Raw genomic sequence first — 57,671 nt, 5'->3', positions numbered from 1 at the left:
TTTCAATGGAATTATAGAGCCTACTGATTCTCCAAAAGACTTAAAAGCAGAGGCTTATCAAGTAATTAAAAAAACCTTGACGGAGCATTCCATTTAAAAGAAATAGTTATATTTGTTTGCGAAATTTTCAATAAAATATGTCAAAAACCAACCAGCCGACTAATTACCCGGCGCTGTACACACTTGTACTTGTATTTTTTTTCTGGGGGTTTATTGCTGCCGGCAATAGTATTTTCATCCCTTTTTGTAAAAACTATTTTTCTCTCGACCAGTTTCAGTCACAGTTAATAGATTTTGCTTTTTATACTGCTTATTTCCTGGGAGCATTGTTGCTTTTTATATTCAGTACTATAAAAGGAATTGATATTATCGGAAAATGGGGCTACAAAAAGAGTATTGTTTATGGGCTACTGCTCTCTGCCCTTGGTGCCGCTATCATGATCATTGCCGTTAAAAGCAATGTATATTATGGGATGCTTATTGGGCTCTTTGTGGTAGCATTAGGTTTTTCAATCCAGCAGACTGCTGCGAATCCTTTTGCCGTATTACTGGGAGATCCTAAAACCGGAGCCAGCAGACAGAACCTTGCAGGAGGAATCAATTCTTTTGGAACCTCTATTGGGCCCATTATCGTTGGTTTAGCGCTTTTCGGAACTACAGCTACAGTAGATGACGATCAGATTAAACATCTTGCACTGGACAAGGTAATCCTTCTTTACACCGCTGTAGGAGCTCTTTTCCTTATTGCTGCAGGGATTTTTTACTTTTCCAAGAAACTTCCTGATGGAATTTCTACTGAACCTATGGAAAAAGCAGGAAAAGCAAGAAAAACTTTGATCGCAATGACTGCTCTTGTTATTCTTTTCTTTATTCCGGTATTCAGCAGCTACAATTCTGATGAAGCTAAAAGTATTGAAACTTTAGGCAATGAAATTACGGTATTAGATAAAACACTTGAAAAAGAAACTGATGCTGTAAAAATTACAGAGCTTAAACAACATGTTGCAGATAAAAAGGCTGAATTGGAAACCATCAAACATCCTTTAGAAAAGAAAAGAATGATGTACCTGGGAGGCGCATTACTTGTTGTTATTGTGTCTCTTGTGTTTGCAAACTCAAGTGCCAAGAAAAATGCTGAAGGCTGGGGTGCTATGAAGTATCCACAGCTTGTATTGGGAATGATTGCCATTCTTGCTTATGTGGGGGTGGAAGTTGCCATTGGAAGTAACCTGGGAGAACTTTTAAGTATGCCGGAATTCGGAGGGCATCAATCTTCGGATCTTGCTCCTTACATTTCCATGTATTGGGGAAGTTTAATGATTGGTAGATGGACGGGTGCTATTGCGGTTTTCAATCTGAATAAACAACAACAAACCATTGCAACTATCATTGTCCCTTTCATCGCTTTTTCTGTGATTATTGGAATCAATACGATCGCTCAAAAAGATATGTCTCACCTATATTTCTACGCTGTTTGTGTTGCAATTCAGGTTATCTTATTCTTGATCAGCAAAAATAAACCTGCCGTAACGCTTATTATTTTTGGATTATTTGGTACAGCCGCAATGATTACCGGATTATTAACAACAGGAAATGTGGCTATTTATGCATTCCTTTCCGGAGGTCTTGCTTGTAGTATCATGTGGCCATCTATTTTTACATTAGCTATTACAGGTTTAGGAAAGTATACTGCTCAAGGATCAGCATTCCTTGTAATGATGATTCTTGGTGGAGGGATTATCCCACCACTTCAGGGTAAACTTTCTGATATCATAGGAATCCACAGTTCTTACATCATTCCTGTACTGTGTTTTGTGTATATTACTTTATTTGCTTATTTGGCTAAAAAATCTTTATTTAGACAAGGAATTAACGTAGACGTTTTAGAATCTGAAGGTGCACACTAACAATACATTACATATATATAAGAAGAAGAGATTTTGGGCAGGTGTTTTACTTGCCCAATTTCTTTTGTTTTATAGTTTTTCGAAATCTTTACTGATGATCTCTTTTTTTGAAGAGTTTTTTGAATTTCAAAAGAAAATACATCAGACAGTCTTTAGCTGGCTTCCTTTTTCAATAGGTGATATCATCTATATTCTACTTGGAATTATCCTTTTATACAGCCTTATTGCCTTATATAAGAAAACAAACAGAAGTACTTCCCTACTGAGAATTCTTATCATTGTAAATATCTTTTACTTTACTTACCAGATATTCTGGGGAATGCTTTATTTTCAGACTCCAATCATTAAAAAACTTTCCCGACAAGATCCACCTGAACTCAATAGAGCAAAGAAACTAGCCTTGCAATATCTTGAAAAATGTAAAGCCACTCGTACATTGGTACATGAAGACCATAACGGGATCTTTGTTGTTACCAATCTAAAGGCTGTACAACAGGAAATCCTTTTCCAACAGACCCGCCTTCCACAATATATTTCCAATAAAAAAGTTACTCAGATACTTTCTATAAAGCCAAGTTTATTTAAAAATGTAATGAACTTCACGGGTATCTTAGGATACTATAATCCTTTTACTGCGGAAGCACAGTATAATTCCAAATTACCTCATACTTTCATTCCTTTTACCACCGCTCATGAAAGTTCTCATCAATTAGGCTTTGCCAGAGAACAGGAAGCTAATTTCATCGGATATCTGATAGGAATTCATTCCAACAATCCGGATTTGAAATACAGCACTGAATATTTTACTTTGAAAAGCCTATTACGGTTTATTGTTGAAGAAGACCCTGAATTTGTAAAGTCTGTTATTCAAAATTATTCTCCGGGAATGAAAAGAGACCGCGCTTATGAGAAAAGCTTCATACTCAGACACCAGGGTTGGCTGGATGACTTCTTTGGGTTTACCAACAATGTATTCCTGAAAAGCAATCAACAAGAAGGATCTGTTACTTATTCTTACTTCATTGATCTCCTCTTAAACTATGAAAAATAGAACATAAAAAAGAATCGTATCAGGCGATACGATTCTAAAAACACAAATGATGAAAAAAAATTTATTACCTTGACTTGTTCCCTCATTCAAGGCGATGTAAAAATACGACATATTTTATAAATACAAAAACATTTTATTTCTTTTTTGAAACTTTATGAAAACTTTATGATTTTTTAAGTTTTTTTGAGTTCGACCCTAATTAACACCAATCACAATCAAGTACCCCATCTACTCATAAAATAATACCTAAATTATACTTAAACTGAGAAAAATTTACAAAATGAAAATTTTACTTACATATAAAATATTCCACTTATCTGCGTTTTTTTAGAATGTAAAAATTAGAGTTATTCTCCTGATTATTGAAAATATTTCTAATCTTTGTTTCTATAAAAGCTGGCGTTTTTTACCTGTTGGTTGCCCCGAGTACAAACCTTTTTTCAGCTTTATTTCCTAAGACATTATCTTATTCACTTATGATAAAATGATAATTTATGACCTGAACAACCTCCAACAATCTCTTCATAGATAGCAGACACTTGATCAAAAACTCGTAGAAAACTAGAAATCAATTAATTTAAAAAAAGAAACCAAGCCTATTAAAAAAGCAATCATTCATTTACTTTTTTTCATACATTGCGATATAATATTTGAAAAATAACAAGACATGAAAGGATTACCTGCAGATACCTCAAAATATCGAATCCTTAATTCAATATTAATGATTAGTATTTTCATTTTATCTTCTTGCAAAAAAAATTACATTACTTATTATAAAAAGGTCAATGAAATTGACAGTACTTACAGACTCGCTAATAATCCTAAATTAGCCATTCAAGAATATAGAAAACTCTTTAACGAATACGACCCTAAAAATCAGGAAATGATTGAAGAGTTCTCTACTTATATTATACTGGCAGATCAGTATCATGAAGATTTTGGTGGCAAAGAAAGTTTATACCAGCTTATTTCCTTAGTAGCTCCTTATCATGACAGCTATAAAAAATATCTGACTCTTTTCAAAAAATATGGGATAGATAACACAGAAGTACAACAAAAAATAGCAGACTGGAAAAAAGATCTTAACCAACAAATGGTGGATTCTTTTAAAATTGCCTTCACAAGAGATCAACTGGGAAGACCTAAAGATACTGTATTGGTAAGAAAAAATATAGAAAAGAATGCTCGCCTTTTCAAATGGACTTTTGAAAATATAGGATTTCCTTCCAAAGATAAAATAGGAGGCGCTCCTATGCTAACTCTTGTTAGCCACATGGGAAGTTCCAACACCCTCTATCCTTATCTGGAAACAAAAATTTTTGAATATGTAAAATCTGGAGACTGTCCTCCACTCGATTATTCTATGATGGTTGATTCACATAAGTTTTCACCAGGAAAAACCACTAAATATGGAATGGGAAGAAGCTTTATAGAAAAAATAGATACCGTTACCATAGATCGCCAAAGAAGAAGTATAGGTCTTGCCAGCCTTAAACACACGGCTGCAATCAAAAAGGATTTCCTGAAAAAGCTCAAAATGGAAAATTCTAATATCGCAATAGAATAAAAGAAACATTAGAGATAAAGTTATAAAATGCAGTAAGATGAAAAATCTTTTTATATTTGAGCGGAGCTAAAATATTGAAAATTAAAATAAATACTCCAACCCATCTTTATATCTCACCAATAAAAGAAAAAAACTTTTGTTAATTTAAAACATCTGTGTATTTTAGATGAAAATATTAATATGATTTTTGATAAACTAATTAACTACCTAAAACTTGATAAACAGGAATTTATTTTCCAGTTCAATTCACATCCCAATTATCCGTCTGCATTAGCATTTAGTGATACCTTAAACTTTTTAGGGGTAAAGAATGATGCCTATCAACTTGATAAAGAATATTGGGACGAGCTTCCTGAAGAATTTATTGCGATTGTTGACAATGCTTTTTCACTGGTAAAAAAATCAGGAAGCAATTATGCCGTTTATTCTGAAAAAGCCAAAACATTAGATAAAGAAGAACTTTACAAAAATTCTACAGATTTTGTACTTCTGTTTGAAAAGACTGAAAAGGCAGAGAATAAAACAGCATTCAATTTCAAACCTATCCTATATGCCGTTTTTGCTGTAATCCTTATCTATTCATTTATATTCCAAAGCCCTTATGAAGCAATTTTCAATCTACTTTCATTGGCTGGTGTTTATATTTCACTGGAAATATTCAATCAAAAATTTGGAAACACATCTAGCGTCATAGGAAGTATTTGCGGTGCTGCTACAGCAACTCAAACAGCTAACTCCTGCGACAGAATTATTAAACAAGATAAAACAAGCATCTTAGGATTAAAGTTTTCTGACTTTTCACTAATCTACTTTACCGGATTAGCAATATTAGGATTATTCTTACCTGCTACAGCTTACCTTATCAAAGGATTTGCTTTTGTTTCTGTATTAGCAATTGGTTATTCTTTATATATCCAGGCTTTTGTTGAGAAAACATTTTGTAGAGTTTGCCTTTTAATCATCTCTATCCTGGTTGGCCAATTAGTAATCAGTGCTTTTTTCTTCCAGAATCTTTCTTTTGGAGTGGGGGCTCTTTTACTCACCATCGTTTTATGGGCTATTATCTTTTCGGCGGTAATGTATTTTAATACGCTGCTTGAACAAAAAGAAGAGCTTCAAAAATCCAATGCTAAAAATCTTAGATTCAAAAGGAATTATGAACTATTTAAAAGTCAATTACTAGAAAGAGATCAAATTGTATTTCAGGATACTGAAACATTTTCAGTAGGAAAAAGAGAGGCAAGACTTCGTATTTCTATTATTTCTAATCCTTATTGCGGCTTTTGTAAAGATGGCCATAAATTAGCAGAAAGTCTTTTAAAGAAATACCCGGATGATGTTTCTCTACAGATGAGATTCAATTATACACCGGAAAGATCCAATGAGAAATACAACACATTAATTTCAGACCTTACCCACATCTATAATAATAAGTCGGAAAAAGAATTCCTACATGCTGTAGAAGAATGGTTCGAAACAAGAGACGAAAATAAGATCAATACCCTGTCTGGTGGAGTTCCCACTTCTGAAAACCTAAATCCATTGATTCAAATGAGTATAGAGAACAGTAATGCAGGGCTTAACTTCACTCCTATTCTTATCATTAATGGCTATCAGTTTCCTGAAAAATACGACCGAGAAGACATCGTATTCTTTGTAGATGAGCTCATAGAAGATGAAGAAATATAATCTTCACCTGTGATGTAAAATTCACTATATTAGGAACAATAAAAGCAGCCACCGAAAAGCTATAAAAGAGTAGGTAAACTAAAAACTATTTATTATGAAAAATCTCAAAAAACTTTCAAGAGAAAGCCTAAGGACTCTGAAAGGCGGTATCACTCAAGAATGCGCAAGAATTCAGTATGAAGCAAGCTATTGTGAATCCAAAACAAAACCTCCCAAAGAAGGAGCTGTAGATGCGTGTAACAAATGGTGCTACTACTAGCCTTCCATTTCATTGAATTATAATTTTGAATAAAGAAAAAATGCCGTCATATACTGACGACATTTTATAATGATTATTAGTTTTGAAAAAATTTCCTTTTTATAAACAACCAGACACTAAAGACTGTGGACCTACATGTCTTAGAATTGTAAGTAAGTATTACGGTAAAAGTATATCTCTGCAACAGATCCGGGCTCTTTCTGAAACAACACGTGAAGGAAGTAGCCTCCTTGGATTAAGTGATGCTGCGGAGAATCTGGGCTTCCGCTCGTTGGGAGTTCAAGTCGATTTCAAAACCCTGGTAGAAGAAGTTCCGCTTCCATGTGTTGTGCATTGGAATAAAAACCATTTTGTAGTTGTTTATAAAACCGATAAAAATAACAAGGTATATATCTCTGATCCAAGTTATGGATTGATTTCCTATACTCCGGAAGAATTTATCAAATCTTGGATCGGAGAAAACGCCCATCAAAGTACGGAAGAAGGAATTACTCTTATTTTGGAAACCACACCGGCATTTTTTCAAACTGAATTTGACAATGATCAAAGCAAAGCCAGCTTTTCATTTCTTTCCAGATACCTTTTTAAATACAAATCACTTGTTATTCAACTTGCTGTAGGACTTCTCGCAGGAAGTTTACTATCCCTTGTCTTCCCGTTTCTTACCCAAAGTATTGTAGACGTTGGGATACAAAACCAAGATATTAACTTTATCTACCTTGTCTTAGCAGCACAAATTATGTTATTTATCGGCAGAATGGGTATAGAAACCATTCGAAGCTGGATTCTTCTCCATCTTTCAGCCAGAATTAACATTTCCATTATTTCCGACTTCTTTATCAAATTGATGAGACTTCCTATCAGTTTCTTTGATACCAGAATGACCGGGGATATCATGCAGAGAATCAATGACCACCACAGAATCGAACAACTCCTTACGAGTTCTTCATTAAACACTCTGTTCTCACTGGTCAATTTAGTGATCTTCAGTATTGTCCTTCTGTATTATGATTACAGGCTATTCCTTGTTTATCTTGTGGGAGCTGTAGCTTATATAGGATGGATTACGTTCTTCCTGAAAAAAAGAAAAGAACTTGACTATAAAAGATTCTCCCAGGTTTCTCAGGAGCAAAGTAAAGTCATTGAGCTCATCAATGGAATGCAGGAGATCAAAATGCATAATGCTGAAAAGCAAAAAAGATGGGATTGGGAATTCCTTCAGGTAAAATTATTTAAAATCAGAATAAAATCATTGTCTTTAGAGCAATGGCAATCTGTAGGAGGAAACTTCATTAATCAAATAAAAGATATTTTAGTAAGCTTCCTGTCTGCCAAATTAGTATTGAGTGGAAACCTAACGTTAGGGATGATGCTTTCTGTACAATATATCATTGGACAGTTAAATAGCCCGCTTCTTCAGCTTATCGACTTTATTAAGCAAACTCAGGATGCCAAAATCTCCCTTGAAAGATTAGGTGAAATTCATGATAAAGAGGATGAAGAAAATAAAGATGAGCAGTATGTTACCGACATTCCACAAAGGGATATCGAAATTACTGACATGTCATTCAGATATATCGGATCTGATGTTCCGGTTTTTGAAAATTTAAGTCTTTCCATTCCTTATCAAAAAACGACCGCTATTGTAGGAGCCAGTGGAAGTGGAAAAACAACGTTATTAAAGCTTCTGATGAAGTTTTATGAACCAAATAGTGGTGATATCAGAATTGGAAATACTGCCTTGAAAAATATCTCTCCTAGATTCTGGAGAGATCATTGCGGAGTGGTAATGCAGGAAGGTTATGTATTCAATGATACAATAGCCAATAATATTGCTGTTGGTGAAGATCATATCGATAAAAAGAAATTAAGGCGTGCTGTAGAAATAGCCAATATTAAAGAGTTTGTGGAAGGATTGCCATTAAGCTATAACACAAAGATCGGAAATGAAGGAGTAGGCGTAAGTGGAGGCCAAAAACAAAGACTTTTCATTGCAAGAGCTGTTTATAAATCTCCCGACTATATTTTGTTTGATGAAGCTACCTCTGCTTTAGATGCCAATAATGAAAAGATCATTATGGAAAATCTTGAACAATTCTTCAGAGGTAAAACTGCAGTAGTTATTGCCCACAGACTTTCCACAGTAAAACATGCCGATAAAATTATTGTACTGGATAAAGGAAAAGTCGTAGAAGAAGGCAGTCATGCCGAATTAGTAGATCTACGCGGTGAATATTATCGATTGGTGAGAAACCAGCTTGAACTAGGAAATTAATCTCGGCATCGGAAGCCAAAACCTGAAAGCTTAATTTAAATTAAATCCTCTCTGAAATATGAGATGGAAATGTATCAGAAAACAATGAAAGAAGAAGTTTTAGACAATATTGAACTCCGTTCAGAAAGTGTACAGGATATTCTTACCCAACCCCCTAATTGGATGATCCGCTGGGGGAACACGCTTATATTTGTAATTATCCTGCTTATTTTTGTAATGAGTTACATTATAAAATATCCGGAATTTGTACCTGCGCCTATTATCGTAACATCTCAAAATCCACCGGAAAAATTAGAAGCAAGAATCAACTCTAAGGTTGAGAAAATATTCATTAAAGACCATCAGGAAGTAAAGAAAAATCAGGTTTTGATGGTAATGCTATCAGCTGCCAACTACAAAGATGTTATCGCATTAAAACAACTGATCGACTCCCTTTCACCCAACCAGCTAAGTTCTTTTCCTATCGCACAGACTTCAAGATTTAAGCTTGGTGAAGTACAGGGGGAATATAATAGCTTTGCAAAAGCATTCCAGGATGAAGATCTTTTTACAAGATTACAGCCTTATGCACCGGAAAATCTAGCAACTAACCAAAGTTTATCCGAGGCAAGAGCGAGAATTTCCACTTTAAAGCAGCAAAAAAACCTGGAATCCGCCAAGTATGATCTTACCAGAAAGAACTTCCAGAGATCTCAGGAACTATTTAATCAGGGTGTGATTTCAGCTATGGAACTTGAGAATGAAAAAATCAAATATCTTCAGGCACAGCAGAATCTTGAAAATCTTAATATTTCTATTTCGCAAGGTGAAGAAGGTATTTCCAATCTTAACAAAACAAAAAGTGGAACTGTTATCAATACAGAAAAAGATAAGATCACCTATTCTTCACAAACTTTACAGCTATTTGAACAATTAAGAAAAGCAGTAAAGCTTTGGGAGCAGAATTACCTTGTTATTTCTTCCACGAATGGTATTGCCAGCTTTCAGCAGTTTTTTGGTGAAAATCAATTCGTAAAAGCAGGAGAACCTATTGTATCCATCTTACCGGATAATAAAAGGAGCCTCGTAGGAAGAATGTCTGTACCTACTGTGAATTCAGGAAAGGTTGTTACAGGACAAAAAGTATTGATCAAACTGGATAACTATCGTTTCCAGGAATATGGAATCATAGAAGGAAAAGTTCAGAATATATCACTTATCCCTGATGATAAAGGAAATTATTATGTAGATGTAGTTTTGCCAAAAGGATTAAAAACAAGCTATAATAAAAATCTGAAATTCGATAAAGAGCTTAGAGGAAATGCAGAAATTGTAACCCAAGACCTAAGATTGATCGAAAGATTCTTCTACCAGATCAGAAAGCTATTAGGCTATCAAACCTGATAAAATTTTATCATAAAAATAAGAAGCCGCTTCTCAAATGATGAGAAGCGGCTTTTTTATATCCCTGCTTATTATTTATAAAAGTAAAAATGCACACTATCAATATTGCCTCTTCTTTCAAATTTTAATTAGATATTAAATTCAATTGTAGCAGCCTACCCTAATATTTAATCTTTACACTCAAGCTGAAATCTCTTAGGTTGTCTTTTTCTAAAAAGGGTAAACAATTACAAATAAAAGAAAACCGGTAAAATGAATGTAATTGAATAAAAAAAGAAAACCGCAATCATTATAAATGATTGCGGTTTTTGTAGCGAAGACGGGAATTGAACCCGTGACCTCAGGGTTATGAATCCTGCGCTCTAACCAACTGAGCTACCTCGCCGTTTTGGTGGTGCAAATATAAAAAAATAATGTTATCTGTACGCCTATAATTAAAAGAAAATTTAAAATATCTTTTATAGAAACTATAGAGGAAAGAATGTACAGGCAATTGAATATATGATTTGCTGTATTATTTTGGATCAGAAACTAAAAATGGGATCAAAACTCTTAGCCCTTTCCTCTCAAATAAGCACTAGCTTTAACAAGAGTACTTCTATTCTTATAAGTAATCATTAAAAAATAATGTTATCAAATGACATTTTCTAAGGAGAGCAAGCAATTATAAGCGAAAACAATCTCTAAAAAATGAATGCAATGATATAAAAAAGAAAACCGCAACCATTATAAATGATTGCGGTTTTTGTAGCGAAGACGGGAATTGAACCCGTGACCTCAGGGTTATGAATCCTGCGCTCTAACCAACTGAGCTACCTCGCCGTTTTGGTGGTGCAAATATAGAAAAATATTTTTTACCTCCAAAATTATTTTACCATAAAATATTCTAAAACATTCCCAACATGATCTGGTTTGTTGATTATCTTATTATTAGCATCTAAAATAAAATAGGTCGGAGTTGCATGAACATTATATGTATCTACATAGCTACTGTTCCATCCTCTCAATTCTGAGTCGTTAACCCATGGAAATGCAGCAATCTTGTTAGAATAAGAACTCTTATCCACATCTAGAGATAAAGCGATAACCTGAATATTTTTTGATTTTAAATCATTGTATTTCTCCAATAGCTTTGGTAGTTCACTTTCACAGTGTGAACAAGTAGACGACCAGAACACGATCACCTTCTTATCTGCTTTCACATCGTAAAGCGATTTAGCTGTAGTATTTGTTGCAGACTGGAACTTATAATTAGGGAATAAAGCCCCCATTTCCACATTCGCATTAGATTTCAATGTAGAGGCCAATCTATCATTAATGGTACATTTAAGGTTTTTAGCCATACCAAGATATTTGTTTTTAAACTCATCCATCTGATACACATCAAAAATATCGATAAGTTCAGATAAAACAGTCTGTCCTCTTGGTGTTTCTACCTTTAAACGGTCTAAAAGCTTATCCACTGATCCGCCAACATTCGTATTACCTCCTGAGTTCAAATAAGACACCAATACTGGTCTTAGCAACGATGAACTTTCAAGCATATCATTAGACTTATCCAGGAAATTGATAATTTCATCCTGATCAACCTTTTTAGCGCTGTCTGCAGAGTTCCCAAGAAACTTACTATAATTGGTATTGTAATACGCAATAAACGGGTGCTTTGCAGCATCAATAGAACCAGCAGTACCGGAAAGCCTTTCAATTTCTGTTTTTAAAGCTTTTCCAAAGTCTGTATTGTCTTTATAATATTCTTTAATTTGAGCCAATGCAGGTAAAATAAGCTCTTTTTTTTGAGAACCTTCCTGTTGTTTACTCATAAGCTCATTGGCTTCATCCAAATAAATAACATCCTTCACTTTATTATTCTGAATATCTAATTTGAAATTGACATTCTTATTCTCAGAAATAAAGCTTACGGTATTATTAGTTACAGGGAAGTAAATCTTCATCATCCCCATATAGTTATTTGGATATTTAAACGTCCATGTATTATTCTTACTTTGTTCTTTGGTAACAATAATATCTTTTGAACCATTTAAGGTATATAGAATAGCATCCTGATCTTTAAAATCTGCTGGAGTTTGAACTGTAACTGTAAACTGAGCCTGCAATGCAAATGCAGCTAAAACCGTAGATAGTGTATAAATCTTTTTCATAGAGTAAAAATAAAAAAACTCTCTGATTAATCAGAGAGTTTACTATTATTTTAATAAAATTTTATGCTTTTATGTTTTTATACTTCTTTGTATAAAATGCGATGAACGCAATAGCTACCACAGCCAGTAAATATACATACATATCAATTGGTGCTGATGGAGCTCCTCCTGTTCCGTGACCTCCTGTTCCTCCACCTCCGGGAACTGGCATATCATCTGGATCTGCACTTATCAATATTGTGGTAAAGAAAAACAAGGCAAATACTAGTTTATTTATCGTTTTCATATTAATTTTTATTTTAAGATTTTGGTGTTAACTATTACTCCTTTATCCGAAACAACTTTTACAATGTAAGAACTCTTAACAGAACCATCAAGTTCAATTACGAAATCCTTAGATGTATCAACAGTTTTCTTAGAGATGATAAGTTTACCACTCATATCATAAACTTCAATATCTGCTTTTTTCCAATCTGGATCAAATCTAACGATATAATTACTGATTGCAGGATTGTATACAACTGTTGTTCTGGAAAGTGTTGTAGCTGCAGTTTCCTTAGTTGCAAGAGTTCCTTTACTAGGCTCTCCATAATATAAATTATAAGATTTAGAGCTTACAGGAATTACATCTCCTTGTTTTGCTTCTTGTACAGAACCATTAGATGCTTTATAGAAAAATCCTACTCCTGAAGACAACTTGTGTGTTCCAGCAGGAATCATTTCTGCATTCTCTCTGATTTCAAATTTATAAGAAACTATTTTTTTATCCGGCTTACTAAAATCAAAATTCCAAAGTAATAAATCTTTTCCTAAGAAATCTTTTTCATTAGCTTCGTTGATATATAGCCAATATTTTGCATTATAATTCGGGTCATAACCTCCAGTTGGTAACTCTTCAAAAGTACCAATAAGGTTACTGCTACTAGCGGCAGCTTGTACTGTAGTGGCAATAGAAGTCTGGTGACCTGTAGTGGCTGTAGCAGAAACTACATAATAAGCTCTTCCAAGCTCATTACCATTAGCATCAAGACCGATAACCCCTAATTGCTTCACACTTGCTCCAATGGATTTATTAGCTTTACCAGCTACTTTAGCAGCATTTACATTATAGTCTGTTCCATCAGCTCTCACTACATCCTTAAATCTTCTAAGGGTACTGAAATCCAACGTTTGAGCACTATTATTTCTAAGCTTAATAATAAATGGCTGCATTGGTTTAATAATTAATCCAATATCTCCAACAGGAGTTCCATCTAAATTAAAAGTCTGCTTTAATGCACCTGTAGTAAAAGTATACCCATTAGGCTGTGTTACCACTGAACCTGATGTATACTCAATCCCCATGATATTGGAAACGTTATTACCGTCCGTAATGGTTCCTCCTTCAATATAACCAATCTTAGAAAGATCCAGGTTTGTAAGGAACGGGTTACCAAACTGGTAAATATTCTTACCATAAGTTGTGTTCCATTCTCCGTTAGGAAGATCAAACTGATCCTGAAGATAAGAGTTATAAGCTTCACCATAACTGTTTGCTGCGTTACCACCTGGGCCGAAATATACATTTCCTCCGTTTTGTAAATTCACAGGAGCAAAGGTAGCGTATGGTCTACCAGTTATCTTATTCACTGAACCTGATACAGGCGTATTAAGATTTAGGTTGTTATTTCTAGAACCTAACATATAATAAGCCGGGCCATTACTGGTTGTGCTTGACAAATCAGTAACATGATCAGATTTAGCCTGGGTATTATTCCATTGCAAAATAAGATCATTGTTTACATTACCAGGATTCTGAATATTCCTTACAGTACCGAATGTTTTACCTAATTCAGTTGATAATGTATTGTAAGCTTTACCGTAGAAAGGAAGTGCAATTTGTTGGAAATAATTGCCGTTACCTTGTTTGTCTGTCAGGTATTCTTTAGTTACAATACCTGTAATGTTGGACTGAGTAAGTCCATTAATGTACAATTGACCGTACGTAGAAGCGGCATAAGTAGCAGGGGTATTTAGCCTTAAAACAATATTATCTCCACTGGTGGTTTTATCCGCACCTAATGCATCAATTGTTTTAAAAGCATCTGTACCTGATCCTACAATCATGACATTTCCATGTACATCCAGAACACCAGTATCTTTTGTCTGTACACCACCACCACTATATACTAGGGTGCCTTCGCTCACATACATATTAGCACCAGTGTCTACATGACATAATATCTGCGCCTGAACAGAATAACTGATTGCTAAAAGACCTATAGCAAATAAACTTTTTCTCATTGTATAAATTATTTGTGTGTTAATACAATCTTCACCCGCAAAGGTATTATTTTTTTCTTTAAAAAAAAAACTTTTTATCTATTAATCAAAATATTATCTTCCGTTAAGACAATCTCTTTTTCCTCTCCGATTGAAAACATATAGTCTTCCAAGACCTTCTCTGTGGTACCTCTAAGACCTCTTGCTCCTAACCCTTTTTCAATAGTTTCCTCTACAATTTTTTCGATTGCCCCGTCTGTAATTACCAAATTCGTGCCATCCATTTTGAAGAGCTCCACAAATTGATTCACAATTGAGTTTTTAGGTTCCTTCATAATTCTTACCAGCGTCTCTTTTGTGAGTTTATCGAGGTAAGTGATGATTGGAAATCTTCCTAAAAGTTCGGGAATTAATCCGAATGATCTTAAATCAATTGCATTAATATTTGTTAATACATATTCCTCTTCATCCGTCTTATTGATTTTTTCAGAACTAAAACCAATAGCCTGCTTATTCATTCTTCTTTCGATGATTTCCTTGATTCCATCAAAAGCGCCTCCTGCAATAAACAGAATATTCTGAGTATTCACCTGAATATACTTTTGATCAGGATGTTTTCTTCCTCCTTGTGGTGGTACGTTAACAATGCTTCCCTCCAACAGTTTCAATAACCCCTGCTGTACTCCTTCACCGGATACATCTCTTGTAATACTTGGATTGTCTGATTTTCTTGCAATCTTATCAATCTCATCAATAAAGACAATTCCTTTTTCAGCTTTTTCCACATCATAGTCTGCTACCATCAAGAGTCTTGAAAGGATGCTTTCAACATCTTCTCCTACATATCCTGCTTCCGTTAAAATAGTAGCATCTACAATACAGAAAGGAACATTAAGTTCTCTTGCAATGGTTTTTGCCAATAGGGTTTTTCCTGTACCGGTCTCCCCTATCATAATAATATTTGACTTTTCAAGCTCTACTTCTCTGTTTTCGTCCTGAGCATGAAGTAATCTTTTATAATGGTTATATACTGCGATAGAAAGCTGTTTTTTTGCCTGATCCTGCCCGATGACATATTGATCCAGGAATACTTTGATCTCTTTCGGTTTTTTAAGATCTTCCATATTATCTGCAGGAGAATATCCTGCCTTAGAAGCACTGTCTTTCACGATTACGTGTGCCTGCTCTATACAATTTTCACAAATAAAACCGTTCTGCCCAGAAATCAACATCTGTACTTCATTTCTTTTTCTTCCGCAGAAAGAACATTGGTTTGGATTCATATTATATAATATATGTATATGTTAAAGAAAATCGTAAAAAATTACTTTTTTACGATTTTCTGTGTGTTAAGAATTAATAATTGAGTTTTGAATCTCTGTATATTCTTCGTTCGTTAATTTTAGTCTTTCATTTCTGAAATTCATGTCTTCCATTTTATTTAAAGGAATAAGATGAATATGTGCATGAGGAACTTCAAGTCCTACAACCGCTACTCCTACTCTTACACATGGAATTGCAGTTTTGATCTTCTTGGCTACCTCTTGGGCAAATCCCCAAAGGTTTTTGTATTCTTCACTTTCAAGATCAAAAATCAAATCCACTTCTTTTTTCGGAACTACTAAAGTATGTCCTTTCACCAAAGGCATTGCGTCGAGGAATGCGATAAAATTTTCGTCCTCAGCGATTTTATAAGAGGGAATTTCGCCATTGATGATTTTTGTGAATATAGTGCTCATTTTTATAAAAGTTAGAGATTAAATACTAGAAGTTTAGAAATGAAAGGGGGTATCAGACTATAGAGAAATGTCTAATACTTCAAAAGAAAGTTTGTTTCCGTTTGGCAAAGTAATTTCAGCGGTTTCGCCTTTAACTTTACCTAGTAATCCTTTAGCAATAGGAGTATTTACAGAGATCTTTCCTGATTTAAGGTCGCTTTCGTTATCTGGTACCAATGTAAATACCTGCTCCTGCTTCGTTGCATTATTCTTAAGCTTCACTGTAGTTAAGATAGAAACTTTTGAAGTATCTAATTGGCTTTCGTCTATAATTTTAGAAGTTGAGATAACATCTTTCAGCTTAGAAATTCTCATTTCAAGCATCCCTTGAGCCTCTTTAGCCGCATCATATTCTGCATTTTCAGACAAATCTCCTTTGTCTCTAGCTTCTGCGATCTGCTGAGTAATTTTTGGTCTTTCCACAGTTTCCAACTGTTCCAGCTCAGCTTTCATTTTCTCAAGGCCCTCCTTTGTTACATAGCTTGCCATAATTTTCAAAATTTAGTTTTAGTATAAAAAAATAATCCGACATTTGCCGGACAATGTTTTACGTGTTATAATCGTTTAATTTTTACAAATATATAAAAATTTAAATTGAAATGAAAAAAACTTTTTCGATACTATCTATTTTCATTTTATTGGTTTTCAGTACATTATCCATAAACTCATGTGGAAGAAGAGAAGATACTGTGAACTGCTTTCCTAATGTTCCTATTAATGTTACTCTACTACCAAATAATTACAATGACCTTACAATTAAACAATGGACTTACGTAGATATACAAGGAGCGGGGACGCGTGGCCTCATTGTAGTAAAGGCTGGGATTAATACCTATAAAGCTTATGATCGCAACGCACCACATATCTGTCCAGATTTAAATACAACCTTAAAAGTCGATTATCCTCTAGTTACTTGTCCAAAGGACAATGCAAAATGGAATATACTAACTGGGGAACCTGTAGCAGTCTCTCCTCTACCACTCAAAACTTATTTTTGCCAAGTAGATCCTGCTACAAATTCAATTACAGTTTATAATTATTAATTATTATGAAGATCGTTATACAAAGAGTCTCTGAAGCCCATGTAAAAGTAGACGGAAAAATAGTAGGAGAAATAGGAAAAGGTTTAATGCTGCTGGTAGGCATTGATGAGAATGATGAGAAAACAGATGCAGATTGGCTGGTACAAAAAATACTCAATCTAAGAATCTTTGGTGATGAAGATGATAAACTCAATCTTTCGGTAAAGGATATCTCCGGAGAGATCTTGTGCATCAGCCAGTTTACCCTGATTGCTGATTATAAAAAAGGTAACCGTCCTTCTTTCATCAAAGCAGCTAAACCGGATAAAGCTATTCCTCTATTTGATTATTTTAAAGAAGAAATCGCAAAATCAGGATTGAAAACTGAAAGTGGTATTTTCGGAGCTGATATGAAAGTTTCATTAATCAATGACGGGCCCGTAACCATCGTTATGGACTCTATTACAAAAAGCTAATAATTAACATCAGATTTTATAGGATTAGGATTGGGAATCTACCTGATCGTAAGCAGTACTAATACCTAAGAGAAAATGAAAACAAAAATTATCCCCAAAACAATATTTTTTTCCTCAAGCCGTCCGTTAAAATTTTTATTCTTATTCTTCTTTAGTACAGGATTTTATCTTGGCCAAAGCCGCGATGAACTTTTAAAAACCAAACTGGACTCTGCTTTTTCAAATATTTTTAATGCAAACGAGCCTGGAGGCAGTATATTGATACAGCAGGGAGGTAAAACGCTATATGAAAACTCATTTGGTCTTGCAGACCTTAAAACAAAGGAAAAGTTTACAACCAAAACGGTTTCAAACCTAGGCTCTATTTCCAAGACCTTTGTTTCTTACGGTATTTTAATACTCCAAAAAAGAAATAAACTTTCCGTCAATGACAATCTTTTAAAATTTTTTCCGGATTTTAAAGTTAAAAAAATAGCAAATGCCGTTAAGCTCCATCATCTTCTTACACATACTTCAGGTCTTCCAGATCTTAGACATGTTGAAAAAGATAGTATTTATTATCTTACGGCAAAAGATGAAGAAAATTTCAGTCCTTTAAAACAGACTGATTCCTTAGAGTTTGAACCAGGAAGTAAATTTAATTATTCCAATCCTGCTTATAACGGATTAGCATTGGTTATTGAAAAAGCAGGCTATATGAAATGGCAGCATTTTATTGCAGAAAATATATTCAAGCCTTCCGGAATGAGTAGCAGCACAATAACGGATGGCAATTTCCCTGATAAAAATGTAGCTCATGGCTATATCCTTAGGGATAAAGTATATCAGGAATATGATTATGGTGAGTATCCGACATTTGCAGCTGCTGGTAACGGAGGAGTATGGAGCTCTGTTGAGGATTTAAAAAAATACATTTCAGCAATTCAGGAGTGTAAATTTACAAGCTGTGCCATTATTAAAGAATCTGAAACAGTCTATAATCCTATAAACTGGAGTAGTGAGAAAGCAGCTGATCATACCGGGACATGGTTTGTTCACAATGGTTTTTATTCAGGTATAAAAACAGAGGAACATGTCAAAGTAATAGAACATGCAGGAGATCAAGGCGGTTTTAAATCTCATTTACTAATGATTCCTGAGAAAAACATATCCATTATCTGGCTTACCAATAATAATCAATTCATTACCGGGCACATTAGAAGAATACTGCTTCAATTGAAATATATTGATTAAAATTACAAACGTCTTTCACCTCAGCTGAAAGACGTTTTTTCAATATCTTTTTTAGAACAATTATTTCGCAGGAACGCTGCTGAAATTAAGAGCTACTTTAATATTCATGTCTGAAGAAGTCTGGTTCTTCAACTCATACTGGATGAATTGGTAGAGATGTTAGAGCGGGATGCGATCAGCCTCTCTCCTGTTCCGCTGAATGAAACATCTATTTTAATGGTTTTAAACGTCCTTCAATTGATATCCAAAGTGATGAACAAAAAGAACCTATTCAGGCTATCTAAAAGCAAAAAATCCTTTTCAGCAAACTGAGAGGGATTTTTTATAAAAATAGTTACAAATCCTTTATATAAAGACAAAAGAGTTTGATTAAAAAATAAATTCACAAAAACGTGATTTGTTTTCATTTTATTATTATTTTTGATATTATACAAAACAATTCACAACCATTTAATAAAAATAATATGAAAACAAGAATTAAACTCCTTTCTGTATTTGTGTTTTGCAGCTTTATTTCCTTTGGACAAAAACTTTCAGCTCGCAGCAGTAATCAAAATGATCAAATCTATGTATGTTTTTCAAAGGGCATCGCTTCAGACAAGAATGCATTTGAGAAAAATTCTGAACTGGAAAGGTTTGCCAGAGAGAATGGAATTTCCTTTACTTATGATCTGGGTTTCAGTGATAAAAAAATCAATGAAATGATGGAAAACAGTAAAATGAATGGAAACTCCGGAGAATCTGTTCAAAAGCTGAAAAGAATATTTAAAGCTGATGTTCCTGTTCAGAATAGTGATACTTTTCAGAGACTTATTCAAACTCTTGAAAAATTTCCTGAAATAGAATATGTTTCTGTGATGAGCAGCTCACCGGTTGAACCACCATTAGTGAATATGTTTGTAGCAACTCCGGATCTGGAAAATGTGCAGACTTACCTGAATGACAATCCGGGAATTAATGCAAAATACGCATGGTCAAGAGGAATCACCGGGCAGAACATCCGTATTCGAGATGTAGAATATGGATTCTATAAAACTCATGAAATGCTGACCAATCAGAATTCCATCCAACTAGAGCCCGGATATTCTCCTAACTCGGGTTTATCGGGGAATAATTATAGGGATCATGGTACTGCTGTGGTCAGTATTTTAGGATCAATAAAAGATAATATTGGGCTTACAGGTGCGGTTTACAATGCATCAGAAATAAAAGGATATATGGAATGGACTACTGTGGGATATAACAGGGCTTCAGCAGTCAGCAGATCCATCAATGCCTCTCAGGCCGGAGATATCATCTTGTATGAAATGCAAACCGGAGGCAAAAACGGTGAATATTGTCCTGCCGAATATGATAGTGTGATCTGGGATCTTACAAAAGCGGCTACAGATTCGAGAATTATCATCATTGCTGCTGCAGGTAACGGGAATCAAGATCTTGATGAGCCTTTTTATGCGGCATACAGAGCCAGAGGAAACAGCGGTGCCATCATTGTAGGTGCAGGAACTCCTAACACTACCCACTCAAAACAAAGTTTCAGTACTTATGGAAGCAGAGTGGATGTACAGGGTTGGGGAAGCAGTGTTCTGGCTGCAGGATATGGATCGTATGCAAAATATGATAATGATAATAACAGGACTTACAATTATTTCAGTGGAACAAGCTCTGCAACTCCTACTGTAGCTTCTGCGGCAGTACTTATACAATCTTTTTACCGTCAGACTACGGGACAATATTTAAGCCCAACTGCCATGAAAAATCTATTGGTTTCTACAGGAATTCCACAAGGAGGGACTGATGTTAATAAGAAAATAGGCCCGCTTCCGAATGTGAGAAATGCTATTTTACAATTGGAAAGTAAATCTGCTGTTTCTGCAAAAGCGCTCCCTGCACTTGAAGTAAAAATATATCCTAATCCTTCCAGCAATTATATAGCGGTTCAGAGTGCGGAAGATAAAAAATTAGATGTTGAAATCATTAATATGCAAGGAAGATCCGTGATAAAAAGTACAGTTTCTTCGGGAGAGAAAATTACCATTTCTCATCTTCCTACCGGGCAATATATCATGAATATCAATGAAGGTTCAAGACGAGTGGTAGAGAAGTTTACCAAATTATAATTAAGAGAGAAAAACCGAAACTCTTTTTTTTCAAAACAAAAAACTCCTTTCAGTATTTTGAAAGGAGTTTTTTTAGTCATAGACTATTTGTACAAAATTATTTTGCAGGAACACTGCTGAAATTAAGGGCAACTTTAATGTTCATGTCTGAAGAAGTTTGGTTCTTCAATTCATAAACAGTTCTTACAGTAAGCCCTGAGCTTTTTACAATACTATCCAGAAATCCTGTATCATTCAGATCCAGGCTCATGCTGGATGAATTGGTTGAAATATTAGAACGGGAAGCAATTAGCCTTTCCCCTGTTCCACTGGATGAAACATATATTTTAATAGTTTTAAATGCACTTAGGTTTCCTCCGGAAGGAGATACTACGGAAATTTTTGCATCTGAAATTCTTACATCTTTGATCTGAGCATTATTATTTCCTCCAAACCATGTTTGTACATTGGTTGCCGTTGCTGTTGAAGAAACTTCTTTATCAGTAGGTACACCTGTAGAAACTAAAACATTCGTTGTATATGGGAACGTATTCTGAACAAGCGACTGTACGGTTCCGCAACTTACAAGTACAGCTGAGGCGGCCATTGCTGTTAGAACTATATTTTTCATAATTTTTAAATTTAAACTTCTGATGTTAATTTGCAGAAACTGTACCAAATTGAATGAGACTACTCAATACTCACTGTAAAATGTCCTTTGGTATTACCGGAAGCCATATTACTTTTCCCAATAATCAGCCATATTTCTCCTTTTTTAGGAACTTCATAAGTGAGTTCTCTTCCGAATGGGCCATCATAATCACCATTAGGAAGTTTTATTTGATTGAATCTGATATTAAAATCTTTTTCTTTCGTTGAAATTTTAGCATTAATTTTAGATTGTTCAAAATTGGTCAATTTTAAAATCAGCTCTTGACCATCTTTTTTGAATTCTTCACCTATTGTAACAGGAAGTTGGGCAGCATCTACGGTTCTTACAATCCGACCTTCTTTCTCACTTCTCATTACCCCTTTTTGTAAAACTTCCTTGGTAACAGGAGCATTGTTAATGATTGAGTCTTTTTTTCTCAATGCTACAGAATCCGCTTTATAAACAGAGTCCGGCGTTTCTGTTACAATTGTTGAATCCTTTTGAGACATATCTGTCACGGCAGGATCTTTTTTACATGAAATAATAATCAGTGGAATTAACAATAAGCTTTTTTTCATAATAATTAATTTTTGAGGAAGTGAGAAGGATGGAAGCTGGGAGATGGAAGTTCTTATCGTTTTCCATACTTTTCAAAATTATATTTTATTGAATATTGTCAATAATTACCTATTTTCAATGTGCCCCCTATTCCATTTTCAACACAATCCTGGTTAATCAGGTCTTTTCAAATGCTAAAATTGTTCCAACTTTTTTAATTACCTTTTTTTTCAGATTGAAATTCTTTTTATTGTTTTTTTATTATGCTTCTTTAATACTGAATGGTTTGATAATAGATGATCTTTGAAAGGAAAGATTTTGACTTTTCTATCTTCACTTTATTCAGGATATCTTTTTTCAATTTTTGGTTATTCTTTTCATCTGCGTATCTCATCAGACTCTTTTCACTGAAATTAACTGACCCAAAATGGTAATTAACAGCAAAATCGTTACGTTTCATATTCTGTGAAGTAATAAAACCGCCCCAGTTGATATAGCTGCAAATCAAAATGGTTCCATAAAGATACCACGCCATGGTATTGAAGAGGAAGGCATTTCTTTTTTGTCTTTGGATTTTAATAAAAGTTAAAGAAAGTCCCACCAGAGATAAAAGAAGGAAAGCAAAAACACCCAGTCTTTTATACGTAAAGGCATAGTTGACAATATATTCATAGTTTTTGGCTGCTGCAGAGAGGATAAGTACGGCATTTAAAGCAATCCAGACTTTAGCTAAGATTTTCAACAGTTTTGCTTTAGGATCAAAATTGAATCCTGATTTAAAGTAAAACATAATAACCAGAATGGCCATCACAATAGACATGATCACGGCATTCACACGCTCATGGGTTTCTTCCGATAACTGAACCGGTGTTTTTGAAACTTCATAAAACTGTTCATAATTATAGGTAATAATAAAAAATACCAACAAAATATTCAGACAAAAGAAGGATATTACGCCACTCGTTCTTTCTGCGTCCAGATCAAGAAACGAATAGGTTGATTTAGGCTCCTGAGCACTTCTCTGAAAATCATTATCCAAATAATGATGGTTCTTGTAAATCAGTTTTTCAACAGCAAAATTCCAGAAGTTAAAAGCAATAAAAAATCCTAATACGGAAAGACAGAAGACCTGCCAAAGATTGAGATCCAGTTCATAATCTGTAAACAGTGCTGCAAAATGATCACTTCCTGCGGCATAAATTCCAAAGAAAACAGAGATAAGAATAAACGGGATAAGCACAAAAGCCATGATCTTCTGCCACATTCCGGGAACGTTTCTCTGGGGCAGCCATTTATCGAGCATAAAAACTCTGCAAATTGAAGTACAGCTGTTCGTTATAAAAACAGGAATAAGAAAAAGAATCTTCATTTTCCTGTTCCTCGATTTATAAGCTAATAAAAGAAGTGAACTTGCCACCGCCAGAAATGATGGAAAGTCGCCATACCATGCAAATGCAATCCCTGACAGTATACTTGTAACTGTAAGAATATAAAAAGTTCTGGTTTTGTTTTTCTCTGGTGTTTTAAAGAAATTCAAAATCGCGTATAGGATTCCAAGGATTCCAAAATTCAGCCCCATGTCCTGATCATAGAACAGGACTACGAAAAGGGCTGTTGTGAGAAATATATAGTGATGTGTTTTCATAATTTAATAATTTTAAAATTAGACTAAGAGATAAAAGACTAAAAGAAAATAGACAGAGAGGTCAATGTTCTTAGGAATTCATTTCAAAACAGGATATAGAAGTATAATAAGGCAATAGGTATGTTCAGCAGTAGCAGTAAAATAGAATTCCCAGCTGCTTTTTCTTCGGAAATATCTGAAAGGAATACAATCAGCAGGTGTAAAAATATAAGAGTATTCACAAGCACGGCAAAGACTACACATATAAACCCTAACAACAATAAGAATTCATTCTGGGTGATAAAAAATAATAAAAACAGAAATGTTCCCAGGCCGGAAGAAATAAGAAAGGTATATTTTCCAGCTGCATTGAATTTTATATTTTCCATAGGATGCGTTTTTAATGTAAGGCAACCGGATCTTTCTGTTGGATAAAGTCTTTCAGGTGTTCAAAATTCTGCCAAAGTAAACCTTCGAAATCCCATTGATGAAAAGCTCTCATCGTCTGTCCTTTCTTGTAAGCTTTACCATATATTTTGATATATTCCGGGAGAATAAAGGTTCCCAATACGATAGCTGCTAAAAGATGAGCATTGAGTTTTCCATTTCCCAGCAAAAGATATTGCATGGCAATTTCATCCTCGAAGTTGGTTCCACAGCCAGTGATCAGATGATGAACATCATGATTTTCCATTTTAGGAATCATCGAAAACCCGTGTTTATGGTAGAATTCTCCAAGTTTTCTTCCCAGTGAATCTTCCTGAAATTCCAGCAGCTGCTTTTCATTGAACTGCCATTGTCTTTTTTTCTTTTTAAAATATTTTCTGTAGAGTTTTTGAGTTTTATCATACACAAAAAGCAGAAACTGAACGCGTATTTTTTTCATAGTATATGTATTTAAAAAATTAGATTCCATCCTATGATGGCATAAAGAATAGCAAAGGGTATATTAATGAGAAGATATCCCGCTGACTGAAAACAGATTTTACGTTTGTGATTATTGATTAATCCGTAGAGCATGAGGCCTGCTAAAACAATGAGGTTGAAAACTGCACCATAACTAACCAGCAAAAGACCTACGTCTGCAAAGTGGAAATCTTTAGTGAATACATATCCAAAAAGGCAGATGTTTCCTATGAGGAAAAACACTCCAAATACAGCTTTTCCTAAGTTTAAAATATTTCTTTCTGACATCATTAGAATAATTTAATTAAATAAACTGATCCCTATTGCCCCATATAGAATTGCAATGGGAATATTGATTGAGAGTATACCAACCGCCTTTAAGCAGGCTAAAAATTTCGAACGATATACTAAACCGTAAATCAAAAAAGAAAATACACACAACAGATTTGCCGGCACTCCGAAATAAATCAGCATATAGCCTGCTCCAGCAAATCCATTTTCCTTGGTTATTATCGCTCCTAAAAGAAAGATTGTTCCCAGTATAAAAAATACTCCGAATATAGATTTTCCGAGATTGATGATTTCTTTGTTTTCCATTTAATTAATTATTTAAGCTTGAGTTAATGTAAAAACAGTGATTTCGGGGCGAACCATAAATCTTACTTGGAAAGAATGTCCGAGGGCACGATTGATATACAACATTCTTCCATCTTTCAGATCAATTTCTCCAGATATATATTTTTTATTTTTTACCGGAAGTATGGGAGTAATGATGCCCGGAATTCTGCATTGCCCCCCATGGGTATGTCCACTCAAAATCCAACCTTGATAACCATTCCATATGTTCTTATCACAAGCATCTGGATTATGACAAAGCACAATATTGGCTTTTGAAGAATTATACTGCTTCATCACTTCTGAAGGTTGAAAATAAGGTGACCATAAGTCTTCGAATCCTATAAAATGTAAACCATGACTTTCCTGCTGGGCATTCCTTAGCATTGTGATCCCTACATTGCTAAGGGTATCACATACTTTTTCTGAGCATTCTGCATCCTCCCAATTTTCTCCGTAATCATGATTCCCTAAGATTCCAAAGGTTGCTAAAGTACCCAGAACACAATTTTCCATTACTTTTTTTAGGTCTTCTTGTTCCTGAGATGTTCCATGATTTACAAAATCTCCTGTATACACTACAAAATCAGGTTTGTATTGTTTAGCTTTTTGAAAAGAATCAATTAAAAACTGCCAATCGAAGCGAGTTCCTACATGCAAATCTGAAATCTGCATCAATATTTTTCCTTCCAATGCTTTAGGTAAGTTTTTCACAGGAAGTTTTCTTTGAACAAATTCCACCCAAAATGGTTCTACCTGCCATGAATACAATACTGGAAAAGCTCCCAGCACTGAAATCTGTAAAATCTTTTTTAAAAATGTCTTTCTATTCATTGTATTTATTTTAAACAAAGAACTTTGAATTACAAAGTTTAAATTCAAAAAAATATAGGACTATCGTCCTAACAGTTTTTCCAGGGCATCCAAATGATCTGTAAAAGCCTGTCTCCCACTTTGGGTAACACGATAAGAGGTTTTAGGTTTCTTCCCTACAAATTCTTTTTTCACTTCGATATACCCTACTTTTTCAAGAGCATTACTATGGCTGGCAAGATTTCCGTCTGTAATCTCCAACAAAGCTTTCATTTCAGAGAAATCAACCCAGTCGTTTACCATAAGAACGGACATAATGCCCAATCTTACACGGCTTTCGAATTCTTTATTGAGTTGACTTATTTTGATCATTTTTCTTTATCTTATTTATTCTGATACAGCCAAATTCTGACTGTTTTTTATTCTTCTTAATCCTTCCTGATCTCAGAATCCTCCTCTTTAGTGATCTCTATTTAAAAACAGGTGCAAAAATAAGGATTAAATTCTTGTCTCTTCCTGGAAAGCATTATTTGGAATATCTTAGCGACCTTGCTATTAAAAAAGTAATATCATCTTCCATATATAGACAACTCCAATACTGATAATAAAAGATAAAAATCCAATCAACAGGGGCCAATAGCCCATAATAGTATCTTTTCTTTCCGAATAAAATTCAATTGTGTCTATTAGATTGAGTTTTTTACTTCCATTTGAAGCAGACAATTCTTCTTCGGTACCAAAATCTTTCACTTCATCTGTCTTGGCATTATATGAAAAATACCTGTTATCAAATGTTTTTCCTAAAACAAGATTTCCATTTTCTTCCATTTTAGAAATCTCTGAAACTAAAACCATTCCATCTTCCTTTACAATAGAGGCATATTCCGGTATATCAATAAATGACAGGTGTCTACCATTTTCAAGGGGAACATACCAGGCATCTCCCATTCCTATATCTACTTTTTTATTATCTGATACTATTGACATGCCAATAATACCGCAGATGTACAAAGTATAAAGTCCTGCAAAAGGTGTTATAAAAGCTAATAGGATCTTTCTCTTTTTATTCCCACCCTTACTGACAAAATAAGTTACTACAACTCCTATTAAAGCACAGATAAAGCTTGCAATAAATATTGCTATAAGGTGTATGAATATGACAAAGCCTATTCCCATTATTTATATTTCTTATGCATGATAAATCCATAAACTATATGCAAAATACCAAAGCCTATAGACCAAAAGACCAATCCCCACCCCAATAAAAACAGAGAAAATAATCCAAGGGCTACTTCACAATACCCAAGGTATTTTACATCCGGCAAGGTGTATCTCTCAGCACTTATTAATCCTAATCCATAGAATATCAAAGTTGTAGGTGCAACCCATACTACTAAATGATGGTAAATAAGAGCTGCGCAAAAGATTCCCCCCGCTGCTAATGGGATCGCAAAGGTAATTAAAAGTCGCTTGGTGGTAGCATCCCAGATCTTTAGCCCTTTCTTTTTACTTTTATTGGCGGTAAAAATATATCCACTGAAAACCGCTACTGCCAACACTACCAATCCGGTGATAACAAGTTCTTGAACCAAATCAGGAGTAAAGCTAAGCCTACCCGTGTGCATATACCCCACTTTTTTACTTTCCATGGCAAAATAGGCGTATCCTGCACCTAAAAGTGCTACTATACCTGCTACCACTCCTGAGAGCCCGCTTAAAGAAATAAATCTGGAAGACCGTTCCATCATAGAACGGATATGGGATAAATCTTCGTGATAATTTTTCGAATCCATAAAAAGAACTTTGAATTACAAAGTTATAATTTTTTATGAACCTGCAAAATATTTTTATCAAAATTATAGAAATGGATTTGAACTTAGATGATGGGAACTAGAAGTTATAAGAGCAATAATCATGGGTTATTATTCTTATTTTCATATCGAAAAGCTTCATTCATAATACAGTAATAAAAGACCTTTCCCAATTTTCTATCCATAAAAAAACCGCTGAAATAATCAGCGGCAAATATCTTTTGTGTAAAAAAATTATTTTGCTCTCAATCTTTCTTTGATAGCTTCAATATTCTTTTTTGCAGAATCTTCTAGAATAAGACTGGCACTCATATGAATTCTTGCTGGCATCAGTTCGTTGAAGTGATCTGTACCTTCCCATGAAACTTTTTTGATTAATGCCAACGCATCACTGCTTCTTGAAGCTAAAGTCTGTAAGAACTTCTCCAACTTTTCATCCATTTCCTGGATATTATCCGACACCGAATGATATACATTATGCTGTTCTGCCCACTCAGCGGATCTGAAATCGGCATCAATTGCCATTGCTGAAAACTGTGATTTCCCGATTTTTCTTTCTACGTAAGGGCCAATAACGAAAGGGCCGATTCCTAGATTGATCTCCGTAAGTGCCAATGCAGAATCTTTTGTTGCAAAACAGTAGTCTGCACCACATGCAATTCCTACTCCACCTCCTGTTGTTTTTCCCTGAACTCTTACCACTACAATCTTTCCACAATTTCTCATGGCATTCAGTACTTTAGCAAAGCCACCGAAAAATTTTGTAGAAGCCTCAAGCTCTTCAATAGCCAAAAGTTCATCAAAGCTTGCTCCTGCACAGAATGCTTTTTCACCTTCGCTTTTTACTAAAATAGCTTTTACCTCATCTTTAGCTCCTTCTTCTAAAATGGTCTGAGCCAGTTTTTCTAAAATAGCTCCTGGAAGAGCGTTACTTTTTGGGGTTCCGAAGGTAATTTCGGCAATATTATTTTTAATGTCTGATACTACGAATTCGTTCATTTTAATTTTTATTGGATTCTTACAAAAATACTAAATACACTGCTTTTGGAGAAACTTCAGAGAGAGAAATTCGAGGGAAAAGTATTTGATAACTAGGTTTATGAAAAAGGGAGATAGAAGATGAATAACTGAAACTATCATCAGGCTTATAATGAATAAAGATATACTCCTAATTATTGAATTGTACATGCTGCGTTTTTCACTTTATGTACTCAATTTATTTACCTCAGCAAAAATTCATTATCCGTAGAAATACGGAATACTCAATTTGGTATTTTCTACTCTAGTACTGTCCTTTTTTTAGTTGTTCCTTTGGGTAAGAAAATACATCACTTAACGGCGGAATCTGAAAAGCCATAATAGAGTAAGAAAATTAAAGGCTAAAAAAATATATCATGGAAGAGTACATGGGAATCATTAAATTATTTGCAGGAAATTTCGCACCAAGAGGTTGGATGTTTTGTGACGGAAGCATATTACCTATTTCAAGAAATACAGCATTATTTTCTATTTTAGGAACTACTTACGGTGGGGACGGAATTACTACGTTTGCCCTTCCTAACTTAAAAGGAAGAACCGCATTAGGAGCAGGAAATGTAAATGCTAACGAATATTATCCTTTAGGGGTAATGGCTGGAACTACACAAAATACATTACTTACTTCAAACCTACCAAGCATTGGAGGCGGATTTCAACTTAAAATAGCGAAGCAAAACGCCAATACAACAACACCCACGGCTACATCTTCTTTTGCCATCACAGGAATTCCTAACGGGAGAGATTTTCAGGCAGTGCCCAATTTTATAGATGCAGATCCGGATACTACCATCAATACCAAATCTATCTCATTTACGGGCCAAAATCTTCCGGTAAATAATATGCCTCCTTATGTAGGACTTAATTATATTATTTGTGTTGCAGGAATTTATCCTCCACGTGATTAATATCCACAATAACCTAATATTTAAAAATAAAAATCATGAAAAGCACTACCTTTTTAATCATTTGTAGTCTGCTCATTTCAACTTTATCATTTGGACAGACCAGTACAGAGACTTTTGAAACCGAATCTCAAGGAAGCAGCAGTTTTACGGATAATGGAGTTATTTTTAATATCATTTCCCACACCTCTACTTTTGATATAGGAATTTTTCCCAATACAGGATGGGGTGGCACAGCAAATGACAACAGATATATTGACAATACAGGTTTTGTAAGTCTGGCCAATGCCAATGCTTCATTCAGCATAAAAACCACCTCAAACCTTTTCAAGGTAAATAGGTTTTGGGTGTACGTAACGAATGAATTGTCAAATCCAGTGGCTACAGGCACTCTTACCATAACGGGAAAGCTGAGTGGTGTCACAAAATTTTCTACGACCAAATCCAATAATTTTGCAACCAGTTTAGGGACAACTAATGGCTATACCCTCATTGATTTAACCAACCTCAATGGTCAAAACTACAGCAATATAGTTATAGATGAGCTTAGGCTTAGCCTTGGAGGAAATTACTATTATATTGGACTGGATGCTTTCACCTGGGTAAAAGACAGTAACATTGTATTGGGAACTTCAGAAACTAAAAGCACTCAAAAAAACTTGACTCTTTATCCTAATCCAACCAATGGGCCGCTTTCTCTTAAAGCAGAGAACAACTCAGAAGCACAGGTATACAGTGTTGATGGTAAAATGTTGAAAACTGTTCAAGTTCAGAAAGGATTGAATGAAATCAGTATTGCAGAACTGCCTAAAGGAGTTTACTTTATCAAAACAGCTACTGAATCTACTAAAGTTATTAAAAACTAATATTTCAAAGTTCACATCCGAGCTTGTTCCCATAAAGATTCTAATTCATGAATAACAAAATCCCTTGATTTATATTAAGGGATTTGTTTTTTATCTTGTCCATTTATGAAGGTGTTCTATTCTTCCATTTCTTTTTAAGAGTGCTTCAAATCTTAGCTTTAATAAAATTTTGCGCCCGTCAATAGTTCTGGTAAAAACCAATTCAGATTCTCCAATGTTTTTATTCCAGATTGTATTAAAGAATTTTGCACTCTTTTTGTTTTTTGCAAAAATTTCCGGTACTGAAAAGTATTGTTCATTTTTCAGAAAAAAATATTTTCTTTTCTGCTTCAGTAGATATCTTGGATTATCTATCTGAGAAACCAACTCTTGTAATGTCTGGATAAATTGTGTATTTTCATATTGGCTACCTCCTTTCAGATAGCAGAATGCTCCTTCACTGTTATTGGAAGAGCTTACAATTTTGAGATCTTCCAAAGAAGTTCGTATCACTCTTTCATGAATCAGACCTTGCAAAACAACCTCAGCGAGAGTCCCGAGCTGCTTCCCTATATCTTTGTATCTCCAGTATTGTTTTGATGATATATACAATTTTCTTCCATACACAATGGAACCCGCCAAACCAAATAAGGATACAAACAAAGAAAACCTTCTAATAGAATTAATTGCCTGTAAGTTTTTAAATACCCCCATTAAAAGATTCTGCCAGAATAATAATACGGTAGAAACCATTACCTTCATCATATTTCCTGACATTTTCCTGATATAATCCATCTTTACTTCTTTCATAGCTACCATATTGACAGAAGGAACCTGAATCTCCTCTACCAAAATACTTCCTTGCTCTAAAGCTTTTTCCCAACGTACGATAAGATTCTGTCTATCTTTAGCCAAAGTAAAAAATGTCTGATTGATCTCTTGAATCTCTTCTTGATTTTCAATCGTCTTAATATTAAGCCTTTCAAAATTATTTTCAATGGTGGGAGTTTCTTTATTGGAAATACCTACAAAAGTTTTAAACCTCCGTTTCATACTATTCAGATCCTGCCCTCCGGTTTTATCTTTGGAGTCAAAACATACAAGATGCCATATATTTCCAGTTTTATGAGGAGTATCCTTATCTGTTCTTATCACTCTTCCTCTCATCTGATTTGAAAGTACAAAAGAACTTACAAAACTCGCCAGGATTAACGTATTCATCTTTGGTGCATCCCAACCTTCTCCCAGCAATGATTTGGTTCCAATCAAAACATGAATTTCTCCACGTTGAAAGACTTCCGTAATAATGCGTACAATATCATGCTTTATCTGCTCTGTAAGATTAATAATAAGGTAATCCTGATCATAACTCAACGAAGAAAGTCCTATTCCTAATAACCCATTTTTCATACAGAGCTCTTCAAATATACTTCTTGACTTACTGGAATGATGACCAAACCTCCTGTAAGAACTCCAATTTTTTTATGTTGAGAGTTTTCCCGCCTTAACTTTTCAAAGATGGGAACAGCTCCTATTTTATCCAGAGTAATTGTATTCTGAGTTCCACTATTTAAATATTCTTTTTTAATAAAATCAGTAAGAATTACCATTCTGAGGTTTTCTTTAAGTTCTGAAAACTCAAAATCAGCAATATCTTTTATACCCTGAAGTTTTCCAATACTCGAATTAAGAATTTGGTTCAGATTTTTATTATTAAAGAAACACAATGTTTTTTGCTCGAGAAATCCAAGTCTTCTTAATCTATTTCCCAAATCGGTACGGTGGCCTTCATTATCTTTAAAATAACTCTCATCTACTACTAAATAGAAGTCTAGCAGTTCTTCCATCCAAAAGAAATCAAATTCAGGAATATATTTTTGTTGATCCCCAATAATTTCAAAATGGACTTCAGGAATATCTCTTCCCCTGAAATGAAGATATACCAATCCTGAAGTATAGGAAGATATATTTTCATAGATCCAATCTAAGTGCTCGAGTGGATTCTGATACACAGGATACTGTTCAATAACATTAAGAAGTACATCATCTTTTTTAATTTCTTCAAAAAAGGCTAAAGCATGTGTATGATAGTATTCAATTTTCTTCTGCTCTTCCTGTGAAGGTAAAGTAAAGTGCACCAAATCCTGATGTGGGCAAAGATCTCCTTCAATCATCAGTTCGGGAACAGATATTTCTGCATCTATGGGGCCATTCAGCTGGATATATTTTTGCCATTCTGTATAAGAAACATCAAAAGGAGGGGTAGCCGTAAGAGACACAACAGTAGGTTCAATTTTATTTTTCAAATCCATGAGGCTCCGCCACCAGGCATTTTTCAAATGATGTGCTTCATCCAGAATAAGTGTTCCTACTTTCTGTTTCTGGAGTCGTTTTATAATTTCTGAAGCTGGTACTTTTGGTGATTTTTTTACCATTTCGTCGCCTTCTTCAACGGTTTCAGAGAATGAATGAATTCCCTGATAGGTTGTTACTGTAATAATTCCTGGTTTTCTGATATCTGAAGATATCCATTCAGGAACAGCTTCTGTCTTAAGGAAGAGTTCACAGAATCTTTGAATCCATTGATTTTTGATGGCTAATGTAGGGGCAACGATAAGGGTAGGCTTACCAATTCTCAGCATTACTTCCAATCCCAGAACTGTCTTACCAGAACCTGGAGGAGCAGATACATGCAGATGATTATCTACAAGATATTCATCAAGATGATCCAGAAATTTTTTCTGATAAGTTCGCCAGTTATATTTAAAAGTAGTGTTTTTTGGGAAAACATTCATGTTCACAATTTAACAAAAAACAGAGGAACGGGAATTACTGATTTTAATTTTTTAATGCTAAAATATATTTGTCTATATACAATTGTTTCTCCTTTGATTTATATTGCTGAATATACCTTGGATGCTCCAGAACAGTCAGAGTGTCGAATAGCTGGGCTTCTTTATTGAGTTTTGAAATAAATTCAGCATTCTTTTTACCCAGCACAAAAACTTCTGAGGTATCCAGGTTCAGGCTAATGTGCTTTTTTAATGACTCGATCATGAAGTCTTTTACATCCTTAAAAAGCTCCTTGTCATCATAATAATTAGCATTAAGCCATCCATTTTTGGTTTTTCTTACAATTGCCAAAGGAAATGGAGAATTGATATAAATATCTTGATAGAATACATCAGCTCCGCCATAGTCTGCAATCATATCATACATGAATACGGAAGAGACTTCATGAGTATGGGCAGATTCCATTTTTATTCCACATACATTTTCCAGACGTTTGGTATCGGTAAACGGAACACCTGTTACTCCTGCTCCATGCCGGCTAGGATTGATCCCGACAATAAACTTTCTTTTACGAAAATCATTATAATATTTATGATAAAACTTCTGCATGACCTGCATTGTCTCCGGATTATCCAGATATGGATTCAAGACTTCAAAATCATCAGGAAGGTTTCCTGAATAACTCAGATTCTCATTGAACTCAATCACCTGATCTGCAAAAGTTTTATTCATTGAATTTATTTTAGAGTAACAAAATTATCAGGCTGATCCGCATCATCGTCTTCCTCCTCATCTTCCTCATATTCGGACAATTCCAACTCAATATCAATAAAGTGAATATATACTCCACATATTTGATCCTTATCGTCATAAGCAAAGTACACCGGATATACACCGTCTCCTACTCCACTGGCAAAAATTGGGATCTGATATTCTGTATTAGGTACAGTCCAATTGATCCAATCTCCCAGTTCTCTTTGGTTTCTTGGATTTTCTGAATAACTTTTCGCAAATAATTCTGCAAAATAATCATCATAAATATTATCTACCTCTAATTCATCAATAAATTTATCTACATAAGGAACAACCTCAGGATCGGTAATGCAGGCTAAACCAGCATCTACATTGAATCCAAAAAATGCATCATCATTCACACTGTCAATATTTTCAATACCAATGAGTGCCTCTCTGTAAATCACAGGTTTTTCTTTAGTAAATTCTACCTTTACAGCGGCATATCGGTCTCCCCAATCCTCCAATTTTACCACAGCAATGGTTACAGGAAAATTTCCTCTAGGAACCTCAACGAAAAAAGGCTGCTCTTTCTGATTCAGATATACCAAAGGATCTCTTACGATTACTTTTCCTGATGGCAGAGAAACATTCCCTATTTCCATGGTCTCCATCTTTTGATCCATAATTTCATCTGAGGTAAAATACGTTTCAATATCTATAGGAGAAATCAATTTGTCTTTTACCTCTTCCCATTTTTGCATCCAGCTTTCGTTCATTGCTTTTACTTTATGATTGAAGTTTAAAAGTACATAAAAAATAATTCCCGCTAACCTAGACTACCCTCAAATTCATTTTTCAATTCTTAATCTGATTTTCTTTAACTTAGTTTCCAATGAAATATGGAATGTGCAATAGATGAATTGAAAAATTATTTCATCATTTAAAACTTATAACCTATGCTTGGAATTATTACTGAACTATTCATTTCCTGGCTTCTGTTACGCTATATCGTAAGAAGAAACCTTTCTGTTTTAGGACTTGAACCTACCTGGATGAGAACATTCAATTTGGGAATAGGATTCTTGTTGGCTGCTCTTGCATGTATATGTTACCAGTTAATGTCAACTCTTTTTGCCAATAACACCTGGATTTTCAATAAGGATATCAATTTTAATAACATCATCACAGCTATTTGGTGGGTTCTCAAATCTGTCTTGTTTGAAGAATTACTTTTCAGAGGAGCTTTACTTTATATAATAATTGAAAAATGGGGAAATAAAAAGGGCTGTATTCTGTCTGCAATATGCTTTGGAGTATATCATTGGTTCTCTTATGGTGCTTTTGGCAATATTCTACAAATGGCACTTATCTTCTTCATGACCGGTATTTTTGGATTTGTGCTTGCGATTTCCTTTTCAAAAACAAGATCAATGTATCTTCCCATCGGTATTCATTTCGGATGGAATTTACTGGATCAGATTCTCTTTTCCAGGAGTCCATTGGGAGTACAAATCCTTATGAAATCCAATTCCAATACTCTTGAAGGCATCCCTTCATTATTTGTCTTTTTATTCCAAATATTTGCATTACCGCTTATGATCTATGGATATCTTCATTATCTACAACGAAAGCAAATGCCTGATAAAAGCGTTGATCCCATCATAAAAAAATAGCAGCCAAAAAAGAAATATTTTATATCAAAATAATAGTAAATATTAATACTATATGTATCATTAAAAATAAAATCCCTTTCCACATAGAGCTGAAAGGGATTTTAATAGATATTTATTTTGAATTAAATCAATCCAAACTGTTCAAAATGATGAGTAAAATGCTTTTTATGCATCAGTTCCCACATTTCTTTATTCAGTTTTCCGAATACAAAGTTCATGTGTTCTGCCTGCGGATTTTCTTTATAATATACCACAAATCGTTTCATATTATCAATAAATGACTGTTTTGCTGCTTCCAGATTCTTGTGAGTAAGTTCCGGAAGGGAACCATCTTGTGGTAAGAAGGGAGCTGTAAAATCTTTTGGCATTCCTCTATGATTGTATAGAGAATCTTGCCATTTTTCAAGGTGTTCTTCAGGAGTAAAGCATTTATTAGCTTCCGGTTCGCCCAAACTTACCAATACTGCCTGGTCTAAATGCTCAATCATTTGCTGTGGAGACATCTTCCCCCACAAAGCAGGAGTACTTTCCGTTAATCCACCTAATATCTTCTGAATATTTTTCACAGTCAGATCGATGAAAGGAGATTGTTTTGCTACCAAGGTTAAAATAGTTGCTACGCAAACTACCTCATCTCTTTGATTTACTACTTCAACCAACCATTTCACAACTCCGGATGGGATATTTCTTCCTTTTACTCCTCTGTTGATCTTTTCTTTTGCTGTTAAATAAACCGTAATGGTATCTCCAGCGTAAACAGGTTTGAAGAAACTGCATTCTTCTAATCCGTAATTCGCGATAACAGGGCCTTTTTTTCCTGAAACAAATAATCCTGCGGCGGCTGAAAGGATAAAATATCCGTGAGCAACTGTTTTATCAAAAATAGTTCCTGTTAAACTTGTCGCATCCGTATGAGCATAGAAATGATCCCATGATACATTGGAGAAATTGACAATATCTGCTTCAGTAACGGTTCTTCCTGCTGTTTCCAGAGAGTCTCCTACTTCAACTTCTTCGAAATATTTCTGGAAAGGATGCTTGTCTGAGAACTTCTTCTCTGCTCCTTGCTGATAAATTTTAGTAATAGCCTTCAATACATCCGGTGATCCCTGAATCGCTGTTTTCTGCAAGAAGAAATGTAGTCCGCTCAGACCGCCCATTTCTTCACCGCCTCCTGCTCTACCAGGCCCACCATGCATCAAGGTCGGCAGTGGAGAACCATGACCTGTACTTTCTTTAGCATTATCTCTATTCAGTACAAAGATTCTACCGTGTTGAGAAGCCATTTTCCAAGATGTTTCCGCGATAAAGTTTTCATCATGGGAAACAATAGATCCTACCAAACTTCCTTTTCCTCTTTTTGCCAAAGCCGCTGCTTCTTCAGCATCTTTATATGGCATTAATGTAGATACTGGCCCGAAAGCTTCTACATCATGAGAGATATTTTTCTCGAAAGGTTTATCATTCAGGAATAATTTAGGACTCATAAATGCTCCATTTTCATAGCTTGCATCTACTAGTTCATGCTTTCCATCATAAACAAGTTCCGTTTCTGATTTTAAAATATTTACTTTTCTTAAAACTTCTTCGTATTGCTGTCTTCCTACCAAAGATCCCATTCTGGTTTCTCTGCTTAGTGGGTTTCCGATCTTTGTTTGGTCTAAAGCTTTGGCTAAAGCATTCTGAACATCACCAATTAAATGTTCAGGAACAATAATTCTTCTGATGGCCGTACATTTCTGACCTGCTTTTGTGGTCATTTCGTTACGAACTTCTTTGATGAATAAATCAAATTCCGGAGTTCCCGGTTTTGCTTCCAATCCAAGGATAGAACAGTTTAGAGAATCTGCCTCCATATTGAAACGAACAGCATTTCCTGCAATAGATGGAAGTGACTTTAGTTTTCTTCCTGTGGTTGCAGAGCCTGTAAACAATACAGAATCTCCGTCCTGAACATAATCAAGAATATTTCCAGGTTCTCCACATACCAATTGTACAGCTCCTTCAGGTAAAACTCCACTTTCAATCATATCCTGAAATACCACATTCGTAAGATAAGATCCGAAAGGAGACGGCTTCACAATAGATGGCACGCCTGCTAACAACGATGTGGATAACTTTTCCAACATTCCCCAAACCGGGAAATTATAAGCGTTGATTTGTACAGAAACGCCTTCACTAGGTGTTAAAATGTGAGTTCCCAAATGAGTTCCGTTAGCAGAAATCTTCTGAGTATCTCCATCTACCCAAAACGGAGTATTAGGAAGCATTCTTTTAGCCAATCCTGAATAGGTAAAGAAAGTTCCGAAACCTCCTTCAATATCTACCCACGAATCAACATGTGTTGCTCCTGTTTTATATGATAATTCGTAATACTTTTTCTTTCTTTCCAGCAGATAAAGGGCTACTTTTTTCAACATTTCCCCACGATCGTAGAAAGTCATTGAAGAAAGATTCTTATATCCTACCGTTCTACCATAGTCAAGAGCTTGTTCAAAATTAAGACCTTCCGTATCGGAAACAGCAACCTGCTCTCCGGTTACAGCATTGTATAAAGGGATTCCGGTTCCGGTTCCTTCTACCCATTGTCCGTAGATATAGTTTTTTAATTTTTCCATATAATATTTAATTTAACAATGTATCAATCTAACAGTTTTTCAATACATACCTTCTGTATTCGGCATGAAAGTAATTGTTACATTTTTACATTGGTATATTGTTACACTTATAATTTATTTCGGTTCCTGATACGGAAACAACTTTACTAATCCTTCATATAAACTTCTGTGAAGAATCGTGGCGTGGTTATCTGTTTCCATCATTTTATATTCTACAGTCCAGTTTTTCTTTTCTGCTTTTTTCAAAACATCATACAAGCTCTCTGCATCTTTTACCATTACAGGGTGCTCTCCTTTTCCTACAGAAACATAAACGAATTTTTTAGTATCCGAAGATTTTGAAAGTAATTGAGGAGCCTGCTTTAAAAGGCTTTCATCATCCCACCATAAACTAGGGCTAATAATGAAGTAATTATTGAACATTTCAGGTTTTTTCAATAAAATCTCTGTTGCTAAAAGTCCTCCAAGAGATTGACCAAATAAGTACTTCTCTGTTGTTTTGAACTGACTTTCAACATAAGGTTTCAATTCCTTTTCAAAAAAAGTAATAAACTTATCGGAATGTCCTGTTGTAGGATAGTCTTTCTGTAAATCTTTTATATCCGTGTGAAAAGTAAAATCTCTTTTTCTATCCACATTGGCAATTCCTACCACAATAGTTTCCGGCATAGAATACATCTGATTAAAGAACTGCACCAATCCTGAAACATGAATAAAGTCTTCATTCATACTTCCATCCAAAAGATAGATAATAGGGTATGATTTTGCTTTATCAAAATTTTGAGGAAGATAGATGTTTAATGTTCTTTCCTCATTCAATGTTTTGGACTTAATAGTCCTCACTTCTCCTATTGTAAGCGGCTTAGCAGTAACAGTCTGCGCTGAAATTGTATAGTTTACCGCCAACATCATACTGCATACAAGAGCAATTTTCTTAATCATATTTAATTTTTTTTGAAACCTAACAGGTTTTAGAAACCTGTTAGGTTTAGATTTTCACAACTATTCTAAATCCAAATAATCATATTCAACATTTGAATTATGATAAACCATAAAGTCTTCTATTGTTTCAAAATAATCTAATATCGTTTTCCTATCCAATTTGCTTTCTTTTTCTAAATTAAAAAAAGATTTATAGGAAGAATGTTTCCAATTTTCAATATTGTTAACAATGCCATGATGTACAGGATTGTTATGTATATAGTGTACAACTTTCAACAAATACTTTTCATCATTCACTTTTTTCCGCTTTATTGTATTAAGAAAAAGAGCTCCTTTTCTGTTATAAACCTTATTATAAGCTTTTGCATAAGCATTCAACAAGTCACTGAAAGGTTTCATTAAGAATTGATGTTCATTCTCATTATTTACATTCTCAAAACTCTTAAATCTCAATAATAAATGGAAATGATTAGGCAACAGACAGTAAGCATATATATCAGCTATAGGATGAATATATTTCTCTACTTTTTCCAGAAAAAACTGATAATTTGAAGCTTCACGAAAAATAATTTCAGTCCCATTTACATGAGAGAAAATATGGTAGATTCCTTCAAATTCAAAACTTTCTGTGTTAACCATCTTTTTAATCCAATACTTAAGTGTAAACCTAACAGGTTTTAGAAACCTGTTAGGTTTAGAGATTCCATAGTTATTTCACATCATCCCAGATACTATAATCTACAATCTTTGTTGGGATCTGCTTTACATACTCAGTAAAAGGCTCACAAGGCAGAATGGCTTCTTTTCCTTCTCTTGCCAATTCCTGATATAGTTTTGTTCCTTCTGTTTTCCAATGAATCATTTCATCAGAAACATCACGGATAATTTTTGCAGGACTTCCTACAATCAATTTTCTGGGTTCACATCTGAAATTAGCTGGAACGAATGCCAAAGCACCCACAATACTTTCATCACCGATATAAGCTTTGTCCATCACTACAGAATTCATTCCGATCAAACAGTTTTTTCCGATATGTCCCGAGTGAATAATCGCTCCGTGTCCAATGTGAGCAGATTCCTCTAAAATCGTTTCTATATTGGGGAAAACATGGAGTGTACAATTCTCTTGAACATTCGCTCCATCTTTAATGATAATTTTTCCCCAGTCGCCACGAATTACTGCATTCGGGCCGATATAGACTTCTTCACCAATTTCCACATTCCCTATAATTACTGCCTGCGGATGAATATAGGCAGAGGGTTTTATAATAGGACGGATTCCGTGATATGAGTAAATGTTCATAAAGTTTAAATTTAATGTACCAATTTAACAATGTAGCAGTCTAGCAATAGATGAATATTGTTATATTGGTAAACTGTTACATTGTTACATTATTTGAAAAGTTATACTTTTTCAATCACCATTGCATACCCTTGTCCAACACCGATACAAAGAGTACACAATGCATATTTTTTATCTTGTTTCTGAAGTTCCATAGCTGCCGAACCGATAATTCTTGCACCGGAAACTCCTAGTGGGTGACCTATGGCAATGGCACCTCCATTAGGATTTATTCTTGCATCATCATCTTGCAGCCCTAAGCTTCTTGTTACAGCCAATGCTTGTGCTGCAAAAGCCTCATTTAATTCAATGATATCCATATCATCAAGAGAAAGGTTTAATCTCTTTAATAGCTTTTGAGTAGCTTCCACAGGCCCTATTCCCATAATCCTTGGTTCAACACCAGCTACAGAAGATCCTAAGATTTTAGCTTTCGGTTTTAACCCATATTTTTTCACAGCTTCTTCGCTGGCTAAGATCAATGCTGCTGCTCCGTCATTCATTCCTGAAGCATTTCCGGCAGTTACCGTTCCTTCTTTTCTGAAAGCCGGGCGAAGTTTTCCTAATCCTTCCATAGAAGAAGTGGGTTTGATAAACTCATCTTTTTCAAAAACGATAGGATCACCTTTTCTTTGAGGAATTTCAACTTTTACAATTTCTTCAGCCAATCTTCCACTTTCCTGAGCTTTAGTCGCTTTTTGCTGAGACCAAAGGGCAAATTTATCCTGATCTTCTCTGTTGATCTGATGAATGTCTGCAAGATTTTCAGCTGTTTCACCCATTCCGTCAACACCGTACATTTCTTTCATTTTCGGGTTCACAAACCTCCATCCAAAAGTAGTATCATACATCTGACTGTCTCTTCCGAAAGCTGCACTAGGCTTAGACATTACATAAGGAGAACGAGTCATATGCTCTACTCCACCTGCAATATAAATCTCACCCTCCCCTGCTGCAATGGAACGGAAAGCATTGGCTACCGCTGACATTCCTGAAGCACAAAGTCTGTTTACCGTCTCACCTCCTATTTTATAAGGAAGTCCGGCCAATAAAAGCCCCATTCTGGCTACATTTCTATTATCTTCCCCAGCCTGATTGGCACATCCGAAGATTACATCCTCAATTTCTTCAACAGGAACTTCAGGGTTTCTTGCTACCACTTCTTTGATAACAATGGCCGCCAAGTCATCGGCTCTTACTTCTGATAATCCTCCCTGTAGTTTTGAAATAGGAGTTCTCACATAGTCTATGATGTATACGTTGTTCATAATTATTTTAATATAACAATTTAGCAATGTAACAGTGTAACAATACTAGATTGATGGGTTTTTATTTAAACTTGTACTTAATATTTTATATATTATCTTTCCAATCTCTGTAATTTGAACTTCTAATTTTTTTTCAAAAGGATAAGTTTTAGAATTCTTACACAGATATAGCCAATATTTGGTTTCTTCCAATTCTTTAGCTGCAATTTTAATTTTATTTACAAAATCATTCTTACTGTGAGGATTTTGTGCCTCAAAAGCATTTGCACCTATACTTGTTCCGGAACGTAATAGTTGTTTTGCGATAACAAATTTTCTTTTTTCTTCTAACAATTCACAAAATTCAATTATATCTAAAGAAAATTGAACAGTTTTCTCAATTAATGGATTATTTTCGAAATTTATCATTTGTGTCAGAAATAAATTTTCTTTTTATTATTGGTACATTGTTATACTGGTATATTATTACATTGAACTTATAGTTCAGTTACTTTTTTCCCGATTTTATAAACTGTTCCTACAAATTTGGCAATCAGTTCTTCGTTTTGGTTGGTGATTTTAATATCATAAACAGCTGTTTTTCTGGTATCATTAACCAGAACACTTTCTGCTCTAAACACATCACCTTCTTTTCCAGCTTTGGTAAAATTGATGATACAATTTAAAGCTACAGCTGCATCTCCGGTATTGTTGGATGAAAATGCTAATGCTGAATCTGCAAAAGCAAAGGTAACTCCACCATGAACGGTTTTAAGCCCATTCAGCATGTCCTTTTTGATAGGCATTTCTATCAGGCAATAGTTTTCTTTCACTTCAATCATTTTGATATTCATCCATTGGGAAAAATAATCCTGATCGAACATATAATCTGCAACTTGTCTTGGATTCATTTTTACTATTCGTTTATTATTTCTTCATACAATTCATCTGATAATCTATCGTAAACGCTCATGGTTTTACCAAGAATTACCTGTTCATATGAAAGATGAGTATCGGAATCAACAGAGCTATTTTCCGGTTCATATAATGCATTTAAGTCAATCCCATTTTCAATGGCTAATCGATTAATCAGCATTCTGTATTTTTCGTTAAACTTCCCAAGTAATTCGAGTCTTTCCTGACTCTCCATGGAAGAAGCTTCCTGAGTTAAATACTGCTTTTCAATGAGAAGCCTTGTTTCCAGTTCTGCTCTGAATTCCTCTATATTCATTTATTCAATCTAATAATTTAACAATGTAACAGTTTACCAATGAGATGCTTCGACAAGCTCAGCATGACAGCGCAATTGCTACATTGTTAGATTGGTATATTGTTACATTTTACGTAGTAACGGACTTTGTCTGTACCTTTCTTCCTGATATTCGTTGTAAAGATCTAGTAATGTTTCGGAAATTTTTGAATATCCTATTTCCTTTCCCCAGCCTAATAATCCTTTTGGATAATTTACTCCTTTCTGCATCGCCAGTTCAATATCTTCGTCATTGGCAACGCCTAATCTTTTCGCTTCAACAGCTTCATTGATGAGCATTGAAATGATTCTTAAAAAGATTTGTTGATAAAGAACATCATCTTTCTGTGCTTCGGGTTTTACAGCACCTTCACTGTAATCATAGAATCCTTTTCCTGTTTTTCTGCCATGAAGTTTAGCTTCCGACATTCTTTGTTGAAGTAAAGAAGGTTTATATTTCGGATCGTAGAAATAATCTTTATAAACCGTTGTAGTCACAGCGAAGTTTACATCTACTCCAATAAGATCCATTAACTCAAAAGGCCCCATTTTAAAGTTTCCAAGAGTTTTCATGGCTTCATCCACCTGTTCGGGTGTTGCCAAATTTTCTTCTACAATTCTTAATGCTTCACCATAATATGGACGAGCAATTCTATTCACAATAAACCCAGGAATATCTTTAGCAATAACAGGTACTTTGCCCCAGTCTTTCATGAGGTTGTATATTTTTTCAGCTAAAGTTTTTTCTGTTAATAAAGATGGAATCACTTCCACTAAAGGCATCAACGGAGCCGGATTGAAAAAGTGAATTCCGATGAAACGCTCCGGTTTCTTCAATTCTGCACCAAGAGAGGTGATAGAAATGGATGATGTATTGGAGCCGATGATACAGTCTTCAGAAACATACGTTTCAAGTTCTGTAAAAACCTTGGTTTTGATATCTTTGTTTTCAATGATCGCTTCGATAACTAAATCAGCATCTTTTAAATCCTGTAATGCTTCACCTTTAACGATATTGTTTCTGATCTCTGTGGTTTTTTCCTGAGAAATTTTTCCTTTTTCAGCTAATTTCTGAAGGGTTTTCTCTAAACCTGTAAGTGCTTTATCTATTTGTGGAGCATTAGCGTCGAATAAAACGACCTTGCATCCTGCTGTTGCAGCTACCTGAGCAATTCCAACACCCATGGTTCCTGCCCCAATAATTCCAATATTCATAGTTAAAAAAATAATGTAACAATGTATCAGTTTACCAATGTAACAATTTTATCAAAAAATTGAATCATGCTAGGCATTTACATTGATTGGTAAACTGTTACATTCATAAATTGTTATATTAATCTTATTTTCCTTTATAATCAGGTTTTCTTTTTTGTAAAAAGGCATTTACACCTTCTATAAAATCTTCTGTTTCTGCTGCTTCTTGTTGAAGGTCTGCTTCCAGATCCAGTTGTTCTTTTAATGTATTTGTGTAAGAATGAGCAAAAGCCTTTTTCGTCAGCTTAAGGGCTGCAGTTGGCATATTGGCCATTCTTTCAAGGATTTCCATTGACTTCGGAGTAAATTCTTCTTCATTGAAAACTTCAGCAACAAGACCATAAGATTTAGATTCTTCCGCAGATAATTTTTTACCTGTAAAAGCTAAATAATTAGCCAACTGTCTACCTAAAAGTTTCGGTAAGAAATAAGTACCTCCTGTATCAGGGATCAAACCGATATTTGAAAATGCTTGAGCAAAGTAAGCTTTATTGTTTGCCAGTACAAAGTCGCAGATTAATGCCAACATAGCACCAGCTCCTACTGCAGGCCCATTTACCAAGGCAATAACCGGCTTTTTACAACGGGTAACTTCAGTTACTAAAGGATTGTAATAATCTACTACAATTTTTCTGATGATGTCGTGATCATGGTGCTCTTTTCCAACCACAAAAGCTTCATCCAGATTTTGTCCTGAACAAAAAGCTCTTCCTCTTCCGGAAATAGCAACACATCTTACCGTTTCGTCCTCACTGCATTCTTTAATGAAATCTTTCAGATCTCCTAAAGCTGGCTTGGTAAGCGCATTCATTGTTTCAGGCTGATTCAGGTAGGCGATTTTAAGCTTTCCGTCAAAGTGCGATTTAATATCGAGTTGTGTATACATAGTTTTTTGAATTTATATTTAACAATGCACTAATTTAACAATATAAATTAATGTAACAGCGTAAGAATTTAACAATATGGCAATGCCATCGTTATGTCTCACATAGCCCTGAGTTTCTTCAGTAAACTGCTACATGGTTTCATTAGTGTATTTATTATTTATATCATTTTAAATCATCACGTTGTTATTAAAATTTTCGTGATAAATTGTTTGACCAGGTACATTTGTATCATCAATTGGTTCGGAGGTATTATAAATCAAATTATCCTTAACAAATACCTTATTTGTTCGTATGTAGAAACCTCTCTTCAGATTTTCAAGAGTATTATTTGCAATTGTAACAACATTTTCAAGAGTTTTACCAGGATTAATAACTATTCCCATTCCCGTACTATTCCCCGTAACAAAATTATTATTAATCAACACTCGCCCCATGTATTTATCCGCAACATCTAACCCATCTATTTGGATTCCTACAAAACCGTCGTAGCTAAGCTCTTTTCTTCCATTGAGATGGTTATCATTAATATAAATTTTTTCTATTTTCTTAGGCTGTAAAGGAACATTTCCATGCCCTGTTTTAAATCCTTTTACTCTAATACCTATCCCTATAAGATTAAAAGCCTGGTTATTGCTTATTGATACAACACTTACATCTCCATGAATTGTAATTCCATATCTTAGATTGTACATTTTATTATTTGAAATATCAATATTTTCTGCTGCACAAAAAGGAGAAAGTCCTTGTATTGTAATACCATAGCTTAGTTCAGTTTCAGAATCCAGGATATTGTTATGAATACTGATATTTTTAAATACTATTTGATTATACTTTTCTCCTTCTCTGGAAGCTACCATAATCATCCCATCCTGATCAGCAATCAGTTGATGAAAAATATTGTCATTTATAATTCCATTTTTTCGGGTTCCATCAAATCTAATGGCTCCCCAGGTTAAGTTTTTAAATGTATTATTTGAAATAATAAAATTATCGACATAATCATAAAAATCAATTGCATAAAGCCTGTGCCCCCCTGCATGATTTCTTCCACAATATTCAAAATTATTGTTATTTATTAGTACAGATCCAAACTCACCAAGTTCAAAAGCATAAATAGCAACAACTCCATGATCAGGATTATGGTTTTCAGCATTTATGAAATTATTATTTTCTACAACTACATTTGCCCAGCTACATTGTCCAATTACCAAATGCTCCATCATGTAAGATTGTTCCTGAAGCCCGCTTTCAAAAAGATTATCACTCACAAGAATATCCCCTTTAAAACAAGAATAAATATGTACTGCACGATTATATAAATCAAAAAAGTAACAGTTTGTAATTTTTATATTGTATGATTTAGTAATGAATATTCCTCCATTATATTCTTTATCTGTAGAATTATCTACAGAATTATAAACAGGTAGGTTACTTTTATTCAGATCAAACTTCAACCCTTCTATAATAAAATTATTACAGTCCGTAAAATTAAAATAAGCTCCTTCAATCTTTTCTTTACTATCTGATTTGATCCATGTATGCTGTCTGTCCCCCAACAGTTTGAAACAGGAAAGCTCCTGAAAGTCCAATTGTTTGTTTACAATATACTCTCTGGCATCAAACCTTAATGTTGCTCCTAAATAGGCTGCCATTTTAACAGCTGCCACAATAATAGCTTCGTCATCAGCATATCTTTTATTACATCTGTACCATTCAATATTGATGGTATTTTCAGGTAAAATAGCTTTATAGTACTCTCCGTTCCTCAGAAGAATAACTACATCATCTTCCGGTAAATTACTTCCTGTGATCTTCTGATAATAAACTTCTTCTCCTGTGTTCATGAAAAATTCCTTGTGTCCATAATCTGCAGGATTACATGTTGAAGGAAACTTCTGGCTGCTACAATTTGTCATAATAAATGTTTTGTTTTGATTATTTTAAATAAGATCATTAAAAATGATACTATAGCAAAGCTAAGTGCTGCTAACGACAAAAATTGTCGCATCATTTTTTCATTTATACAACGAGTCATTTATTTTGAAATGACTTTTCAATATTTAATGACATTTAAAATAATCAAATGGTTCCAGGCAATCTAGACACTGATAAGAAGCCTTACACAGTGTAGATCCGAACCTGCTGATCTGTTTGGTATGTTCAGAACCACAGCGTGGGCATTTTTTCGGTTTCCCGATGTGATGTTCATCTGCTCCTTTTTCAGGCGGTGTAATTCCGAAAGCACGGAGTTTTTCTCTTGCTTCATCGGTCAGCCAATCTGTTGTCCAGATCGGAAACATTTTGGTGACTACTTTTGCCTCCCATCCGTTTTCCTTCATCATTTTGATAATATCCTCTTCAATGGTAAACATCGCGGGACATGCTGAATAAGTGGGTGTAATTGTTACCTCACAGGAATTCTCTCCTGTAATCTGTGCCTCTCTGACAATTCCTAATTCCACAATATCAATAACCGGAATTTCCGGATCGGGAATTGTTTTTAATAAATCTAAAAGCTGATTCATATTCTATTTTTTACCAGAATCAAGAATTATTTTCATTGAGTTCTGATAGTCCAAATTATCTGTTATTCCGTTATGGGTCTGACCTTTTAACAAAATCAAACGATCTCCTTTTTTAAATTTTTTTTTAAGTTTCAAAGATGCATTATAATGAATAACCTCATCTTGATCACCATGAAAAAGAATAACAGGTGATGAAACGGTTTTTAAATATTCATTGGTTTCAAAATTATATTTCAGTAAAAACTTAGGAAGAAATGAAAATTTTTGATCCATTTCATCTTTCATACTGTAATAAGGTGCTTGTAAAACCAATAATTTTGCGTGATGGTTTGATGCTAATTTTGCAGCTAGTCCCGTTCCTATTGAGTATCCTAAAATTATAATTTCGTTCTCCGGATACCTTTTTAAAAGTTCTCTGTAAGCTGCTTCTATATCCGAAAAAAGCTGGACTTTGCTATTAATTTCACCTTCACTTTTTCCATAGCCTCTGTAATCAAGTATAAATGTATCATAGTTCATACTCTTATACAGCTGAGCAACCTCACTCCATTCTTTAATTGATCCTCCATTTCCATGAAAATAAAAGATAACTCCTTTGGGGGCTTGAGCTTTAAAAAAAACTGAATTTAAGCGCTTATCGTCTTTTGTTCTTATTGTTATCTCTTCGAAATCATCTCTAAAATTAAACTTATAATTTTGAGGTAACTTTTCAGGATAAAAGATAATTTTCTCCTGATAGAAATAAACACCCACACATAGTATCACATATACTGTAAGAAAAAAGATCAATATTCCCAGAAGCAAATTTTTCATGGCTTGTTACCACGTACACCCCGGATACGCTCTCTGCATATACTGAAGTTCACAAAGGATAAATCCGAAGTATTCCGTATGATATCCTGTTCTTGATTTTGGCTGCATGAAAGGATTTGTTGGATATTCCAAGCCAAAACTTTGGAAATCTTTTTCTGTAATCGCTACAAACTCTTTGTATAGCTCATCAACATTAGGAACAATGTTTAAAACAGCAAGATCATCCTCACCTTCTGTTTTAGCAAATAGACCTTTTGTATATTCCCAGATATTTTCGATAGCATTCTCTAAACGTGTACGGCTTTCTTCTGTTCCCTGAGCGAAGATTTTCATCCAAGATGCAGCGTGAGTATAGTGATATCTTACTTCTTTTAATGATTTTTGGGCAATGGCGGACAACTCTTCATTGGCTGAGTTGGATAACGCCTCGTACATCAGTTTCTGATACACAGCAAAAACATAAACTTTCAGAATCGTCTGGGCATAATCTTCGTTGGGAAGTTCTGTCCAGTGTGCATTTACATATTCGTGTTCGTATCTTAGAAAAGCGATATCATCTTCACTTTTACCATTGTCAATCACTCTTGACGCATAAACGTAAAAGTTATTTGCCTGACCAAGTTCATCCAATGCGATATTTGTTAATGCAATATCTTCCTCCAGGTAAGGCCCTTCACCACACCATGCAGATAAACGCTGTCCCATAATGAAACTGTCGTCTGCAAGTTTTAATAAATAATTATATAATGGATTCATTGTTTAATAGATTTGAAGACTAATAGATAATAGACGGATAGATAATAGATAGGTAAACTTTAACGTCTTTTATCTATTCGTCTATTATCTCCATGTCTTATTCTTATTACATATTTTTTACATCGTTTGGAATCTCGTAGAACGTTGGGTGACGATATAGTTTATCATCAGCAGGGTCAAAGAAAGCTTCTTTATCCACTCCTTCTGAAGTTACAATATATTTACTTGGAACTACCCAAACAGAAGTTCCTTCTTTTCTTCTTGTATAAACGTCTCTTGCATTTTGCAAAGCCATTTCTGCTGTTGGTGCCTGTACAATTCCAACGTGCTTGTGAGATAATCCCGGTTTAGTCTGAATAAACACTTCCCACATATCTAAATTTGCCATAGTCAAATTAATTTAACAATGTATCAATGTACCAGTTTACCAATTAGATTCTTCGCTTTGCTCAGAATGACAATTGATTGTTACATTTTTACATTGGTATATTGTTACATTATTATATTACTTCTTTTTGTTGTTTCTCTGCAAAAGCAATCGCTGCTTCTTTTACCCAGGAATTTTCTCTTTGCGCTTTTCTCTTGGTTTCGATACGCTTCTTATTACAAGGTCCGTTTCCTTTTAAGATTTCCATAAATTCTCCCCAAGGAAGCTCTCCGAAATCATAATGTTGTCTTTCCTCATTCCATTTCAGGTCTTTATCCGGAATCGTTAATCCCAGGAATTCGGCTTGAGAAACAGTTACATCAATAAATCTTTGACGAAGGCTGTCGTTACTTTCTCTTTTTACTCTGTAATTCATAGAGATTTTAGAGTTTGGTGAGCTGTCATCATTAGGGCCAAACATCATTAAAGCCGGCCACCAGAAACGATTTAACGAAGCTTGAGCCATTTCTTTCTGCTGCTTGGTACCACGGCAAAGTGCCATTAAAATCTCATACCCTTGTCTTTGGTGAAAAGATTCTTCTTTACAGATCTTTACCATTGCTCTTGAATAAGGGCCATAAGAGTTCCCCATTAGCATTACCTGATTCATGATTGCAGCACCGTCTACCAACCAGCCGATAGCACCAATATCGGCCCAGCTTAATGTTGGATAGTTGAAGATACTTGAATATTTTGCTTTTCCTTCCAGCATATCATCATAAGTAGCATCTCTGTCTGCTCTGATACTTCCATCACCTAGGGTCTCAGTAGCAGAATAAAGGTATAAACCATGTCCTGCTTCATCCTGAACTTTAGCCAAAAGCGCCATTTTTCTTCTCAATGAAGGCGCTCTGGAAATCCAGTTAGCTTCCGGCAGCATCCCTACAATTTCAGAATGGGCGTGCTGTGAAATCTGACGAACCAATAATTTCCTGTAATCATCAGGCATTACATCTTTTGGTTCTACTTTATTTTCTTCGTGAACGTATTGAACAAATTTTTCTAAGTCCATAATTTTTTCAATTTAGCAATGTATCAGTCTAGCAATGTACCAATGATTGTTATACTGGTAAATTGTTACATTGTTACATTAAATTTTTAAACATCATAATTAAGCATCACCACATTCGTCGTCGGGTGACATTGACAGGTAAGAACGAAGCCTCTGGCTACTTCATCTTCGGTAAGTGCGTAGTTTTTCTCCATAAAAACTTCTCCTTCTAAAACTTCCGCTTTACACGTACAACACACTCCTCCTTTACATGCAAAAGGTACAGGAAGATTGTCTTTCAATGCTTTATCTAAGATACTCTCTTTTTTGGAATTAAGGTGGAATGAATATTCATCATCATCAATAATTACCGTTACCATACTTTCAATGTTGGCAATAGCTTTGAATTCATCACTCATCTCCTCTGTATTCTCTTCGTCAGGAGCTGTGAAATATTCAAATAAAACCTGAATAGCCGGCACTTTTTTATCTTTCTTTAAATAATCTGCAATCCCTTTAATCATTTCTGAAGGGCCACAAATAAAATAAGTTGCTTCTTTTACATCAATCTCTGTATATCTTTCAAACAGCTGATCTAATTTTTCAGGAGAGATTCTTCCTTCAAAAACAGGATCTTCATGTTTTTCACGGCTTACCAGATAAATCACTTTAAGCCTTCCATTGAATTGTTCTACCAGCTTATTAATTTCAGCCTTTCTTAAAACATGCTCCATACTTCTGTTACTATAAAACAGATAAGCATTACTGTTCGGTTCCTGATAAAGACTTTCCTTAATATTGGATAAAACCGGAGTAATTCCGCTTCCTGCGGCCAACCCAATATATGTTTTTACATTGGTCGGGTGATAAGAAGTATTGAAACCGCCCATTGGAGGCATTACTTCCAACATTTCATCCATATGAAGATGCTCATTGAAATATCCTGATACTTTTCCGCCTTCCAGTAATTTTACTAAGACTTCCAGTGTATTGCTTTTTTCGCTTGGAGCATTACAGATAGAATAAGAACGTCTTTCTTCATTTCCGTTGATCATCATTCGGAAATTAAGATACTGCCCTTGTTTGAACCTGAACTTGTCTTTCAGTTCTTCAGGAATTTCCACGGCAACATTTACCGCATCTGAAGTATCCTTCTGAACCCTTACAGTTTTAAGTTTATAAAATGAATTCATTATTTTTTTAGTATTCTATTAATTTTTCCACCTTCGCATTTCGGTAAGCTGTCCTGGGCATGCACTTTCACTTTTGTAGTGATCCCTACTCTCTTTTTGATTTCGTTTTCAATATTTTTCCCGAAGATTCCGACAAAATTAAAATAATCATCGGTATTTACTTTAATTTTTTGAGCATTTACAAGCTCATCATCAATTTCAACATCAATATCTAAAGCCACACACATATGCTCTTTTTCAATTGGGGTTAAATAGTAATTAGGAACCACTCCTTTCACATGAGAGAATGCATCTTCAATCTGGCTTGGATACACATTTACCCCTCTTACAATCAGCATATCATCCGCTCTGCCAACAATTGGTTTCATTTTCACCATTGTTCTTTTGGCATTTTCATCGTAATAGAGGCTTGTAATATCATTCGTCCAGTAACGCAGAAGCGGCATTGCTTTTTTTGTTAAAGTCGTAATCACCAAAACTCCTTCTTCCCCAAAAGGAACTGGCTGCTTGGTAATTGGATCTAAAATTTCAGGATAAAAATGGTCTTCCCAGATGTAAGAACCACCCTTCTCTTCAAAGTCTTCCATAGAAACTCCTGGGCCAATAATTTCACTCAAACCATAGATATTGGTAGCATGCACTCCCAATTTTTCTTCAATATGACCTCTAATAATTTCTGTCCATGGTTCAGATCCCAATACAGCATATTTTAAACTTATTTCATCGGCTGAAATTCCTCTTTTAGCAAATTCATCAGCAATAGTCAATGCATAAGATGGTGAACAGCAGATCACTTCCGGTTTAAAGTCTACAATAAGATCCACTTGTCTGGCCGTCATTCCTCCCGAAATAGGAAGAACACTCATTCCCAGCATCTCTGCTCCATAATGAAGCCCTAATCCTCCTGTAAAAATTCCATATCCATAAGCATTATGCAATTGCATTCCGGGTCTGGCACCTGCAGCATGCAGCGATCTTGCAACAACTTCACTAAAAAGGTCTACATCTTCTTTAGTATACCCCACCACTGTTGGTTTTCCTGTAGTCCCACTTGAACAGTGAATTCTCTGAAGTTCAGCTTTAGGAACCGTAAATAAACCGAATGGATAATTATCTCTTAAGTCCTGTTTGTAAGTAATTGGAAGTTTCGTGATATCTTCTATTGACCTTATATCATGTGTCGATATCTGCAATTCATCAAACTTTCTTCTATAAAATTCCGATCTCTCGTTCAGATAACCCATGAGATTTACTAACCGGTCGGATTGAAGCTGTCTCAATTGACCCAGCTCCAGATATTCAACTGAAAAATCCATAAAACTAACTAACATTTGTTAGGTGTAAATTTAACAAGATTTTGGAATCTGGCAAAATTTTTATGACATTCGTCATATTTTGAACGATTCTAAATAAAATGACTGAAAATGGCTAGCAAATTTCCATGATTTAAAGAGCTATATTAAAAGGGTACAAGCCGGGTTTTTAAAATTACTTATATCCTTCCTAATTGTCATTCAGAGCGAAACGAAGCGAAGCATGGAATCTAAAGTATTAGCTAAATTCAAAATAATAAAGTAATAATGAAACTCAAATAAATTATAGAGATTCTCCCTTTGTAAGAATGACAAAGCATATTAATTACTTTGATTCCCAAGCAGGCCATAAAGGATCTTATCCCTTATTTCCTCAGTGATTTCATCTGTAGAATCACTATTTCTTTTGAACCAGAAATACGAATTATTGAGGGTATGAAGAATGAATCTTGTAGTAAATGATGGGGATTTCAATTCCCAGTTTTCTGCCTGATAGATTTCGGAAATCAGCTGTTCCACTTCCTGCTGATAATTTTTCCTTAGCTCAATGAATTCAGGAAGTCTTTCTTCCAGATGTCTCCATTCTATAGAATAAATGTGGGTAACATCGCGGTTTTTAAGAACAACCGATAAATGTTTATCCAAAAACAGATCCAGTTTTTCCCTTGGAGCAATATTCGTATTTTTTACTTCCTGAAGCTTATCGAAAAACTCCTGTGCAATACCAAAACAAACCCATTCCAGAATTTCTTCTTTTGAACGGATGTGTGCATACAGCGATGCTGCTTTGATATTAAGCTTCGTAGCCAGATCTCTTACCGAGCTCCCCATATAGCCTTTCTCTTTAAAAAGTTCTACAGCTACGTCTAATATTTTTCTTTGTTTTTCTTTAAGTTCCATATTTCTCAGTTACCTGGAAGTGCTTTACGATTCCGGATTAATCTCAATAAAAGAAGCAGTACAATAAAAACTATAATACAGTTCACTATTGCAGCATCCCTTAAAAAACTGTTGTGGTAATAAAACTCCTGTTGTCTGTAAGGTATCTTAAGTTCACGATCCTGCAAATCTATAAACACTTTGTAGCAAATAGCTGCCGAACAAAGGATCACAAATGGAAAACCTAAAACAAGCACATTCAATGCTATAGCAGACACGTTTTTACGGTATTTAGCCACAAAAACAAGCAACAGAAAGATGATTAATTCCGCAAACAAAGCTATCAAAAAATTTTTAAAGTCTGTGAAATAGTCACCGGTAAGTCCCAAAAGCCCGGCATTCACAACAGCCAGGAGCAATACTGTAATCAGAGAAACCACCCATTGCCTCATTGTTGACACCCTGAATGTAATTACCACAGTAGATAAACTAAGTGCCAGATACACCAGTACCAGAAGTAGTTCATCATCAAATATCTTATACTTACTGCTATTAATGATCTTTCCGTAATAATCTTTCAAAAGATAGGAATCTACATAAAGCTTCTTGACATCAGAAAATTCTTCAGACCCACTGGAAGTATATCCGCTCCGGTCATCAATATACACATTGGAAACAAACAGAGGTTCATTATAAAAATATTCAAACCATAATGAAGTAGTGACATTGGTTTCTAAATGATGCTCTTTAAGCAAAGCAAAATAAGCATCCAACGTTTTTTTGATCTGTACAGAATCACTTTTATAGTAAAGCATTCTCACCTGATCCGTATACAAAGAATCCAGATTACTGCCGGAGTAAAGCATTTCAAAATCATGATTGGCAATCATACTATTCCATGGAAATAGCCTATCCTTGTATTCAAAAACATCGCTATTTGTGGTATAAGTTGTAGAATCTGTTTTACCTTTTTGTGAAACGATCTGCTGTCTATCCTTCGTATAGTCATCATTGAGCAGGAGTAGTCTTCCTTTATAGGCCAATTCAGCTTTCTTTTTCAGTTCCTCCTGTGAAAAGACACTTATAGCGGCATATCTGCTGCCATATCTTACCGTAAAAAATGCCATTGAAAAAAAGGTCAACATAATGTATACGATCAACCATTCTTTAAAAAGGTCATTCTTCTTTTTAGGATAAAATGATTTGAAGGCATTGTTTCTGATATAAAACAAAAACCACACAAGCAAAATGACACACCCTATAATCCCGGTCCCTGCTGTGGCAAGATCCCTGTTTTTGTAAAAATAAAAATTCTTGTCACGGAGATCTTTTCCAAAATCCTGAAACCAGAAGCCAATAAGGAAGGCCAATACATGAAATAACAATCCTACAATGACCATATAAGGAAATTTGGTATTCCACAACAGCGGAAAACGAAGCAGTAATGCAGTATCTATTTTTTTAAACATAAAATCTATTTTAAGAAAAAAGCCCGACTTGATTTTGAAATATCACGGAAATAAACAATACTGATCGCCTGCCCCAGACAAGACTGTATAAAATCTTCCCGTTTCATCTCTTTATCAAACACCGCTATAAACGTGCTTCCATTTTGCTCAAGTGATTGAAGCGGAAGCTGCGAAAACTTCCGTTTCAGATCAGTGATATTTTCATCGGTTTCAAACTCTATAATAAGAAACTTCGCATCTTCTCTGTTCAGATCCTGCTGTTTTCCGTTTTTCAGGAAAATAATCTGGCTGGAATTTTTCTCTACCTCATAAAGCTGCTGAGAACTAAGTACAACTGCCAAAGGGCGAAAAGGAGAATCCGCAATCTGTCTGAGATCTTCCAAAACCGTTTGCTGTGCGATAATATCGAGATTGGCAAGCGGTTCATCAATCAAAAGAATCTTAGGCTTTCTCAAAAGCATTCTGGCCAGTTCAAATCTCATTTTATATCCTGAACTTAGATCCTTCCAGGCATATTCTCTGAATTTCCTGAGCCCCAGTCTGGCAATGATCAGTTCTGTAATTTCAACAGATTCGGCAGGTGAATATCTATATGATGCCGCAACAAATAAGAGATTCTGAAGAAGACTTCCTCTCCATGAAGGAGTACGCTGTGGAATATAAATCAACTTTGAACGAAGATCATACGGATCTTTATAAGGAAAAAGAAAATACAGTTCCCCTTTAGTTTCTTTCAGTTCTCCACATAAAGAACGGAGGAGCGTTGTTTTCCCATTTCCGTTTTCTCCTACCAATCCTATCATTTCACCAGCTCTGATCTCAAGATTCAGCGGGCCCAATGTGAAAGCACTGGAATACTTCTTTTCCCAATTGTTCATGGTGGTCAGAACATTGCGGTCTGCCGGCTCTTTCTGCTTCAGTTCAGCAGTAATTTCAGAAAATAACTGATTAAGTTTTCCGGGAACATCTTCGGAATATTGATGGGAATCGTACCAATTCAGAAATGCATTGGTCTTTTTATAAAAAATAATTTTTTCTGTATCGAGTGTAAAGTCTATGATCCGCTTTAATGCATGGTCATAGTTTCCGGAACTGATCTGATCCGTCACTTCTTCTATATATCCCTGAAACGTTTTCATCGGTTTTTATTTCGTCTGACAAGATATTAAATATTTATTTTTTCCCATAAAAAATAAAATCGGAAATTTTGTCAAGTTAATTTTACGTTAAAAATAGCAAATCCGGAAATTTTGTCCTATTTTTTTGTAAATTTAATAATTGAACGATTTTTGCGATACAGTCTTCGATTACATGATTAAATAATTGATAGGCATTAAGAAACTGAGCCTTAAAATTTAGTTTCTTGATGTTTTTTAAAACTGAACTTTAAACGAATCATTACCAAAAATATAGAAAATATGAACTTAAACCAATATACTGTAAAATCACAAGAAGCCATTCAGGCAGCTCAACAAGTTGCAATGGAATTTGGCAACCAACAAATAGAACCTCAACATTTACTGGAAGGAATCTTCCAGGTGGATGAAAATATATCGCCTTTCCTATTAAAGAAATCTGAAGCAGATGCCAATTTAGTAAGAGAGCGAAACCGTGAAAATTTAGAAAAGCTTCCTAAAGTAC

Annotated in this window: 59 protein-coding genes and 2 tRNA genes (2 of these 61 cut by a window edge); 16 read left to right on the top strand and 45 right to left on the bottom strand. The window is 34.8% G+C overall.

Annotation, left to right across the window (positions count from 1 at the left end; genetic code table 11):
* The 8 genes from GTR01_RS18315 to GTR01_RS18280 form a co-directional block, all read left to right on the top strand.
* Positions 1–97: the 3' portion of a lysophospholipid acyltransferase family protein gene (locus GTR01_RS18315; RefSeq protein ID WP_160139207.1), read on the top strand. Its footprint begins 632 nt before the window's first position; 97 of the gene's 729 nt are visible here — the last part of the coding sequence; the start codon falls outside the window, past its left edge; its stop codon occupies positions 95–97.
* Positions 98–137: 40 nt separating this feature from the next.
* Complete coding sequence (locus GTR01_RS18310) at positions 138–1,907, top strand: MFS transporter (protein WP_160139206.1); 1,770 nt, start codon at positions 138–140, stop codon at positions 1,905–1,907.
* Between the two features lie 94 nt (positions 1,908–2,001).
* The gene (locus GTR01_RS18305; protein WP_317167600.1) at positions 2,002–2,958 is read left to right on the top strand and encodes a DUF3810 domain-containing protein; all 957 of its coding nucleotides are present in this window, start codon (positions 2,002–2,004) and stop codon (positions 2,956–2,958) included.
* A 667-nt stretch (positions 2,959–3,625) separates the two neighbouring features.
* Positions 3,626–4,525 carry a hypothetical protein gene (locus GTR01_RS18300; protein ID WP_228452281.1) on the top strand — a complete coding sequence of 300 codons (900 nt, stop codon included), beginning with the start codon at positions 3,626–3,628 and terminating at the stop codon, positions 4,523–4,525.
* A gap of 180 nt (positions 4,526–4,705) precedes the next feature.
* On the top strand, positions 4,706–6,214 hold the full coding sequence (locus tag GTR01_RS18295) for a vitamin K epoxide reductase family protein (RefSeq protein ID WP_160139204.1): 1,509 nt from the start codon (positions 4,706–4,708) through the stop codon (positions 6,212–6,214).
* A 94-nt stretch (positions 6,215–6,308) separates the two neighbouring features.
* Positions 6,309–6,473, top strand: a complete 165-nt coding sequence (locus GTR01_RS18290; protein WP_160139203.1) for a bacteriocin-like protein — start codon at positions 6,309–6,311, stop codon at positions 6,471–6,473.
* 82 nt (positions 6,474–6,555) lie between these two features.
* Positions 6,556–8,748, top strand: a complete 2,193-nt coding sequence (locus tag GTR01_RS18285) for a peptidase domain-containing ABC transporter (RefSeq protein ID WP_160139202.1) — start codon at positions 6,556–6,558, stop codon at positions 8,746–8,748.
* 84 nt (positions 8,749–8,832) lie between these two features.
* Positions 8,833–10,131, top strand: a complete 1,299-nt coding sequence (locus GTR01_RS18280; RefSeq protein WP_160139201.1) for an HlyD family secretion protein — start codon at positions 8,833–8,835, stop codon at positions 10,129–10,131.
* A 311-nt stretch (positions 10,132–10,442) separates the two neighbouring features.
* Here the strand turns inward: GTR01_RS18280 and GTR01_RS18275 are convergent.
* The 8 genes from GTR01_RS18275 to greA all read right to left on the bottom strand — a co-directional run bounded on the left by GTR01_RS18275 (position 10,443) and on the right by greA (position 16,819).
* A tRNA-Met gene (locus GTR01_RS18275) sits at positions 10,443–10,516 on the bottom strand.
* Positions 10,517–10,879: 363 nt separating this feature from the next.
* Positions 10,880–10,953 (bottom strand) — tRNA-Met (locus GTR01_RS18270).
* 44 nt (positions 10,954–10,997) lie between these two features.
* The gene (locus GTR01_RS18265) at positions 10,998–12,290 is read right to left on the bottom strand and encodes a peroxiredoxin family protein (RefSeq protein WP_160139200.1); all 1,293 of its coding nucleotides are present in this window, start codon (positions 12,288–12,290) and stop codon (positions 10,998–11,000) included.
* Between the two features lie 61 nt (positions 12,291–12,351).
* Positions 12,352–12,576: a signal peptidase gene (locus tag GTR01_RS18260; protein WP_160139199.1), complete on the bottom strand. Its 225-nt coding sequence runs from the start codon at positions 12,574–12,576 to the stop codon at positions 12,352–12,354.
* A gap of 8 nt (positions 12,577–12,584) precedes the next feature.
* A complete protein-coding gene (locus tag GTR01_RS18255; protein WP_160139198.1) occupies positions 12,585–14,573 on the bottom strand; it encodes a T9SS type A sorting domain-containing protein in 1,989 nt (662 codons plus the stop codon).
* 74 nt (positions 14,574–14,647) lie between these two features.
* Positions 14,648–15,835 carry an ATP-dependent Clp protease ATP-binding subunit ClpX gene (clpX, locus tag GTR01_RS18250; RefSeq protein WP_160139197.1) on the bottom strand — a complete coding sequence of 396 codons (1,188 nt, stop codon included), beginning with the start codon at positions 15,833–15,835 and terminating at the stop codon, positions 14,648–14,650.
* 66 nt (positions 15,836–15,901) lie between these two features.
* Positions 15,902–16,291, bottom strand: coding sequence for an HIT family protein (locus GTR01_RS18245; protein ID WP_045492597.1), 390 nt, complete (start codon positions 16,289–16,291; stop codon positions 15,902–15,904).
* A gap of 57 nt (positions 16,292–16,348) precedes the next feature.
* A complete protein-coding gene (greA, locus tag GTR01_RS18240; protein ID WP_068938932.1) occupies positions 16,349–16,819 on the bottom strand; it encodes a transcription elongation factor GreA in 471 nt (156 codons plus the stop codon).
* 110 nt (positions 16,820–16,929) lie between these two features.
* On the opposite strand from greA, the gene GTR01_RS18235 reads away from it, so the two are divergent.
* The 4 genes from GTR01_RS18235 (at position 16,930) to GTR01_RS18220 (ending at position 21,181) form a co-directional block, all read left to right on the top strand.
* Positions 16,930–17,373: a hypothetical protein gene (locus tag GTR01_RS18235; RefSeq protein ID WP_160139196.1), complete on the top strand. Its 444-nt coding sequence runs from the start codon at positions 16,930–16,932 to the stop codon at positions 17,371–17,373.
* A gap of 5 nt (positions 17,374–17,378) precedes the next feature.
* Positions 17,379–17,828, top strand: coding sequence for a D-aminoacyl-tRNA deacylase (gene dtd / locus GTR01_RS18230; RefSeq protein WP_160139195.1), 450 nt, complete (start codon positions 17,379–17,381; stop codon positions 17,826–17,828).
* A gap of 75 nt (positions 17,829–17,903) precedes the next feature.
* Positions 17,904–19,061: a serine hydrolase domain-containing protein gene (locus tag GTR01_RS18225; protein WP_160139194.1), complete on the top strand. Its 1,158-nt coding sequence runs from the start codon at positions 17,904–17,906 to the stop codon at positions 19,059–19,061.
* Between the two features lie 464 nt (positions 19,062–19,525).
* Complete coding sequence (locus GTR01_RS18220) at positions 19,526–21,181, top strand: S8 family peptidase (protein ID WP_160139193.1); 1,656 nt, start codon at positions 19,526–19,528, stop codon at positions 21,179–21,181.
* Between the two features lie 97 nt (positions 21,182–21,278).
* Here the strand turns inward: GTR01_RS18220 and GTR01_RS18215 are convergent, their stop codons facing one another.
* The 12 genes from GTR01_RS18215 to GTR01_RS18160 form a co-directional block, all read right to left on the bottom strand.
* Entirely contained in the window at positions 21,279–21,791 is a 513-nt protein-coding gene (locus GTR01_RS18215) for a hypothetical protein (RefSeq protein ID WP_160139192.1), read from the bottom strand.
* Between the two features lie 59 nt (positions 21,792–21,850).
* Positions 21,851–22,390: a hypothetical protein gene (locus GTR01_RS18210; protein ID WP_160139191.1), complete on the bottom strand. Its 540-nt coding sequence runs from the start codon at positions 22,388–22,390 to the stop codon at positions 21,851–21,853.
* A 251-nt stretch (positions 22,391–22,641) separates the two neighbouring features.
* Positions 22,642–24,015 (bottom strand): DUF4153 domain-containing protein, encoded by a 1,374-nt coding sequence (locus GTR01_RS18205; protein ID WP_160139190.1) that lies wholly within the window; start codon positions 24,013–24,015, stop codon positions 22,642–22,644.
* An 83-nt stretch (positions 24,016–24,098) separates the two neighbouring features.
* Positions 24,099–24,383, bottom strand: coding sequence for a hypothetical protein (locus GTR01_RS18200; RefSeq protein ID WP_160139189.1), 285 nt, complete (start codon positions 24,381–24,383; stop codon positions 24,099–24,101).
* Positions 24,384–24,394: 11 nt separating this feature from the next.
* Positions 24,395–24,880, bottom strand: coding sequence for a Coq4 family protein (locus GTR01_RS18195; RefSeq protein ID WP_160139188.1), 486 nt, complete (start codon positions 24,878–24,880; stop codon positions 24,395–24,397).
* A gap of 11 nt (positions 24,881–24,891) precedes the next feature.
* Positions 24,892–25,191: a hypothetical protein gene (locus GTR01_RS18190; protein WP_228452280.1), complete on the bottom strand. Its 300-nt coding sequence runs from the start codon at positions 25,189–25,191 to the stop codon at positions 24,892–24,894.
* Between the two features lie 9 nt (positions 25,192–25,200).
* Positions 25,201–25,497 carry a hypothetical protein gene (locus GTR01_RS18185; RefSeq protein WP_160139187.1) on the bottom strand — a complete coding sequence of 99 codons (297 nt, stop codon included), beginning with the start codon at positions 25,495–25,497 and terminating at the stop codon, positions 25,201–25,203.
* Positions 25,498–25,509: 12 nt separating this feature from the next.
* On the bottom strand, positions 25,510–26,349 hold the full coding sequence (locus GTR01_RS18180; RefSeq protein WP_160139186.1) for a metallophosphoesterase: 840 nt from the start codon (positions 26,347–26,349) through the stop codon (positions 25,510–25,512).
* Positions 26,350–26,409: 60 nt separating this feature from the next.
* Positions 26,410–26,700: a winged helix-turn-helix domain-containing protein gene (locus GTR01_RS18175; protein ID WP_106918168.1), complete on the bottom strand. Its 291-nt coding sequence runs from the start codon at positions 26,698–26,700 to the stop codon at positions 26,410–26,412.
* Positions 26,701–26,883: 183 nt separating this feature from the next.
* A complete protein-coding gene (locus GTR01_RS18170; RefSeq protein ID WP_160139185.1) occupies positions 26,884–27,504 on the bottom strand; it encodes a hypothetical protein in 621 nt (206 codons plus the stop codon).
* Positions 27,504–28,121: a hypothetical protein gene (locus tag GTR01_RS18165; protein ID WP_160139184.1), complete on the bottom strand. Its 618-nt coding sequence runs from the start codon at positions 28,119–28,121 to the stop codon at positions 27,504–27,506. The genes GTR01_RS18170 and GTR01_RS18165 overlap by 1 nt, the downstream gene beginning before the upstream one ends.
* 252 nt (positions 28,122–28,373) lie before the next feature.
* Positions 28,374–29,138, bottom strand: coding sequence for an enoyl-CoA hydratase/isomerase family protein (locus GTR01_RS18160; protein ID WP_160139183.1), 765 nt, complete (start codon positions 29,136–29,138; stop codon positions 28,374–28,376).
* A gap of 395 nt (positions 29,139–29,533) precedes the next feature.
* Between GTR01_RS18160 and GTR01_RS18155 the strand changes: the two genes are divergently transcribed.
* A complete protein-coding gene (locus GTR01_RS18155; protein WP_160139182.1) occupies positions 29,534–30,082 on the top strand; it encodes a phage tail protein in 549 nt (182 codons plus the stop codon).
* Between the two features lie 35 nt (positions 30,083–30,117).
* Complete coding sequence (locus GTR01_RS18150) at positions 30,118–30,945, top strand: T9SS type A sorting domain-containing protein (protein ID WP_160139181.1); 828 nt, start codon at positions 30,118–30,120, stop codon at positions 30,943–30,945.
* Positions 30,946–31,035: 90 nt separating this feature from the next.
* On the opposite strand, the gene GTR01_RS18145 is transcribed toward GTR01_RS18150, so the two are convergent.
* Genes GTR01_RS18145 through GTR01_RS18130 form a run of 4 tightly spaced genes read right to left on the bottom strand, consistent with a single transcriptional unit; the run spans position 31,036 to position 35,228 of the window.
* Entirely contained in the window at positions 31,036–32,334 is a 1,299-nt protein-coding gene (locus GTR01_RS18145) for a helicase-related protein (RefSeq protein WP_160139180.1), read from the bottom strand.
* On the bottom strand, positions 32,331–33,719 hold the full coding sequence (locus tag GTR01_RS18140; protein ID WP_160139179.1) for a DEAD/DEAH box helicase: 1,389 nt from the start codon (positions 33,717–33,719) through the stop codon (positions 32,331–32,333). The genes GTR01_RS18145 and GTR01_RS18140 overlap by 4 nt, the downstream gene beginning before the upstream one ends.
* Before the next feature lie 43 nt (positions 33,720–33,762).
* Positions 33,763–34,449 carry an SMUG2 DNA glycosylase family protein gene (locus tag GTR01_RS18135; protein ID WP_160139178.1) on the bottom strand — a complete coding sequence of 229 codons (687 nt, stop codon included), beginning with the start codon at positions 34,447–34,449 and terminating at the stop codon, positions 33,763–33,765.
* 5 nt (positions 34,450–34,454) lie between these two features.
* The gene (locus GTR01_RS18130) at positions 34,455–35,228 is read right to left on the bottom strand and encodes a DUF4241 domain-containing protein (RefSeq protein WP_160139177.1); all 774 of its coding nucleotides are present in this window, start codon (positions 35,226–35,228) and stop codon (positions 34,455–34,457) included.
* Between the two features lie 180 nt (positions 35,229–35,408).
* Between GTR01_RS18130 and GTR01_RS18125 the strand changes: the two genes are divergently transcribed.
* The gene (locus GTR01_RS18125; protein ID WP_160139176.1) at positions 35,409–36,125 is read left to right on the top strand and encodes a CPBP family intramembrane glutamic endopeptidase; all 717 of its coding nucleotides are present in this window, start codon (positions 35,409–35,411) and stop codon (positions 36,123–36,125) included.
* Between the two features lie 122 nt (positions 36,126–36,247).
* Here GTR01_RS18125 and paaZ read toward each other — a convergent pair whose 3' ends face one another.
* The 21 genes from paaZ to GTR01_RS18020 form a co-directional block, all read right to left on the bottom strand.
* A complete protein-coding gene (paaZ, locus tag GTR01_RS18120; RefSeq protein ID WP_160139175.1) occupies positions 36,248–38,743 on the bottom strand; it encodes a phenylacetic acid degradation bifunctional protein PaaZ in 2,496 nt (831 codons plus the stop codon).
* A gap of 114 nt (positions 38,744–38,857) precedes the next feature.
* On the bottom strand, positions 38,858–39,685 hold the full coding sequence (locus GTR01_RS18115; protein WP_160139174.1) for an alpha/beta hydrolase: 828 nt from the start codon (positions 39,683–39,685) through the stop codon (positions 38,858–38,860).
* A 60-nt stretch (positions 39,686–39,745) separates the two neighbouring features.
* Positions 39,746–40,324 carry a transposase gene (locus GTR01_RS18110; protein ID WP_160139173.1) on the bottom strand — a complete coding sequence of 193 codons (579 nt, stop codon included), beginning with the start codon at positions 40,322–40,324 and terminating at the stop codon, positions 39,746–39,748.
* A 70-nt stretch (positions 40,325–40,394) separates the two neighbouring features.
* Positions 40,395–40,988: a transferase hexapeptide repeat family protein gene (locus tag GTR01_RS18105; protein WP_160139172.1), complete on the bottom strand. Its 594-nt coding sequence runs from the start codon at positions 40,986–40,988 to the stop codon at positions 40,395–40,397.
* 101 nt (positions 40,989–41,089) lie between these two features.
* Complete coding sequence (gene pcaF, locus GTR01_RS18100; RefSeq protein WP_160139171.1) at positions 41,090–42,295, bottom strand: 3-oxoadipyl-CoA thiolase; 1,206 nt, start codon at positions 42,293–42,295, stop codon at positions 41,090–41,092.
* Between the two features lie 45 nt (positions 42,296–42,340).
* On the bottom strand, positions 42,341–42,703 hold the full coding sequence (locus GTR01_RS18095) for a four helix bundle protein (protein WP_160139170.1): 363 nt from the start codon (positions 42,701–42,703) through the stop codon (positions 42,341–42,343).
* Positions 42,704–42,771: 68 nt separating this feature from the next.
* Positions 42,772–43,185 (bottom strand): PaaI family thioesterase, encoded by a 414-nt coding sequence (locus tag GTR01_RS18090; protein ID WP_160139169.1) that lies wholly within the window; start codon positions 43,183–43,185, stop codon positions 42,772–42,774.
* A 5-nt stretch (positions 43,186–43,190) separates the two neighbouring features.
* Positions 43,191–43,505, bottom strand: a complete 315-nt coding sequence (locus GTR01_RS18085; RefSeq protein WP_160139168.1) for a hypothetical protein — start codon at positions 43,503–43,505, stop codon at positions 43,191–43,193.
* 102 nt (positions 43,506–43,607) lie between these two features.
* Complete coding sequence (locus tag GTR01_RS18080) at positions 43,608–44,738, bottom strand: 3-hydroxyacyl-CoA dehydrogenase NAD-binding domain-containing protein (RefSeq protein WP_160139167.1); 1,131 nt, start codon at positions 44,736–44,738, stop codon at positions 43,608–43,610.
* Positions 44,739–44,862: 124 nt separating this feature from the next.
* Positions 44,863–45,663, bottom strand: coding sequence for an enoyl-CoA hydratase-related protein (locus tag GTR01_RS18075; protein WP_160139166.1), 801 nt, complete (start codon positions 45,661–45,663; stop codon positions 44,863–44,865).
* Positions 45,664–45,831: 168 nt separating this feature from the next.
* Positions 45,832–47,580 (bottom strand): right-handed parallel beta-helix repeat-containing protein, encoded by a 1,749-nt coding sequence (locus GTR01_RS18070; protein ID WP_160139165.1) that lies wholly within the window; start codon positions 47,578–47,580, stop codon positions 45,832–45,834.
* A gap of 144 nt (positions 47,581–47,724) precedes the next feature.
* Positions 47,725–48,189, bottom strand: coding sequence for a 1,2-phenylacetyl-CoA epoxidase subunit PaaD (paaD, locus tag GTR01_RS18065; protein ID WP_160139164.1), 465 nt, complete (start codon positions 48,187–48,189; stop codon positions 47,725–47,727).
* A gap of 3 nt (positions 48,190–48,192) precedes the next feature.
* Positions 48,193–48,942, bottom strand: coding sequence for an alpha/beta hydrolase (locus tag GTR01_RS18060; RefSeq protein ID WP_228452279.1), 750 nt, complete (start codon positions 48,940–48,942; stop codon positions 48,193–48,195).
* A 66-nt stretch (positions 48,943–49,008) separates the two neighbouring features.
* Positions 49,009–49,758 carry a 1,2-phenylacetyl-CoA epoxidase subunit PaaC gene (paaC, locus tag GTR01_RS18055; protein ID WP_160139162.1) on the bottom strand — a complete coding sequence of 250 codons (750 nt, stop codon included), beginning with the start codon at positions 49,756–49,758 and terminating at the stop codon, positions 49,009–49,011.
* A 106-nt stretch (positions 49,759–49,864) separates the two neighbouring features.
* Entirely contained in the window at positions 49,865–50,146 is a 282-nt protein-coding gene (gene paaB, locus GTR01_RS18050; protein WP_002981782.1) for a 1,2-phenylacetyl-CoA epoxidase subunit PaaB, read from the bottom strand.
* A gap of 112 nt (positions 50,147–50,258) precedes the next feature.
* Positions 50,259–51,197 carry a 1,2-phenylacetyl-CoA epoxidase subunit PaaA gene (paaA, locus tag GTR01_RS18045; RefSeq protein ID WP_045501831.1) on the bottom strand — a complete coding sequence of 313 codons (939 nt, stop codon included), beginning with the start codon at positions 51,195–51,197 and terminating at the stop codon, positions 50,259–50,261.
* Positions 51,198–51,283: 86 nt separating this feature from the next.
* The gene (locus GTR01_RS18040) at positions 51,284–52,369 is read right to left on the bottom strand and encodes a 2Fe-2S iron-sulfur cluster-binding protein (RefSeq protein WP_160139161.1); all 1,086 of its coding nucleotides are present in this window, start codon (positions 52,367–52,369) and stop codon (positions 51,284–51,286) included.
* Positions 52,369–53,685: a phenylacetate--CoA ligase family protein gene (locus tag GTR01_RS18035; RefSeq protein WP_160139160.1), complete on the bottom strand. Its 1,317-nt coding sequence runs from the start codon at positions 53,683–53,685 to the stop codon at positions 52,369–52,371. The genes GTR01_RS18040 and GTR01_RS18035 overlap by 1 nt, the downstream gene beginning before the upstream one ends.
* A 318-nt stretch (positions 53,686–54,003) precedes the next feature.
* Positions 54,004–54,582: a TetR/AcrR family transcriptional regulator gene (locus GTR01_RS18030; protein ID WP_160139159.1), complete on the bottom strand. Its 579-nt coding sequence runs from the start codon at positions 54,580–54,582 to the stop codon at positions 54,004–54,006.
* 5 nt (positions 54,583–54,587) lie between these two features.
* Complete coding sequence (locus GTR01_RS18025; RefSeq protein WP_160139158.1) at positions 54,588–56,030, bottom strand: hypothetical protein; 1,443 nt, start codon at positions 56,028–56,030, stop codon at positions 54,588–54,590.
* Between the two features lie 5 nt (positions 56,031–56,035).
* Positions 56,036–57,169 carry an ATP-binding cassette domain-containing protein gene (locus GTR01_RS18020; RefSeq protein ID WP_160139157.1) on the bottom strand — a complete coding sequence of 378 codons (1,134 nt, stop codon included), beginning with the start codon at positions 57,167–57,169 and terminating at the stop codon, positions 56,036–56,038.
* A 279-nt stretch (positions 57,170–57,448) separates the two neighbouring features.
* On the opposite strand from GTR01_RS18020, the gene clpB reads away from it, so the two are divergent.
* Positions 57,449–57,671 carry the start of an ATP-dependent chaperone ClpB gene (gene clpB, locus GTR01_RS18015; protein ID WP_160139156.1) on the top strand. Its footprint extends 2,372 nt past the window's final position, so only the first 223 of its 2,595 coding nucleotides appear in the window; its start codon is at positions 57,449–57,451; its stop codon lies off the right edge, out of view.

Origin of the sequence: Chryseobacterium sp. c4a (genome assembly GCF_009900745.1) — a bacterium.
GTDB lineage: Bacteria > Bacteroidota > Bacteroidia > Flavobacteriales > Weeksellaceae > Chryseobacterium.
This window is presented reverse-complemented; position numbering and strand designations above follow the sequence as displayed.

Excerpts from the sequence above, each read along its gene's own strand:
- GTR01_RS18310 (WP_160139206.1), top strand. The coding sequence starts at position 138 with ATGTCAAAAACCAACCAGCCGACTAATTACCCGGCGCTGTACACACTT.
- GTR01_RS18305 (WP_317167600.1), top strand. The coding sequence starts at position 2,002 with ATGATCTCTTTTTTTGAAGAGTTTTTTGAATTTCAAAAGAAAATACAT.
- GTR01_RS18300 (WP_228452281.1), top strand. The coding sequence starts at position 3,626 with ATGAAAGGATTACCTGCAGATACCTCAAAATATCGAATCCTTAATTCA.
- GTR01_RS18295 (WP_160139204.1), top strand. The coding sequence starts at position 4,706 with ATGATTTTTGATAAACTAATTAACTACCTAAAACTTGATAAACAGGAA.
- GTR01_RS18290 (WP_160139203.1), top strand. The coding sequence starts at position 6,309 with ATGAAAAATCTCAAAAAACTTTCAAGAGAAAGCCTAAGGACTCTGAAA.
- GTR01_RS18280 (WP_160139201.1), top strand. The coding sequence starts at position 8,833 with ATGAAAGAAGAAGTTTTAGACAATATTGAACTCCGTTCAGAAAGTGTA.
- GTR01_RS18265 (WP_160139200.1), bottom strand. The coding sequence starts at position 12,290 with ATGAAAAAGATTTATACACTATCTACGGTTTTAGCTGCATTTGCATTG.
- GTR01_RS18260 (WP_160139199.1), bottom strand. The coding sequence starts at position 12,576 with ATGAAAACGATAAATAAACTAGTATTTGCCTTGTTTTTCTTTACCACA.
- GTR01_RS18255 (WP_160139198.1), bottom strand. The coding sequence starts at position 14,573 with ATGAGAAAAAGTTTATTTGCTATAGGTCTTTTAGCAATCAGTTATTCT.
- clpX (WP_160139197.1), bottom strand. The coding sequence starts at position 15,835 with ATGAATCCAAACCAATGTTCTTTCTGCGGAAGAAAAAGAAATGAAGTA.
- GTR01_RS18245 (WP_045492597.1), bottom strand. The coding sequence starts at position 16,291 with ATGAGCACTATATTCACAAAAATCATCAATGGCGAAATTCCCTCTTAT.
- greA (WP_068938932.1), bottom strand. The coding sequence starts at position 16,819 with ATGGCAAGCTATGTAACAAAGGAGGGCCTTGAGAAAATGAAAGCTGAG.
- GTR01_RS18235 (WP_160139196.1), top strand. The coding sequence starts at position 16,930 with ATGAAAAAAACTTTTTCGATACTATCTATTTTCATTTTATTGGTTTTC.
- dtd (WP_160139195.1), top strand. The coding sequence starts at position 17,379 with ATGAAGATCGTTATACAAAGAGTCTCTGAAGCCCATGTAAAAGTAGAC.
- GTR01_RS18225 (WP_160139194.1), top strand. The coding sequence starts at position 17,904 with ATGAAAACAAAAATTATCCCCAAAACAATATTTTTTTCCTCAAGCCGT.
- GTR01_RS18220 (WP_160139193.1), top strand. The coding sequence starts at position 19,526 with ATGAAAACAAGAATTAAACTCCTTTCTGTATTTGTGTTTTGCAGCTTT.
- GTR01_RS18215 (WP_160139192.1), bottom strand. The coding sequence starts at position 21,791 with ATGAAAAATATAGTTCTAACAGCAATGGCCGCCTCAGCTGTACTTGTA.
- GTR01_RS18210 (WP_160139191.1), bottom strand. The coding sequence starts at position 22,390 with ATGAAAAAAAGCTTATTGTTAATTCCACTGATTATTATTTCATGTAAA.
- GTR01_RS18205 (WP_160139190.1), bottom strand. The coding sequence starts at position 24,015 with ATGAAAACACATCACTATATATTTCTCACAACAGCCCTTTTCGTAGTC.
- GTR01_RS18200 (WP_160139189.1), bottom strand. The coding sequence starts at position 24,383 with ATGGAAAATATAAAATTCAATGCAGCTGGAAAATATACCTTTCTTATT.
- GTR01_RS18195 (WP_160139188.1), bottom strand. The coding sequence starts at position 24,880 with ATGAAAAAAATACGCGTTCAGTTTCTGCTTTTTGTGTATGATAAAACT.
- GTR01_RS18190 (WP_228452280.1), bottom strand. The coding sequence starts at position 25,191 with ATGATGTCAGAAAGAAATATTTTAAACTTAGGAAAAGCTGTATTTGGA.
- GTR01_RS18185 (WP_160139187.1), bottom strand. The coding sequence starts at position 25,497 with ATGGAAAACAAAGAAATCATCAATCTCGGAAAATCTATATTCGGAGTA.
- GTR01_RS18180 (WP_160139186.1), bottom strand. The coding sequence starts at position 26,349 with ATGAATAGAAAGACATTTTTAAAAAAGATTTTACAGATTTCAGTGCTG.
- GTR01_RS18175 (WP_106918168.1), bottom strand. The coding sequence starts at position 26,700 with ATGATCAAAATAAGTCAACTCAATAAAGAATTCGAAAGCCGTGTAAGA.
- GTR01_RS18170 (WP_160139185.1), bottom strand. The coding sequence starts at position 27,504 with ATGGGAATAGGCTTTGTCATATTCATACACCTTATAGCAATATTTATT.
- GTR01_RS18165 (WP_160139184.1), bottom strand. The coding sequence starts at position 28,121 with ATGGATTCGAAAAATTATCACGAAGATTTATCCCATATCCGTTCTATG.
- GTR01_RS18160 (WP_160139183.1), bottom strand. The coding sequence starts at position 29,138 with ATGAACGAATTCGTAGTATCAGACATTAAAAATAATATTGCCGAAATT.
- GTR01_RS18155 (WP_160139182.1), top strand. The coding sequence starts at position 29,534 with ATGGAAGAGTACATGGGAATCATTAAATTATTTGCAGGAAATTTCGCA.
- GTR01_RS18150 (WP_160139181.1), top strand. The coding sequence starts at position 30,118 with ATGAAAAGCACTACCTTTTTAATCATTTGTAGTCTGCTCATTTCAACT.
- GTR01_RS18145 (WP_160139180.1), bottom strand. The coding sequence starts at position 32,334 with ATGAAAAATGGGTTATTAGGAATAGGACTTTCTTCGTTGAGTTATGAT.
- GTR01_RS18140 (WP_160139179.1), bottom strand. The coding sequence starts at position 33,719 with ATGAATGTTTTCCCAAAAAACACTACTTTTAAATATAACTGGCGAACT.
- GTR01_RS18135 (WP_160139178.1), bottom strand. The coding sequence starts at position 34,449 with ATGAATAAAACTTTTGCAGATCAGGTGATTGAGTTCAATGAGAATCTG.
- GTR01_RS18130 (WP_160139177.1), bottom strand. The coding sequence starts at position 35,228 with ATGAACGAAAGCTGGATGCAAAAATGGGAAGAGGTAAAAGACAAATTG.
- GTR01_RS18125 (WP_160139176.1), top strand. The coding sequence starts at position 35,409 with ATGCTTGGAATTATTACTGAACTATTCATTTCCTGGCTTCTGTTACGC.
- paaZ (WP_160139175.1), bottom strand. The coding sequence starts at position 38,743 with ATGGAAAAATTAAAAAACTATATCTACGGACAATGGGTAGAAGGAACC.
- GTR01_RS18115 (WP_160139174.1), bottom strand. The coding sequence starts at position 39,685 with ATGATTAAGAAAATTGCTCTTGTATGCAGTATGATGTTGGCGGTAAAC.
- GTR01_RS18110 (WP_160139173.1), bottom strand. The coding sequence starts at position 40,324 with ATGGTTAACACAGAAAGTTTTGAATTTGAAGGAATCTACCATATTTTC.
- GTR01_RS18105 (WP_160139172.1), bottom strand. The coding sequence starts at position 40,988 with ATGAACATTTACTCATATCACGGAATCCGTCCTATTATAAAACCCTCT.
- pcaF (WP_160139171.1), bottom strand. The coding sequence starts at position 42,295 with ATGAACAACGTATACATCATAGACTATGTGAGAACTCCTATTTCAAAA.
- GTR01_RS18095 (WP_160139170.1), bottom strand. The coding sequence starts at position 42,703 with ATGATAAATTTCGAAAATAATCCATTAATTGAGAAAACTGTTCAATTT.
- GTR01_RS18090 (WP_160139169.1), bottom strand. The coding sequence starts at position 43,185 with ATGAATCCAAGACAAGTTGCAGATTATATGTTCGATCAGGATTATTTT.
- GTR01_RS18085 (WP_160139168.1), bottom strand. The coding sequence starts at position 43,505 with ATGAATATAGAGGAATTCAGAGCAGAACTGGAAACAAGGCTTCTCATT.
- GTR01_RS18080 (WP_160139167.1), bottom strand. The coding sequence starts at position 44,738 with ATGAATATTGGAATTATTGGGGCAGGAACCATGGGTGTTGGAATTGCT.
- GTR01_RS18075 (WP_160139166.1), bottom strand. The coding sequence starts at position 45,663 with ATGTATACACAACTCGATATTAAATCGCACTTTGACGGAAAGCTTAAA.
- GTR01_RS18070 (WP_160139165.1), bottom strand. The coding sequence starts at position 47,580 with ATGACAAATTGTAGCAGCCAGAAGTTTCCTTCAACATGTAATCCTGCA.
- paaD (WP_160139164.1), bottom strand. The coding sequence starts at position 48,189 with ATGAATCAGCTTTTAGATTTATTAAAAACAATTCCCGATCCGGAAATT.
- paaC (WP_160139162.1), bottom strand. The coding sequence starts at position 49,758 with ATGAATCCATTATATAATTATTTATTAAAACTTGCAGACGACAGTTTC.
- paaB (WP_002981782.1), bottom strand. The coding sequence starts at position 50,146 with ATGGCAAATTTAGATATGTGGGAAGTGTTTATTCAGACTAAACCGGGA.
- paaA (WP_045501831.1), bottom strand. The coding sequence starts at position 51,197 with ATGGACTTAGAAAAATTTGTTCAATACGTTCACGAAGAAAATAAAGTA.
- GTR01_RS18040 (WP_160139161.1), bottom strand. The coding sequence starts at position 52,369 with ATGAATTCATTTTATAAACTTAAAACTGTAAGGGTTCAGAAGGATACT.
- GTR01_RS18035 (WP_160139160.1), bottom strand. The coding sequence starts at position 53,685 with ATGGATTTTTCAGTTGAATATCTGGAGCTGGGTCAATTGAGACAGCTT.
- GTR01_RS18030 (WP_160139159.1), bottom strand. The coding sequence starts at position 54,582 with ATGGAACTTAAAGAAAAACAAAGAAAAATATTAGACGTAGCTGTAGAA.
- GTR01_RS18025 (WP_160139158.1), bottom strand. The coding sequence starts at position 56,030 with ATGTTTAAAAAAATAGATACTGCATTACTGCTTCGTTTTCCGCTGTTG.
- GTR01_RS18020 (WP_160139157.1), bottom strand. The coding sequence starts at position 57,169 with ATGAAAACGTTTCAGGGATATATAGAAGAAGTGACGGATCAGATCAGT.